This window comes from Haloechinothrix salitolerans, from assembly GCF_042662605.1.
Lineage (GTDB): Bacteria > Actinomycetota > Actinomycetes > Mycobacteriales > Pseudonocardiaceae > Haloechinothrix_A > Haloechinothrix_A salitolerans.
Genome location: NZ_JBHSXX010000001.1, coordinates 6,267,277 through 6,324,947, shown reverse-complemented (window position 1 = coordinate 6,324,947; position 57,671 = coordinate 6,267,277). Strand labels below are relative to the sequence as shown.

The following is a 57,671-nucleotide window of genomic DNA, read 5'->3' as shown; positions in this document are numbered from 1 at the left end:
TGATCCGTGGCGAAGTTATGCATGGTGAACAAGTTCGGTGCGGGTCACCGACGGCGAGGGGAGCACCATGCTCAGGGGACTAAGGACGCGACGGCTCCATGCGATTGTGGCGGCGGTTGCGGTAACCGCGACCGCGGTGGCAGCACCGGATGCGGTTGCGGAAGCGGCGGTGCCACCCGGGTTCGCCGACACGGTCGCGATCGAGGGATTGTCGGCACCGACGGCGGTGAGCTTCGCGCCGGACGGCACGGTTTTCGTCGCGGAGAAAAGCGGGATCGTCAAGAGCTTCGACTCGCTCGCCGACACCAGCGCGACGGTGACCGTGGACTTGCGGGACGAGGTGCACAACTTCTGGGACCGTGGCTTGTTGGGGCTGGCTGTGGACCCAGGGTTCCCCGCGCGGCCGTACGTGTATGCGCTCTACAGCCACGACGAACGACCCGACGGTGGTCAATGGGGTGACCAGTGCCCCGACCCGCCGGGTGCGACGGACGAGGGCTGCCTGATCGACGCCCGGCTCGCGAAGCTGACGGTGGACTCTTCCGGCGTTGCCACCGCGCGGGAAACCCTGTTGTCTGGCTGGTGCCAGCAGTACCCGAGTCACTCGATCGGGACCGTGGCGTTCGGCGCGGACGGCGCGTTGTATGTCGGTGCGGGAGATGGCGCGAGTTTCAACTTCACCGACTATGGCCAGCGCGGTAATCCCTGCGGTGACCCGCCGGAGCCCGCGGGCACCGACCTCAGCCCGCCTGACGCGAAAGGTGGTGCGCTGCGGTCGCAGTCGCCACGACGTCCCGCTGACGAGCCGGTGACGATGGACGGCACTATCGTGCGGGTCGACCCAGACACCGGGGACGCCATGCCGGGCAACCCGTTCGCCGCCAGTGATAACCCGATCAAGCGAAGGGTCATCGCCTACGGGATGCGCAACCCGTTCCGGTTCGCCGTCCGGCCGGGGACACCTGAGCTGTGGGTTGGCGACGTCGGGTGGAACGCCCGTGAGGAGATCAACCGGATTCCGGACGGAACCGACGGTGTCGCCGAGAACTTCGGTTGGCCTTGCTACGAAGGCGGTGCGAAGCAAGCGGGCTATGACGGCGCCGACCTGACGGTGTGCGAGTCCCTGTACTCGTCCGGCAGCGTCACGGGACCATACTTCGCCTACTCACATGGCGGCTCGGTAGTGGCCGACGACGGGTGCACCCAAGGTGGCTCGTCGATCAGCGGTATCGAGTTCGAGAACGGGACAAGCAACTATCCCGACGCCTACGACGGCGCGTTGTTCTTCTCTGACGCCTCCCGCGGCTGCATCTGGGCGATGCGGCGAGGTGCCGATGGCCAGCCCGATCCGAGCGACATCGTGCTGCTTCAGTCCGGAATCCAGGCGCCGGTCGACCTGAAGATCGGCCCTGGCGGGGACCTGTACTACGTCGCCTTGGCCTCAGGGGAGCTGCGGCGGATCAGCTACGCGGGTGGAGCGAACCGGCCACCGATGGCCGTGGCTGCGGCGGACCCCACGTCGGGACCAGCACCGTTGACTGTCCAGTTCGACGGGACCGGCTCCGCGGACCCGGACACCGACGACACAATCAGCTATGAATGGGACCTAGACGGCGACGGCTCATTCGATGACGCGACTGGGTCGACCGCGTCGTACACCTACATCGAGCAGGAAGTGGTCACCGCCGGCCTCCGGGTCAGTGACCCGGACGGCGCGACCGACATCGACACCGTCCAGATCGCTGTCGACGAGCCTGACCAGCCGGAACCGATAGTCGTCATCGACAGTCCGGATGAGGAGTTCCAGTGGCGGGTCGGGCAGACGATCCAGTTCACCGGCAGGGCCACTGACGCTCAGGACGGCTCGATCCCCGCCGACGCGCTCGACTGGCGGCTGACACTGCGCCATTGCGAGTCCGCTGACGATTGCCATTCGCACGTCGTACGGGACTTCGAACGCACAGCGGCGGGTTCGTTCACGGCGCCGGACCACGAGTACCCCTCACACCTCCTGCTTCGGCTGACCGCCACCGACTCCGACGGCAACACCTCGAGTTCGACGGTGCGGCTGGATCCCAGGACAGTCGAGCTGAGCTTCACATCGTCGCCAACAGGAGCCGACCTGACCGTAGGCGGAGCGGTGGAGCAGGCGCCGTTCACCAGGACGCTGATCGTCGGTTCGACCACGACGATCAGCGCTCCTGAGCGGCAGCGACTGCTGCTACTTGGCCTGTTTCCGATTCGACATCGGTTCGTGGGGTGGTCGGACGGCGGTTCCCGTACGCACGCGATCACGGCGCCGGAGTCAGCGGCCACCTACCAGGCGAACTACCAGGTTTGCTTGCTGTGGTGCTGATGGTGTTTTGACGTAGGCGGCGTAGCCCTCGCTCGACGCTGGCGGCGTTCGTCTGGGCTAGTGCGGAGCAGGCGCGGGACGACGGCGTCATTCCCGCTGGTCACTGGGGCAGTTGTCGAGTACGTTCGCGATCGCCTCCGCCTCGTCCTGGTCGGCGGACAGCTTGTAGCGGTGCTTGACCTCTACCCAGTGGCGCACGTAGCCGCATTGGTCTCGTTCCGGCAGCCAGTGCGCTGGGTCCTGGTCGCCCTTGGCGCGGTTCGTCGCCGCGGTGACGGCGATCAACCCCTTGGGGTCGTTGGCGTACCGCTCGCGTTCCTCTTTCGTCCAGTCACGCGGCCCGACGCGGCGTCCGTCGACGATCCGACCGGAGCGCATGACCTCCGCCAGCGGCACGATGTGGTCGATGTCGAGTTCGCTGGGGTCGGTCACGGTCGCACCGTCGTAGCTGCTCAGCCAGGTTCCGTCGGTGATCGCGCAGTCGTCGCCCTGCCGCACGCTCCGGCCCTGCTCGATCAGGATTCGGTCCCGCATGTCGCAGCCTTCGCCTTGGTACGTCCAATGTGGCCAGTCGTCGCGGTCGTAGTGTGCTCCGGTGTCCTCAGGGGCGATCGGCAGCGGACCTGCCTGTGGAGCGTCGGTGGTTTGGGACGACGTTCCGGTCGCGTCGTCTAGTTGGTCCAGCAGATCTGGCAGGTCCGGCACGTGCTGATAGCCGAGAAATGCCGCGATGACAGCGACGACGGCGATACCGACGCGTTTGAGGGCGGTGGGGACGTCCATCGGGCTCCTTGTCTGTGACGGTGGGCGAGCGTGGGGTAGGCGCGGAGTATCGCCAGAGCTAAGCCCATGGGTGGGTAGGTCTAGGGGGAAGGCAGGCGCATGCGGCGATTCACGGGTCTGCCGTGGATTGAGTACCTGTCCAAGATCGATCTGTCCAGCGCGACACCGCGATTCCGCACGACCTGTTTGAGTGGGACAAGGAACACATCGAGGCCGGTTCGAATCGGGATCAAAGCCTGGCTCAGCCGCCGACCACGATTCGTGTCCGTCCTCAGCGGACTGTCCGGGACAGCGCCAATGCCGCGGTGCGTACCGCTGGTGCGATCCGCTCGGTGCGCATGCGGTTGACCCATCCCGCCACTGAGATCGCCGCTACCGCTTGGCCGTCGGCGTTGAGGATGGGGCTGGCGACGCAGACGGTGCCGATGCTGGATTCTTCGCGTTCGTAGGCGGTGCCTTCGTCGGCGATCTTGGTGAGTTGGCGTCGCAGCATCGCAGGGGAGGTGATGGTGCGTCTGCTGATACGTGGCAGCCCTGCGGCGATCACCGTATCGGCGACGTCGTCGGGAGAGTAGGCGAGGATGGCTTTGCCGACGCCGGTGGCGTGTGCGGGGAATCGGCCGCCGATGCGGGAGGGCAGTCGGGGTGCGTCTGGACCTTTCAGGACGTCGAGGTAGACGACTTCGGTGCCTTCGAGGGTGGCGAGGTGGACGGTGTTGTGGGTGGCTTCGCGGAGGTCGGCGAGTAGTGGGCGGGCGGTGTCGACGAGTCCGCGTTGGCGGACGGCGAGTTGGCCGATTTCGAAGAGTTTCAGCCCGAGTCGTAGTGCGGTGCCGTCGGGTTCGAGTAGTCCGTGGTCGATGAGGTGCCGGGAGAGTCGGTGGACGCTGGTCTTCGGCAGTCCGGTGCGGCGGGCGAGTTCGGAGACGCCGAGTGCGTCGTCGCCGGGTTGGAAGGCCGCCAGGAGCGCGGTGAGCCTGGCGGCCGTGGACGGGTCGGCGGCCGCGGCACCCGACGGCTCGGCGCCGGACGGGTGAGTCTCATTGTTCCGCTGACCGGTACGCATGCGTTGAGTGTGCCGTATGTGGGCGCGCACGGTAAGGGGCATGAGTACGGACAAGGCGGTGGCCGCGATCGTCGGTCCCGGCAATATTGGTACCGACCTGCTGGCGAAGTTGCGTCGTAGCGAGTTGGTCGATGTGCGATACATGGTGGGTGTGGTGCCCGAATCGGATGGGCTGACCCGCGCGGCGGAGCTGGGGGTGGAGACGTCGGCTGAGGGCGTGGACTGGCTGCTGACCCGCGACCGCCTGCCGGATCTCGTGTTCGAGGCGACGTCGGCGAAGGCGCACGCCGCGAACGCGCCGCGCTACGCCGAAGCGGGCATGACCGCCGTCGATCTGACCCCGGCGGCGCTGGGGCCGTTCACGTGTCCGGTGGTCAATATCGGTGATCAGTTGACCGCGCCGAACATCAACATGATCACGTGTGGTGGGCAGGCGACGATCCCGATCGTGCACGCGGTTTCGCGTGTCACCCCGGTGCCGCATGCGGAGATCGTGGCGTCGGTGTCGTCGCGCTCGGCCGGTCCTGGCACGCGCGCGAACATCGACGAGTTCACCGAGACCACGGCAGCGGGCATCGAGAAGGTCGGTGGTGCGGATCGGGGTAAGGCGATCATCATCATCAACCCGGTCGAGCCGCCGATGATCATGCGGGACACGGTGTTCTGCGCGATCGATCCGGACGCCGATCGTGACGCGATCAGCGAGTCGATCCATCGCATGGTTTCCGACGTCCAGGTCTACGTGCCGGGCTACCGGCTCAAGGCGGACCCGCAGTTCGACGACCCGCAGCCGAACTGGAACGGCCGCGCCAGGGTGGCGGTGTTCCTGGAAGTCGCGGGCAATGGTGACTACCTGCCTACCTACGCGGGCAACCTCGACATCATGACCGCGGCCGCATCGCGGGCGGGGGAGCTGCTAGCCGAGAAGATCATCTCCGACCGGAAGGCGGTGCGGGCCTGATGGGCATCTGGGACAACGTTGCGCGCGACGTCCGGATCGTCGACACCTCGCTGCGGGACGGCAGCCACGCGATGGCGCACCAGTTCACCGAGGCCAACGTGCGCGACACGGTACGTGCCCTCGACGATGCCGGGGTGTCGCTGATCGAGGTCAGCCACGGTGACGGGCTGGGCGGGTCGACGTTCAACTACGGCTTCTCGCTGGTCGACGAGCGCACGCTGATCGAGGCCGCCGTCGACGAGGCGCAACGAGCCAAGATCGCCGTGCTGCTGCTGCCTGGGCTTGGCACGGTCACCGATTTGCGGGCGGCCGCCGATCTGGGGGCGGGTGCGGTGCGGATCGCTACGCACTGCACGGAGGCCGACGTGTCGATCCAGCATTTCCAGGCCGCCCGCGACCTGGGGTTGGAGACGGTCGGGTTCTTGATGCTCTCGCACATGTCCACCCCGGAAGAGCTGGCCAAGCAGGGCCGGATCATGGTCGACGCTGGCTGCCAGTGCGTGTACGTGGTCGACTCGGCCGGCGCGCTGATCCTGGAGGAGGCCGCCGACCGCGTAGAAGCGTTGATCGCCGAGTTCGACGGGCAGGCGCAGGTGGGTTATCACGGGCATCAGAACCTGTCGTTCGGTGTGGCGAACTCGGTGTTGGCGTATCGAGCGGGGGCGCGGCAGATCGACGGTTCGTTGGTCGCGCTCGGCGCCGGTGCGGGCAACTCGCCGACCGAGGTGTTGGCGGCGACGTTCTACCGCCTCGGTGTCGAGACCGGTGTCGACAAGGACGTGCTGATGGACGCCGCCGAGAACGTGGTCAAGCCGTTCATCACCCGGCTGCCTGTGATGGATCGGTCGTCGATTGTGCAGGGCGTGGCCGGGGTGTATTCGTCATTCCTGCTGCACGCCGAGCGCGCGGCCGAGCGCTACGACGTGCCCGCGCACGAGATCCTGTATCGCTGCGGCGAGCGCCGGTATGTCGGCGGCCAGGAAGACATGATCATCAACATCGCGTTGGAGATCGCCGAGGAGCGGCAGGCCGCGACGGCTTAGCGGGACTGGCCGGACACGGACCTGTTCCTCCCGGCACGTACCGGGAGGAACAGGTCCGTGGTGGTTAGTAGGCGCAGATCGCCTGGGCCACGATGAAGTCCCAGTCCTCGCTCGTGGGTGAGGTCTCCACCGCATGCGCCATCACTCGGTCCAGGCTGTTGTAGGGATAGACGACTTGCAGCCCGACACCGGCTGGGGCGTTGTTGATGGTCGCCGCGCCGGCGCCGTGCACCCGCTTGCCGCTAGGACAGGTCGCGTGCGCGGTCTTGGTCGCTTCCGAGTCCCGCTCCGACGAGGCACCGTAGACGACCTCGTAGCCGTACGGCCGGTTCACGCACACCGCGTAGGCGGTGACGTTCCAGTTCCCGCTGTAGCCGTTCGCCTCCTCGCGCGCCTGCGCTCGGGTGATGTCACCCGTGCCCGACGCCCGTGCGATCTGCAGCGCGACTTCACCGGTGGCGGCGTAGTTCACCCGCGCGCCGGAGCCGATGGCCCGCTTGCCCGAGGGACACACGGCCTTGGCATGCTGGCGCTCCTTCGCCTCTGGCGGACTCAGGTATCAGAACTGTCCGAATTCCTGGCTTCATCGGCTGCTTCGGCGGCTGATTTCGGCGGCGTAGTTGGTCCAGTCGCCGCTGCTGGCGCGTTGCCAGGCGACGGCGACGGTGATGTGGATGCCGAGCAGTCGGGCCAGGACGGCAGCAGGCAGTTCGGTGCTGAGCTGAAACAGCGCTGCGGATCGGGATCGGGCCGAGTTGATGCCGAGCTTGCGGAGACGTTCGGCGAGGCCGAATGCGCTGATGGGCCGGCCGGGCTGACCGCCGGGGAACAGCCAGGGGGAGGTTCCCTGGTCGCCGACGACGGCCTTGCCGTGGCGGGCGGCGACAACCTGGAGAACGAGCTCAGCGAGGGGTTCGGGCAGCTCGATCGGCTCGCGTCCGAGCCGCAGGCGTACTTGGTTGTCGTGGTGTTCGACGTGGTCGATGGTGAGGCGGCTGAGGGCGGCGGGCCACTGGGCGTAGAGCAGCACGAGCAGCCCGGCGACGCGGTCCTCGGGTTTGAGCGTGTCGTCGTGCAGCAGCCAGCGAGCCTGTGTCCAGCGGGTTTCGGTGTCGATGAGGCCGGAGGGTCCGTCCCACCTCGTGGCTGGGAAGTCGAGCTGGGTCAGTTTCTGTTTCTTGGCCCAGCGGACAAAGTTGCCGGCCTCGGTGCGGTAGCTGCGTTTCGTGGTGGCCAGCCAGGCATCCAGGTCGCCTTGCCGCGCCGTGGCCAGCGTGAGCCTGTGATCGGTGAGCCAATCGAGCAGGGTGATGGCGGCCTTGATAACCCGCTGCGCAGCGACGACCTGCTCGTGGGTGGTGTCGGCGCCCTTGACTCGGCCACGCAGCCGCCGCATGACATGCCAGACGGCGTAGCGGTGCAGCATCTGCCGCTCGTCGGGGTCAGCACGGTCGGCGACGATGTCGGTGATCCACCGTTCCAGCCGCGCCATCTGCTCATCCCGTGGCGGCAGCGTTCCGATGGCGACCAGGACGCTGCGCAGGTGTTCGACCGTCTTTCCCTCGGGCAGCGCGTCCAGGGACGCGTGGGTGAGCGATTGCCCGGTCAGATCGCGCAGGATCGCCGGGGCGGCGCTCTTGTTGAGCCAGTTCGCGACCGTGGTGGGTCGTTTTGCCTCGGCAAGGGTGTCGTAGAGGCCTTGCAGTTCGGGGCGAATCTCGCCGCTGTCGTTGCTGAGCAGGTCGCGCAGCCGCTGCTGGACGGCGCAGCGGGCGCACCGTCCAGCGTGAATGCGGTCGGGTTGACCGCAGTTGGGGCAACTGCGCCAGAAGCCAGGGTCGGGACGGGCGCAGCTCGCGCAGAGCGGTTCATCGAGGGTGCCGCCACGGATCGGTGCGTCTTCGCCGCAGCCGACGCAACGAATCCACCGCTGTCTGCAGGCCCGGCACCAGGGCGTGCCGGTCGCCTGGGAGATCACGCAGGGTGCGTCCTTCCCGCAGATCTGGCACGTCAGGGTCTTGTATGGCACGCAGCTGCCGCAGAGCGGCCCCTCGGCGGTGCGAACGTTGACGGGACGGCGTCGGCCGCAGTCGAGGCAGGTTTCCTGGTTGGCGGGGTCGGTGATCATGCAGTTCGGACACAGCGGTTGGCCGTGCTCGTCGCGGGTGGCCGCCTCGCGGACCACGCCGCAGCGCGAGCAGGGTTGGGCGCGGGATTTGGCCACACAGTTGCGACACAGCCACTGTCCGTCGATCCGGCGGTGCAAATGGATGACTCGGTCACAGCCGGGACAGGACGGGCGCACGATGGCCTGCGCTCCGGCGTCGCGGAGCTTGTCGACCAGCCGCAGCACTGCGAGAACGGGTGCCTCAGCGCCAGCCCCGGTGAGCAGTTCGGGCCGATCTTGCACCGCCCATGCGAGCTGATAGCGGCGTCCGGCGCCGGGCACTGTCGCACGAACTGCGGCGGCCACGACGTCCGCCGACAGTGTCGAATCCACGCCGGTCACCACGCCCACGACGATGTCGACGGGATCCCGACCCGCATCGGGCGGGCAGTGGGCGCATCGCGGATTCCCGTCCCGGTCTCGGCAGTTCACCGGCCGGACCTTGCCGCAGGCCGCGCAGGCGTCTCGCCGGGGACCGCAAACGCCGCAGTACCAGTCCTGGCCGCGGCGCTGCAGGGTGCGCAGGGGTTTACCGCATTCAGCGCAGACCGGCGGCGAAACTTCCATCGCGCCGGCCTCGCGCAGCGCGATGAGCAGATCCCCGACACCCCTGGGTGCTGGGGAGCGACCGTCGGCCAGCAGCACTGGCTTCTCAAGCAGCGCTTGGGCCATGCCGCGGCGCTTGGCCCGGCCCCCGGCAACACCGGTCACCGTGGCTTCGATCACCGTGCGGTCCAAGTTGGGCTCGCGTGCGGCGACAAGGTCGACGATGACGCCGATAGGGTTGGCGAGCACCTCCGGTGCCAGCGGGACTGGCATGGTCTACCCGTCGACGCGGGTGATGCGGGCCCGCTTGGGGCGCAGACCGCCGACCCCGGCCTCGGTATCGCCGACAGCCTTGGACCGGCGAAGCGGGGTGGCCCCGGCGATCGGCTCGATCAACTCGTCCATCGTGCAGTCGAGGATGTCCAGCAACGCCATCAGCACGTTCAGGCTCAACCGTTCAGGCCGCTCGGCGACCAGCCGGTAGACCTGGCTGGACGACAGGTGGATGCCGCGCTGGGCCAGTGGTTCGATCAGGTCGGTGGTGGCGAACAGGCCCCGGTCGGCCATGACGTTTCGCAGCCGCCACCGGTAGTCGAGTTTGCGGGTCATTCACGATTCCTTCCGACATTGCGGGTCGAAGGCCGGGTTCAACGCCTTGCGCAGCGCGGTGTTCATGAAGTCACCGGACACATGGGTGTAGATCGCCGTCGACGTGTCACACCGATGCCCCACGGCCTCCTGGATGAACCGACGATCCACGCCTTGCTCTGTCAGATGGGTGACCCACGAGTGCCTCAGCGAGTGGGGCGTCAGCTGTTTCGGCAGGCCGAGGGCGTCGCGGTAGGCGACGAACCGGGCATTGACCTCCGCCGGTTTGACCCTTCCGCCGCGTTCGGTGACCCACATCGCCGGGTGCTCGTCGCAGCCGAACCTCGGACGGATGTTGTCCACGTAGTCGGCCACCGCCTCGACCGCCCACCCCATCACCGAGGGCACGTTCCGCCGCCGCGGTGGCTGCCCGCGCACCGCCTTGCCATAGCGGACGTGCAGCATCCCGTACCGGCCGAACTCCGGCGCCGCCGGATTCCGGCCCCAATCGGCGATGTCCAGTTTGGACGTCTCGGTGCGGCGCAACCCCCACGCATAGGCGACTTTGAACAGCGTGGCATCACGATAGGCAGCCAGTGCGCCCTTGCGTTTCGCCCGCACCGCGCGGTCGACCTGGTCGTCGGCGTAGTCGAGGAACCGCTGCAACTCCTCGCGGGTGAACGGCCGCGCCTCGGCATCACCCTCGTACTCGTTGAGGTGGGCGATGGTGTTCCACTCGTGGCAGATCGGCACCGGATGCACCCCCGGCCCGAACTCGCCCTCGCACGCGGCCGCCCAGCCATACCGGGCGTCGCACAGGTACTCGCTGAACAACCGCAGATCCGTCTGATAGTTCCGGATCGTCGCCGGGGTCAGATGCTTTTCGCTGGTCAGCCACTGCGTCCACTCGTCCACATGGGCCGGTCCCCAGCTCCACGGGTACTCATTGGTGAACGAGATGAACTGAAGCACCAATCGCACCCGCGGGGCCATCGTGGACTCCTGCAGCCCCCGCGCCGTCTGCTGAGCATGCCAGCCGCGCAGCATCGCCTCCACCATGGCGTCCTCCGGCCGCAACTGCACCACACCCGAGACCAGCTCCAGGTGCGCCGCGCCGGCCAGATCACCCCGTCCCACCACGCCTCCAAACCAAGATCACCAGGACCGTTTGGGGCAGGGATCATGCACCTAACGGGATCACTCGGCAAGCGACGCAGGTCAGACGGCGTGTCGCAGCCGCCCACCACCGGCATTGCCGAAGCGCTCTCAGCAGGCGACCCGCAGTTTCTCGCCCGTTGGATGCAATTCCCGAGGGTTGGAGTAGGACGTGGTGCCGGTGACGATCTGGTGCCCGGACATCGGGTCCGCGCAGATCGCGTAGGCCTGCACCCACCAGTCACCCGAGGTGTAGAGGATCTCCTCGCCGGTGACGGTGTATCCGTCGCGGTAACTCTCGAACGGCCGCAGCTGCGTCAGTGCCAGGTTGTCCTCGGCGTAGCGGTCGACGGCATGAACCCAGCCGCCCCCACCGACGACCTGCTTACCCGACGGGCACCGCGCGGTCGCGGTTTTGGACGCCTGCGAGTCGGCCGTCGGTGTTGGGGAGAACACCTTCTCCAGCCCGGTCACCGCCGACGCAGGTGCCGCTGTGGTGAGCTGTACGGCTCCCAACGCGCCCGCCACCAACATCATGGTCATCGCTCTGGTCACCCAGCCCGTGATGGTGCGATATCTGTTGCTCATATGAGAACTCCTTCATGCTCGTGGCCCCGCGCCGACCTCACGTGGCATGCCGCCGATCCGGGTCGGTCCGCCAGCGGGCCGAAGGGGCTCGCGCCCCGTCCTGCTCGGAGATGCCGCACCGTGCGGCACGAACACACCCTGGCGCCACGGACCGTTCAGCGTCGTTGCGCGCGAACACGGTCACTCCGTGTTCGCGAACACGGAGCCGAAGGCGCGGTGCGGCGCTCGATCAGGGAGCGGTTGGCGGAGGGGTCAGGCGCGGCGAGCGATGCGGGAGTTGCGCCTGACGCGGGTCAAGGCAGCGCTGACGTCACGTCTCGGAATTGTCGTCGTACTGTTCGAACAATTCCATCCTGACGTCGAGGAGTTGGGGATGCTGCAGGTCGACGAAATGTACCTCGCGCCATTGTTCGAATCCGATTCGCTCCAGGAGCGTGCCAAATCGAATGCTCGCCAGTTCCGCCGATACCTTGTCCGGGCTGGAGTTGATGAAATCCAGTGGTGAAACTCGGGCGACCGCTAGTCGCGCACTTGGAGCGAACGCTCGCAACGCGCCCGCGAGCAACGCGCCCCCGAGGCCATGGCCCTGCCAGGGTGGTGTCACGGCAACGTGCCGGACGATCACCATTCGCGCGATGCCGGGGGTGATTTTGTGGTCGAGGTCGGGGTGCAACCTGCCTTCCGCGGGATCGATCAGCGTTTCCGCGATGAACTCCATCGCCCAATCACCGAGGTCAGGCGCGTCCAGCAGGTTCCTTTCCCTGCGTAGATCCGCGATGACCAGTGAGAAGTCGGCGACGTGCCTGTTCTCCGGTGGACACGGGGCGTCAACGACATCAGCGCTCACGCTCCATCGCTCTGGCATGTGGTCTTCGTCGTCGGTCTGCCACCACAGTCGTTGATGTTCGAGCTTCACGTTGATCGACAGTGGATTCGCTGGCAGTTGGTGCATAGCCGTCACAGTCACCTCACGGCTTTTTATTGGATCGCGGCATCGCGATTGAAGGAACCCCACGCTTTAATAGTGCGAACTATGTAAGCACCTTAGACGATCGCCAGGCGATTTCGTACCCGTGGCCGCCATCAAAAAGGCGAAAGATGCTCCCGTTCTAGTAGTGGCGGCGCGTCCGAGTCGAACCTGAAGCTCGCCGCATCACCGTTCCTTGGGGTCACTCCCTAACCACGGAGCGTGTGCGAAATGATCACGCTGCGGCCACAATGTCACTCTTTAGAGGCCGCAAGCTCGATCGAACGTGTAGCGTTTTCCCTCGTTCTGTGTCGGGGATCTTCGCGAAAACAAAACAGCAGGGGAGACACGTGCGTCCACATCGCTGGCTCGTCGTCGCCATGACGAGCGCGTTGTTGTTCGGCGTGCCCGCGACCGGCTATGCGTCGGTCTTGCCTCGGGCAGCCGCACAACAAAATGACCCATCCAAGGCCGCGGAACGCGACATGAAGCGGCAGTCGCACGGCACGGTGACCGTCGAGCGCGATGAGCGCGGCGTTGTCGAGTTCGTCGGAACTCAGCCTGGCAAGCCGGTGCGCAAACCAGCGCAGGCGGCCGCCCAGGCGTCGCGTGAGCAGCAGGCCGCCCAGTACCTGCGCCGCTATGGGGCGCTATGGGCACTAGATCACGCCGGTTCCGATGCGCACGCGACCCGTGCGTCGAAGTCGCGTGGTGCCGGCAACGTCGTGCGGTTCCAGCAAACCGTCGACGGTCTGCCCGTCTTTGGCGGCGAGCTCGTCGTCGCGCTGGACGGCGCTGGCAACCTGCGTTCGGTGACCGGAGAGACGACGCCGCTGCCGCTGTCGCGGCGCGAGATGCGGGTCACGCCGCGGCAGGCACGCGAGACGGCCATCGAGTTGACCGCCCGGACCAACGACCTCCCGGCGAGTGCGCTGCGGGCGAGCCAGCCCGAGGCCTACGCCTACGACCCGGCGCTGCTCGGTTCGTCGCGGGTCGCGTCAGACCTCGCCCCGGTCTACAAGATCGAGGTCACCGGTCCAACGCACATTAACCACTTGGTGCTGGTCGACCGCACACGTGGGTCGGTGCCGCTGCACTTCAACCAGGTCAGCCACGCCCTTGACCGCGTGGTCTGCGACCGGAACAACAATCCGGACGGCATGGACGCCGACGGCAATCCGAAGCTGGCGGCCTGCACAACGAACTTCGCGCGCGAGGAAGGCGACGTCGCGACCGGCATCACCGACGTCGACGCCGCCTACGACTACGCGGGTGACACCGCCGAGTACTTCCAGAAAGAACTCGGCATCGACCTCACCGCGATGATCGGGCACGATGCCGGGTCGGGAAAGAAGCTGCGCTCGACCGTGCGCTACTGCCTGCCAGAGGATCTCGATCCCCGGTGCGAGATGGTGAACGCCTTCTGGAACGGCAACGGCGCCTACTACACCGAGGGTATGCCGCTTTCGGACGACGTCGTCGCGCACGAGCTGACCCACGGCGTCATCGAGAAAACCGCCAACCTGGCGTACTGGTACCAGTCCGGTGCGATCAACGAGTCGATGGCCGACGTATTCGGCGAGCTGATCGACCTCAACAACGCCGATGACGAGACCGAGCCCCCGTGGAAGCTGGGAGAGGACTCCCCGCTCGGCATCGTGCGTGACATGGCCGATCCGGAAGTCACTAACCAGCCGGATCGCATGACCAGCGCCAGCTACTCGGCGGAGCCAATCAGCAGCGAACGGTTCGACAACGGTGGCGTGCACACCAACAGCGGCGTCGGTAACAAGGCCGCATACCTGATCGCCCGGGAACCCGCGGAGGGGCCAGTCACCTTCAACGGCTACGCCGTCACCGGCATCGGGCACGCGAAGGCGACCGACCTCTACTACGAGACGCTGCAACTGCTCAGCTCCGGCGCCGACTACGAGGATCTGTTCCACACGTTGCGACAGGCATGCTCGAACCTCGTCGGTACCGGCGGCATCGACAGTGGCGACTGTGACACCGTCACCGCGGCGGTCACCGCGACGGAGATGGACCAGCAGCCGACCGACCCAGGAGCGAAAGCTCCCGAGGCGCCGGTCTGCCCCACCGGCACCGAAAAGGTCAACCTGTTCCGCGATGGCTTCGGCTCGCTCGCGAACTGGCGGACGACGAAGGGCATGTGGCACCGGGCCAACAACTACGCCAAGAGCGGCACCTACAGCATGTACGGCTGGGAGCCAGCCCGGCAGGCTGGCGAGCCCAAGCGCACATACGCGCGGATCAGGGGGCGGTTCGAGATCCCACGAGGGGTCAAGACCTTCCTGCGGTTCGATCATCAGTACCTGTTCACGCACCTGACCGCTGACGATCAGAACCCCGCTGAGTACTGGGCGGGGGGCGCATTGCAGTACTCAACCAACCGCGGTAAGTCGTTCAAGTCGGCATCCAACCTGCCGTGGGTGAACGGGCCGGATGACACGATCAAGACGCGGAATCTGAGTACCGGGACCTACGAGTCTCGCTATACCGGATTCGGTGGTGACAGTCACGGCTACATGTCCAGCCGTCTCGACGTCAGCTCGCTCGCGGGCAAGAAGGTGAACTTCCGCTGGCGGATCAGCGCCGACCCGGAGTTCACCTTCGATGGTTGGACGCTGGACAACGTCAACCTCTACGTCTGCGGCGCCGACCGGCCGAGCAGCCCGTCGGCCATGTCCGCGACCGGCAAGCCGCACCGGGCGGTCGTGACGTGGCAGCCGCCGGTGTGGGAGGGCGACGGTGGCGTGCGGAAGTACTCCATCATCGTGCGTAGCGGTGGCAAAGCCGTCAGGCACATCGACGACATCCCGGCCGACGCGAGTCGATTCGTCGTTCGCAAGCTGCGCAAGGAAACCAACTACAACTTCCGTGTGCGGGCGCACAACACTAGCGGGGCGGGCGCCTTCAGCCAGCACCTGCTCAAGGGCACGTCGGTCTCCGCCAGCACGAAACCGAAGGTGCTCGTCTTCGGCACGAAGACGAAGGTCAGTGGTGCGCTGGTCAACCCGGCTAATAAGCGGGCGGTCAAAGGCCACAAGGTCGTGCTCTTCGGTAAGCCGAGAGGCAGCACGAAATGGCGCGAACTCGACGTGACCCGGACCGGCCGTGACGGCGGATACGCGTTCACCCACAAGCCGTACCGGAACTTCCACTACAAGGTCGTGTACCGCTCAGGTAACAAGTTCCGGATGTGGACGAGGTCGGACCTGCGCCGGACGTGGGTGCGCCAGAAGGTCACCGCGTGGTTCAACGACTACCGGCCGAACCGGGGCCAGTGGGTCGCCTTGCGGGGCAGGGTCGCGCCGAAGCACGCTGGCCAGATCGTCCGGCTCCAGCAATGGGACCGCGGCGACAATAAGTGGAAGACGATCAAGAAGAAGAAGCTGAACAAGTACAGCAAGTACAAGTTCTCACTTCGTAGGTGGCAGAACCGCTGGTTCGCCTTCCGCGTGGTCAAGCCCGGCCACTTCGACCACAGGAAGGGCATCAGTCCGGTGCGCCGGATCTACGTCGGTTAACTGGCTAGCGAGCAGGACGCCCCGTCCGCGGAGCGCGGGCGGGGCGTTTCTGCCGCCGCCACGGTCACGGGCCGTGTCGGTATCTCGAGTCCGCGCAGGCTGACGCCACACGAGCAATGTTCGTTATCGCAACTGTCTGTACTCGCGGTATTCGCCGCTGGTCGTCCGAGTCTTTCGAATGGGTTTCACGGTTGCCCCATTCAGGTAGAGTGTGATCGCCTTACGAAGCGATAACGGCGTTTACAGCCACCGGCGGTGTCACGAACCCCGTGACCCGGTAGGCCGTGTGGTTTCGGACACCGGCGATGGACGCGCGTTCCTGGCTGAAGGGCGGGAGGTCTGCATGACCCGAGCTGACGTGGAGTCGGCTTATGCCGTCCCGCCCGCTCTGACGAACACGCCAAGGGAACAGCCAGACGGCACATCGGATTCAGACCGCGGCTTTCGCCGCTTCAGCATAGTGATCGCGGCTATCGCGCTCGCTTGTGGTGTCGTGATGTCCACGTGGTTGCCGTTCGAACCGACGGCGACCGCGGCGTGGACCGGACTCGCGTTGCTCGCCGGATTCGCGGCAGCGGAGCTGCTCGCCATGAACGTCGACGTTCGGAGCGGTGTCGCGTGGACTATCTCGTTCACCGAGATCCCGCTCGTCATCGGCATCATGGTCGCCGACTTCGAGGTCGTCCTGATCGCTCATCTGATCGCGGGCGTAGGCACACTCGCTCACCGGCGCACCGAGGGCACGCTGCTCTACAACACCGGCGTGATGGCGCTGGAGATCTGTTGCGCCTTCGCGGTGGCCAACGGCGCCCGACTCCTGCTCGGTGCGGCGGAAATGCCCTGGATCGCGGCGTTCCTCGGCGCGCTTGTCGCGCCCGCGGCGAGCACGGTGTTCGCATTGTCGACCATCTGGGTGCTGCGCAGGCCGATCCAGCTCATGTCTGGGCTGCGGCTCGTTGGCAGGGTCGTCGTCATCGGGTTCGTCAACTCGTCGGTCGGCATCAGCGGGTATCTCGTGGTCTCCGGCGTGGAGTACGGCTGGCCGCTTATCGGTGCCGTCGCGCTCGCGCTCACGACGTTGTACTGGGGATATTCCGACCTGCTCCGTGAGCAGCGTGATCTGGAGGCGCTCGCCGACGTCAGCCTCATGGTCGCCAAGTCGGGGCGCAGGGTCGCGATCAGCTCGACCGGCGACCCTGACCGGTTCGGCGAGGAGTTCGCCAGGAGCGACTGGGACGCGCTCGCCGAACGCATCAAAGACCAGTTGTCCGCCCGCCGCATCGTGCTGCGGTTCCGGCTGGATGGCTCGGACGCGCTGCACACCGTCGTCGCCGGTATGCCGCTGCCGGACGGTGAGTACGCGACCAGTGAAGACCCGCTGCTGCGGCTGCATGGCACGCACGCACGGCACCTGCGCTACGCCGATGTCAACGACGAGATCGCTGCCGCGCTCCGGGCGCGCGGCGCCGACGAGTTGCTCATCGTGCCGCTACGGAGCTCGGCCGAACTGCTCGGCGTGATCGAGGCGCACGACAGGAACTCACGGTTGCGTGGCTTCGGTCGCTCCGACCGGCAGCTCATCGACACCATGGCAGCGCACCTGTCCACCGCGCTGGACAACCGCAGGCTGATGGCGACCTTGCGGCACGACGCCTACCACGACCCACTCACCGGCCTGCTGAACCGGCCGGGGTTCGCCAAGGCGGCCAAGGGGCCACTGACGGCGGGCACCCCCACCGTCGTCATGCGAGTGAACCTGGATGTCTTCTCCACCGTCTGTGACGCCCTCGGCTACACCTGGGCGGACCGGATGGTCGTCGTGGCGGGCCGCAGGTTGCGCGCCGTGCTGGGCCCGGATGTCCCGATCGCGCGGCTCGAGGGTGCGTCATTCGCCACGCTGCTGTGCTGCGACCAGCAGCGAGCGCACGAGATCGCGGAGCGCGTACGTGCTGAGCTATCCGCGCCTTATCCGGTCGATCGGCTTACCGTCGAGGCGAGCGCGACCGTCGGCTACGCCAGCACCGAGGTAGAGGACAGCGCGACCAGCCTCGATGTCGACGGCATGCTGCAGCGGGCGGACGTCGCGCTGCGCGCGGTCGACGATGAGGGTCAGGTGCGCGGCTACGTGCCCAGCATGGGGCAGATGTTCCTGCGCCGCTTCCAACTGGTGACGCAGTTCCGGCAGGCCCTGGAAGACGGCCAGGTGAGCGTGCACTACCAGCCGAAGGTCTCGTTGCCGAACCGCACGGTGCTCGGCGTCGAGGCGCTGGTTCGCTGGAGCCATCCGGAATTCGGGAAGCTCCATCCCGACGAGTTCGTGCCCGCGATCGAAGCGGCGGGGCTCATCGGGGCCCTCACGTCGTTCGTGCTCGACGCCGCCCTCATCCGCGTGCGGAAGTGGCTCGACGCCGGTCTGCGGATCTCAGCCGCCGTGAACCTGTCCGTGCGAAGCCTTACCGATGACGGCTTCCCCGCGCTCGTCGCCGACGCCCTCGAGCGGCACAACATCCCGCCGGAGTTGCTCACCTTCGAGCTGACCGAGTCCGGTGTGATGGCCGACCCCGAGCGCGCCTTGCCGATCCTTCGCGAGCTGCACACCCTCGGTGTCGTGCTCGCCGTTGATGACTTCGGCACCGGTTACTCCTCGCTGGCGTATCTCAGGCAGTTGCCGGTGGACGAAGTAAAGATCGACAAGAGCTTCGTCTTCGGGATGGGCACCGATCTCGGGGATCTCGCCGTGGTGCGCTCCATCGTCGAGCTCGGCCACTCGCTCGGGCTCAGCGTCGTGGCCGAGGGAGTCGAGGAGGACAGCGCACGGGAGCAGCTGGAGTCGATGGGTTGCGACGTCGCGCAGGGTTACCTGATTTCGCGGCCGTTGTCCGAGAAGCGACTCGAAGCCTGGTTGCAGGCCCGTACGGCGCGGTCGACAGGGCGTAACGCGGCCGCCGTGCTCACCTTGATCGGCTGAGTGCCTGAAAACCTACCCCGGCTGCGAGGGGGTGCCGGGGTCTGTTGTAGGGTTTTACCCGCTCCACATGAGCGCGCCCCAATAGCTCAGTCGGCAGAGCGTCTCCATGGTAAGGAGAAGGTCTACGGTTCGATTCCGTATTGGGGCTCGGTAATCCGGGGGTACTCACCTATCCTGAGTACGTCGGATATGCGGGGCGGGATAGCTCAGGTGGTTAGAGCACACGGCTCATAATCGTGGTGTCGCGGGTTCGAGTCCCGCTCCCGCTACGCGTGCGGGCAAGCTGCTCCGCAGCTTGTTCCGCGATAACCGTGAGGTCCGCCTCACATCACCGACGGGGCGGTTCGCCGCCTCGACCCCGGCCGGATCGGCTCCATCGCCGCTTCCAGCCGGTTTGACTGTTGAGCAGAGAAAGGTACGTGCCGTGGCTGCCACCGACGTGCGACCGAAGATCACGCTGGCGTGCGAGGAGTGCAAGCACCGCAACTACATCACGAGGAAGAACCGTCGGAACAACCCCGACCGCCTCGAGATGAAGAAGTTCTGCATGAACTGCGGTACGCACCGGACGCACAAGGAGACCCGCTAGCCGGCCGTCCGCACCAGACGTCGTCGAGGCCGTCCCCGAACATGGGGGCGGCCTCGTTTGCTTGTGCGGGATGTCGCATACCTGTCGGTAACGCGAGAGCTCTCGGTAAGCTCCCTGCCCGTGGTTCTTGATCAGTCGTTTATTGGCCGTACCTACCCGCCGGGCACGCCCTATCAGGTCAGCAGGGAGAAGATCGCAGAGTTCGCCACCGCGATCGGCGACACGAGCAAGCTCAGTCGCGACCCCGAAGTGGCCCGCGCCGCGGGACATCCCGACGTCGTCGCACCACCGACGTTCCTGATCATCCTCACGCTCGGTGTCATCGACACCCTCGCCACCGATCCCGACCTCGGCCTCGATTACGGCCGGATGGTGCACGGCGACCAGAGCTTTACCCACCACCGCCCGGTCACGGCAGGCGACCGGCTCACCGCGAGCACGACGATCGAGGACATCATGGCTCGCGCTGGCAACGACTTCCTCACTGTGCGCGTGGAGGTCGCCGATGACGCCGGAGAGCCGGTCTGCACCGCGAAGGCCCAGCTCGTCGTGCGAGGGGAGGACGCATGAAAGACGTCACGAACAGCGGTTCGAAAGGCATCGCGAAAGGCACCGAACTGCCGCCCCTCGCCGTTGACGTCACCAGGGCCGACCTGGTGCGCTACGCGGGCGCCTCGCTTGACTTCAACCCAATCCACTGGAGCGACCGCGTAGCGACGTCGGTTGGGCTTCCCGGCGTGATCGCGCACGGCATGTACACCATGGCGCTGGCGAACCGGATGGTCACCGAGTGGGCTGGCGACGCGACGCGAGTGCTGTCCTGCTCGGCGCGCTTCACCCGGCCCGTCGTCGTCCCTGACGACGACCAGGGTGCGCGAGTCGACTTCAGCGGCAAGGTCACCGACGTTGTCGACGGCGTCGCCACGGTCGCCATCACGGCGAAGTTCGACGGCAAGACGGTGCTGGCCAAGGCAACCGCCCAGGTACGGGTTTAGGACGCCAGCCTTGGCCTTGCGGGCGAGTGCGCCTCAGCGCACCTCGGTCAGCAGCTTCGCCACGCGCGAGACGCCCTCGACCAGGTCGGACTCCGCGAGCGCGTAGGAGAACCGGAAGTAGCCCGGCGTGCCGAACGCCTCGCCGGGGACGACGGCGACCTCGGCGTGCTCAAGGATCAGGTCGGCCAGCTCGACGGTGTTCGTCGGCGTCACGCCGCGCAACTCCCTGCCGAGCAGCGCCTTCACCGACGGGTAGGCGTAGAACGCGCCCTGCGGCGTCGGGCACTCGACGCCGGGGATGTCCGACAGCAGCGACACGATCTTCTTGCGACGGCTGTCGAACGCGACGCGCATCTCCTCGACGGCGTCCAGCGGCCCCGCGACGGCGGCGAGCGCCGCGCGCTGCGAGACGTTGGCGACATTGCCGCACAGATGCGACTGATAGGACGCCGCCGCCTTGATGATGTCGGCGGGGCCTGCCATCCAGCCGACCCGCCAGCCCGTCATCGAGTACGTCTTCGCGACGCCGTTGAGGATCACCGTGGTGTCGGCCAGCTCGGGCACGACCGCCGAGATCGAGTCCGCGGTGACGCCGTCGTAAACCAGGTGCTCGTAGATCTCGTCAGTGACGACGAAGATGCCGTGCTCGTAAGCCCAGCGGCCGATCGCCTCGACCTGCTCGCGCGGATAGACCGCGCCGGTCGGGTTCGACGGCGAGTTGAACAGCAACACCTTGGTGCGCTCGGTCCGCGCCGCCTCAAGCTGCTCGACGGTGGCTAGGTAGCCGGTGGACTCGTCCGCCGTGACCTGCACCGGAACCGCGCCCGCCAGCTTGATCGACTCGGGGTACGTCGTCCAGTACGGCGCGAGCAGCAGCACCTCGTCGCCCGGGTCGCACAGCGTCGCGAACGCCGAGTACACCGCCTGCTTGCCCCCGTTGGTGACGAGGACCTGCGAGGCGTCGAGCTCGAGGCCGGAGTCGCGCTTGGTCTTGGCCGCGATGGCTTCACGCAGCTCGGGTAGACCGGCAGCGGCGGTGTAGCCGTGGTTGGCGCGGTCGCGCACGGCGGCAGCGGCGGCGTCAACGATGTAGTCCGGCGTTGGGAAGTCGGGCTGTCCAGCGCCGAAGCCGATCACCGGCCGTCCCTTGGCCTTCAGCTCCTTCGCCTTGGCGTCGACCGCCAGCGTGGCCGACGGTTTGATGCCCGCGATACGAGCGGAAACCCGGCGCTTCGAACTTGTTGAATGTGCTGTGTCCGGTGAGACCATGGCCCCATGGTTTCACGAGGGCAGCCCGACTGATAGTCGAGCCCACCGTTGCCGTACACTTCTCAACTTGGAACGCCATCCACTCACTCCCCGGTGCGGATCGGGGTAGGGCGGCGTGCCCGCTTATCGTGTGAGACTGGGTCCTCCTGGATCTCCCGCGAAGGGGTGTAGCTCAATTGGCAGAGCAGCGGTCTCCAAAACCGCAGGTTGCAGGTTCGAGTCCTGTCACCCCTGCAAGAGCGGACCAGTTCGGCAACGGAACAAGCGCAGACAGCGGACATGGACTACGTGTGAGGAGTTCCTTGTGAGCGACGACGGCGAGAAGGACAACGGCGCGGACGAGCAGCGCTCGTCTCGTCCGGAGTCCGCCGCCTCCCGGCGCGCGCGGCGCCGTCCAGCCGAAGGGAAGGGCGAGCCGGGCGGCAAGGGCTCCGTCAAGGGCAAGTCCGCTGGGGCGTCGCCGCCGAATCGCACGGATGGCGGCAGCCCGGCCGTGACGAAGCGCGACAGGGGCGAGCCGAAGCAGCCATTGCCGAAGCGGATCGTGCGGTACCTCCGCGAGGTCGTCGCCGAGCTCCGCAAGGTCATCTGGCCGACTCGCAAGCAGATGGTCACCTACACGATCGTGGTCATCGTGTTCGTTATCTTCATGGTCAGCCTGGTCGCCTTGCTTGACTGGGGTTTCGGCAAGGTCATGTTCGCGCTGTTCGGCTGAGCGCGTACGGACGCGGTGCCGCACGATAGGGGTGCAACCGCATGCGAGAGATTGAGAGGACTGCAACGTGACCTCCGAGAACGGCACGGCAGCCGATGAGGAGCTGACCGACGTGACGGATGAGCAGCCTGCCGAGGGCGAGCAGCCTGCTGCCGACACCGAGACCTCCGCCGCGGCCGTCCAGCCGGAACCGGAACCGGTCGCCGAGGTCGACCCTGCCGAGCAGCTGCGCAAGGAGCTGCGCAGGCTGCCTGGCGAGTGGTACGTGGTGCACTCCTACGCCGGCTACGAGAACAAGGTGAAGACCAACCTCGAGATGCGTACCCAGACGCTGGACGTCGAGGACTACATCTTCCAGATCGAGGTGCCGACCGAAGAGGTCACCGAGATCAAGAACGGCCAGCGCAAGCAGGTGCAGCGCAAGGTGTTGCCCGGTTACATCCTCGTCCGCATGGAGCTGAACGACGCGTCGTGGAGCGCCGTGCGCAACACGCCCGGCGTCACCGGCTTCATCGGCGCGACCAACCACCCCTCGCCGCTCAGCATCGACGAGGTCGTCAAGTTCTTGCTGCCTAAGGCGGAGCAGGAAGCGCCAGCCAAGGCAGCAAAGGGCGCCGAGGAAGAGGCGGCGACACCCGCTGGCGAAGCGGTCGAGGTGGACTTCGAGGTTGGCGAGTCCGTCACCGTCATGGACGGGCCGTTCGCCACGCTTCCCGCCACGATTTCCGAGGTCAACGCCGACGGTCAGAAACTCAAGGTCTTGGTGTCGATCTTCGGTAGGGAGACGCCGGTCGAGCTGTCGTTCAACCAGGTCTCCAAGATCTAACCTTGCGGGGGCACGTCCCCGCATTCCCCCACAAAGAACGGGGCAAAGCACGCCCCCGCATACCCCAGACTTCGGGGCGAGCCAAGCCCCGAAAGCCCCGGGACGCTGGCAGGGCTCCCGGTAAGTGATCAGTGAACAGGAAACGAGAATGCCACCCAAGAAGAAGAAGCTTGCAGCGATCATCAAGCTGCAGATCGCGGCGGGGCAGGCGAACCCCGCCCCGCCGGTCGGCCCCGCGCTGGGCCAGCACGGCGTCAACATCATGGAGTTCTGCAAGGCCTACAACGCCGCGACCGAGTCGCAGCGCGGCAATGTGGTGCCTGTCGAGATCTCGGTCTTCGAGGACCGGTCATTCGACTTCAAGCTGAAGACACCGCCCGCCGCGAAGCTGCTGCTCAAGGCGGCTGGTGTGGACAAGGGCTCCGGCGAGCCACACAAGAGCAAGGTCGGCAAGGTCACCTGGGACCAGCTCAAGGAGATCGCCGAGACCAAGAAGACTGACCTCAACGCCTACGACGTCGACCAGGCCGCGAAGATCATCGCCGGTACGGCGAGGTCCATGGGCCTGACGATCGAGGACTGATCCTCGAAGTGCGCTAGTCGCCTAGCGCATGCCGTGGGAGAGCCAGGCGCTGGCTCACGACAACCACACCTGATCCACGAGCAACGTAAGGACAGAGCATGACCAAGCGCAGCAAGGCCTACCGTCAGGCCGCCGAGCTGATCGACCGGGAGCGGCTGTACTCGCCGCTCGAGGCGGTCAAGCTCGCCAAGGAGACCTCCAAGGTCAAGATGGACGCCACCGTCGAGGTCGCGATGCGGCTCGGCGTTGACCCCCGCAAGGCCGACCAGATGGTCCGCGGCACCGTGAACCTGCCGCACGGTACGGGTAAGACCGTCCGCGTCATTGTTTTCACATCCGGTGACAAGGTCGCTGAGGCCGAAGCCGCCGGTGCTGACGTGGCTGGCTCCGACGAGTTGATCGAGCGCATCCAGGGTGGCTGGCTCGACTTCGACGCCGCGATCGCGACACCGGACCAGATGGCCAAGGTGGGTAAGATCGCCCGCATCCTCGGCCCGCGTGGCCTGATGCCAAACCCGAAGACCGGCACCGTGACGCCGAACATCGCCAAGGCCGTCGCCGACATCAAGGGCGGCAAGGTGAGCTTCCGGGTCGACAAGCAGGCGAACCTGCACATGATCATCGGCAAGGCGTCGTTCGAGCCGGAGAAGCTGGTCGAGAACTACGCCGCCGCGCTGGACGAGGTGCTGCGTGCCAAGCCGTCCGCCGCGAAGGGTCGCTTCGTCAAGAAGGTGACTTTCACGACGACGATGGGCCCCGGTATCCCGGTGGATCCCGCCCGCACCCGCAACCTGCTCGACGCGGAGGCGTAAGGCTCTCAGCCAGCCGACAACATCAGTGGCGCCCGGTGCACTTCGATGTGCACCGGGCGCCACGTTTGCGTGGAGGTGCCGTGAGTCCCCGCTGTGGTGTGGAGATTTCGCACCCGTGTCGCGGGACTCGCGGCACCACAAGTCGGGACTCGCACCTCGCCAACGGGCCAGCCGCTAGTTCGGCGTGGTGCGCTTGGGGGTTGGGCAGCTGCGTGGTCCCGGCTCGTGACCAGTGATGAGCCACTGCTCGCCCTTGGCGTCGGGAATCCTCGTTACGATGAACGTCCCAAGCGCGGGCCCGCCGGTGATAGTGCCGCCGATACTGCGCGCCGCCTCGCAGGACTTGATGGTGTACGACTCGCCTTCTGCCAATCCCGACACCTCGTCGTAGACCTCATAGGGCGTCGAGCGGGGCAGCGACTGGACGTAATCCGTTACGTGCTCAACGTCCTTGTTCAACGCGATGACCGCGTCAGGGCAGGTGGCGGCACCCATGTTCGCTGTGAACTGCCTGCGCCCATTCTCGTCGAAGCGCAGGCAGACCTTGTCGACCTGCGGCTGTCCCGTTCGCGGGTCTTGCTGTGCGATGCGGCGATAGACGTCGCGCACCGCCTCGTAGGGGTCTTCAGCGTAAAGCTTGGTCGCCTCCGCCTTCTTGCCGCCTTGTTCGGCGAGCTCGGCACTGGAGGGTTCGCTGGAGCCGCCGAGATAGTGGTTGATCGCCCACGCCGCGGCCGCCGCTACGGCGATGAGCACCAGCACCGCCGTGACGAGCTTGCTGGCGAGAGCGGTCAGCCAGGCGGGCGTTCGTTGTCGCCATCCTGATGGTTGAACTTCGCGTGAGAGGGCGGGCGGCAGCTCACCGTTCTGAGCCTGATATTCGCGAAAGCGCTGGAACTCTTGGAACTCGCGGAACTGCCTGAGCTCTTCGTCGCTGAGCGGTTCGGAGGGTGGTCGAGCGGACAACTCCGACCCAGGTTCTGGTCGTGACTCGGCGGCCGTTTCCGCGGGTGAGTCGAGTGAGCTGTCCGGGCGAGGGGCGGGCAGGTTCCCGTTGTCCCGCTCGCCGATGGTCACGCCGTCGTTCACGGGGTTGTCCCGCTCGCCGGGTTCTGTCGTGCCATCGTGATCGTGCTCACCGCTGTCGGTCGCGTCGCTCCGTGCGTCGCCGTGCCGCTCACCCTCGCCGTGCGGTGCCGCGTCGTCGTCATGCGTGTCGTCCTGACGCCGTTCTGCCACGGCCCCCATCATGCCGGATCGCCACCAACGAGCACCCGCGCATCGCCGCCGATGGGTGCTGTCGTAGACTTGTCGATGGTTCTACCGAAGACCGCTGGTCTCATGGGCCCCTGTGTCCATGGCGAAGGTCCCGCAGCGCGGGCGGCCTGCGCAGGAGGAACGAGGCTCGCCACCAATGTGTGTCGTAACGCCCCGCGCCGCTTGCGCAGGGCGTTTTGTCGTCTCTGGGCCGGGAACCGCCACGGTCACCAGCTAACAGAGATGAGAGGAGGCGACACATGGCGAAGCCAGACAAGGTGGCGGCCGTCGCCGAGATCGCGGACAGGTTCCGCAACAGCTCGGCAGCCGTGATCACCGAGTACACCGGCCTCTCCGTTTCCCAGCTCTCCGAGCTGCGTCGCGCTCTCGGCTCTGGCGCCAAGTATCGGGTCGCGAAGAACACCCTCGTCAAGCGTGCCGCTGAGGACGCGGGCGTCGAGGGTCTTGACCACCTCTTCATCGGTCCGACCGCCATCACCTTCATCGAGGATGAGCCGGTCGAAGCGGCGAAGGTGCTCAAGAAGTTCTCGAAGGACAACAACGCCCTCGTCATAAAGGGCGGCTACATGGACGGCCGAGCGATCTCCCCGGAGGAGGTCAACCGGCTCGCCGATCTGGAAAGCCGCGAGGTGCTGCTCTCCCAAGCAGCGGGCGCTTTCAAGGCCAAGTTGTCCGAGGCGGCAAGGATGTTCGCGGAGCCTGCGTCGCAGGTCGCCCGCCTCGCCAAGGCGCTGGAAGACAAGCGCAACGAAGAAGATGCCGCCTGACGCCGAGCACTGGCCAAGAGCTGAGTACCCACCCACTCGATTCGTTCGAAGTAAGAAAGGAAGGCCATCATGGCCAAGCTGAGCACCGACGAGCTGCTTGACGCGTTCAAGGAGCTGACCCTGATCGAGCTGTCCGACTTCGTTAAGAAGTTCGAGGAGACCTTCGACGTCTCCGCTGCCGCTCCGGTCGCGGCTGTTGCCGCGCCTGGCGCTGCCGCCACCGGCGGTGGCGAGGAGGCCGCTGTTGAGGAGCAGGACGAGTTCGACGTCATCCTCGAGGGCGCTGGCGACAAGAAGATCCAGGTCATTAAGGTCGTCCGTGAGGTCGTCTCCGGCCTCGGCCTGAAGGAGGCCAAGGAGCTCGTCGAGGGCGCCCCGAAGCCGATCCTGGAGAAGGTCGACAAGGAAGCCGCCGACGCGGCCAAGGAGAAGCTGGAAGCCGCTGGCGCGCAGATCACCGTCAAGTAGCACCTCCGGCGCGCGGTCTGCCGGTCAGTGTTCCGTTAGCACGGCCGCAGTACTGCGCATACCCGGCGTAACGGGCAGTCATCCACTGGGTGGCTGCCCGTTGCTGCGTCTGGGGCATCCCAGGTCAGTAACATCTGTATGACCTGGACCACGCACGCGGTAGGTTCCGCATGGATCATGTCGTGAGGAAGGCAACTGACCCGCAGCGGAAAATCTTATGACTCTTGAGTAACCTGTCTCACCAAGGTTCGTTGCACGAATGAGGGGACTTGACGTTCATTCGCATGCGCGCGCCGCCGAGTGGCCGGTGGACCGGTGAACTCAACGTAAACGGATTCAGGAGGTCCGATGGGTGCCGAGGTGATCGTCGAGGGGTTGACGAAGTCCTTCGGGAGTCAGTCCATCTGGCGTGATGTGACGTTGTCGCTGCCGCCGGGTGAGGTGTCGGCGATGCTGGGGCCGTCGGGTACCGGGAAGTCGGTGTTCCTGAAGTCGATGATTGGTCTGTTGAAGCCGGACTCGGGCAAGTGCGTCATTAACGGCACCGACATCGTGCAGTGTTCCGAGCGCGAGATGTATGAGGTGCGCAAGCTGTTCGGGGTGCTGTTTCAGGATGGCGCGTTGTTCGGGTCGATGAACCTGTATGACAACGTGGCGTTCCCGCTGCGCGAGCACACCAAGAAGTCGGAGTCCGAGATCAAGCGGATCGTGCTCGAGAAGCTGGAGATGACCGGGCTGAAGGGCGCGGAGGACAAGCTGCCTGGCGAGATCTCCGGCGGTATGCGGAAGCGCGCGGGGTTGGCGCGGGCGCTGGTGCTTGATCCGGAGATCATCCTGTGTGACGAGCCGGACTCCGGTCTCGACCCGGTCCGCACGGCGTATCTCTCGCAGCTGTTGATCGACCTGAACGCGCAGATCGACGCGACGATCCTGGTGGTCACCCACAACATCAACCTGGCGCGCACGCTGCCGGACAACCTGGGCATGTTGTTCCGCAAGGAGCTGGTGATGTTTGGACCGCGTGAGGTGTTGCTGACCAGCGAAGAGCCGGTGGTGGAGCAGTTCCTCAACGGCAAGCGGCTCGGCCCGATCGGCATGTCGGAGGAGAAGGACACCGCACAGATGGCCGCCGAGCAGGCGATGGCCGAGGCGGGCCATCACCATGGCGGCACCGAGGACGTGCGTGGCGTGGTGCCGCAGATCAAGCCCACCCCGGGTCTGCCGGAGCGCCAGGGTGAGCGGCGCCGCAAGGACCGCGTCATGAAGATCCTGCACACCCTGCCACCAGCCGCCCAGGAAGGCATCATCGAATCCCTCTCCCCTGAAGAGCAGCGGCACTACGGCGTCCGCCCCCACGCGCCGGCTGGCGCGCCTCACGCGGGAACGCCGCATTCGAGCCAGGGACAGCTCCCCGCTGACCAGGTGGCGCAGTTGCCGAACCAGGGGTGGGGCACCGCGGAGCAACTGCGCGCCACCGGCGAGACACCGCCTGGGCAGGGTGGTGCCCGGTGACGGCGACGACGGCTGTCAAGTTCCCCGGCAGGGGAATGGTGGAACAAACGGGCAGGCTCTTCGCGCTCGGCCTCGACGTCATCCGGCTTACCTTCCAGCGACCATTTCAGTCGCGAGAGTTCATCCAGCAGGCGTGGTTCATCGCCGGTGTGTCGATCCTGCCGACGATGCTGGTGTCGATCCCGTTCGGAGCCGTCGTCTCGCTGCAGCTGGGTTCGCTGGTCAGCCAGCTTGGCGCGGAGTCGTTCACCGGCGCCGTCAGTGTCCTCGCCATCATCCAGCAGGCGTCCCCGATCGTGACCGCGCTGATCGTCGCGGGTGCCGCGGGTGCCGCTATTTGCGCGGACATCGGTGCGCGGACCATCCGCGAGGAGATCGACGCGATGGAAGTGCTCGGCGTCTCCGCCGTGCAACGTCTCGTCGTGCCGAGGGTCCTGGCGTGCATGCTGGTCGCGATGCTGCTCAACGGAGTGGTGAGCGTGGTCGGTGTGCTTGGCGGATATTTCTTCAATGTCATCCTGCAGGACGGCACGCCTGGCGCGTACCTCGCCAGCTTCTCGGCGCTCGCGCAGCTACCCGACCTGTGGATCAGCGAGATCAAGGCCATCTTGTTCGGCTTCATGGCTGGCGTCGTCGCCTGCTACCGGGGCTTGAACCCGCCACCTGGGCCGAAGGGTGTCGGTGACGCGGTCAACCAGTCCGTCGTCATCACCTTCCTGCTGCTGTTCTTCATCAACTTCATCCTGACCGCCGTGTATCTGACGGTCGTGCCGCCGAAGACGGGGTGATGGTTCATGTCGATGCTGAACACCCTCACCCGCAACACCAGGAAAGCGGTCAACGCCCCGCTCGCCAAGCTGGACGACCTCGGCGACCAGCTGTCGTTTTACGTCAGGGCGCTGGCATGGGTACCTCGTACGCTGGTGCACTACACCAAAGAAGTGCTGCGCATCCTCGCCGAGACGTTCTTCGGAACCGGGGCGCTCGCCGTGATCGGCGGCACCGTCGGCGTCATGCTCGGTATGACGCTGTTCGTTGGCATCGTCGTCGGCTTGCAGGGCTACGCGGGCCTCGATCAGATTGGTGCTGCCGCGCTGTCCGGGTTCGCCTCGGCATACATCAACACCCGTGAGGTGGCGCCGTTGGTCGCGGGCCTGGCGCTGTCGGCGACGGTCGGCGCTGGATTCACCGCCCAGCTTGGTGCGATGCGGATTTCCGAGGAGATCGACGCGGTCGAGGTCATGGCGGTGCCCAGCCTGCCGTTCCTGGTCACGACCAGGATCATCGCGGGCTTCATCGCGATCATCCCGCTTTACATCATCGGCCTGTTGTCGTCCTACGTCGGCTCGCGGTTGATCGTGGTGGTGTTCTACGCCCAATCGGCGGGTACCTACGATCACTACTTCGAGCTGTTCCTGCCTAAGCAGGACGTGTTCATCTCGTTCGCGAAAGTCTTGGTTTTCGCCGTCATCATCATCATGTCGCACTGTTACTACGGATATACGGCATCGGGTGGCCCCGCCGGTGTCGGTGTTGCCGTTGGCAAGGCGGTAAAGACGACCATCGTGGTGGTCGCACTGGTGAACTTCTTCCTCGGCTTCGGAATCTGGGGCACTGACACAACGGTGAGGATCGCAGGATGAGTGCACGTGGTGCGGTGTCGACGCTGAAGCGCAGGTTGCTCGGCGTCGGTTTCATCGTGCTGGTCATCGCGGGCGTCGCGCTGAGCGTCGCGGGGTTCAACAACGCCTTCACGCCCTACGTCACGGTGAGCCTGAAGACCGACAAAGTCGGCAACCAGCTGGGTCACAAGTCCGACGTCAAGGTGCGGGGCCTGATCATCGGTCACGTCAGCGAGATCACACCGACACCGGAAGGCGCAGAGCTCAAGCTCAAGTTGAACCCTGAGGACGCCAAGCTGGTGCCAGCGTCCGCCTCGGCTCGGCTGCTACCGAAGACGCTGTTCGGTGAGCGGTACGTGTCGCTGCGGTTCGACGACGCAAGTGGCCCGAAGCTGTCCAACGGCGACGTCATTCCGCAGGACCGAACCGAGACGGCGACCGAGCTGGGCGCGTCGTTCGAAAAGCTGCTGCCTGTACTGCGCGCGGTACAGCCGCAGAAGCTGAACAGCACCCTGTCGGCGATGGCGACCGCCCTCGACGGCAGGGGCGAGGAGCTTGGCCAGACGCTGTCCGACCTCGGCGACTACATGGGCAAGCTGAACCCACACCTGCCTGCGCTTAAGGAGCAGTTCAAGCAGCTAGCGCGGTTCGCCAACAACTTCTCCGAGGTCACGCCGGACATCGTGGCGACGCTGGAGAACTTCCGCACCAGCGCGAAGACGCTCGTGGAGAAGCGGCAGGAGCTGAACTCGGTGTACAGCTCGGTGACCATGGCATCGCGGGACTTGGACTCCTACCTCAAGGCGAACAAGAACAACTTCATCCGGGTCGGCAAGATCTCGCAGCCGACGCTGGACCTCGTGGCGAAGTACTCGCCATCATTCCCGTGTGTGACGAGGCAGATGGCCGATGTGCTGCCCACCCTGAACAAGGCGTTTGGCAAGGGAACGGACAAGCCCGGCTTGCACGCCAAGGTCTACATCACGCCGAACCGGGGCGAGTACAAGCCGGGGCAGGACGAACCGGAGTACAACTTCATGGGTGAGGGCGGTTACCGGGGTCCCTGGTGTATCGACCCGAACCATCCGGAGATCCCTCGACCGTTCCCGTACCCGTACCGCTTCCTGTACTTGGACGACGGCTCGAAGCGTCCGCCGGACGCCCGCTCCGAGCTGGACGGCGAGAAACTGCCGTGCGACGCGCTGACCACCTTTGGTAACCCGATCCCGGAGTCGTGGAAGCGGGAGTGTGCGCCGGGAACCGCGCCTGGACCAGGTAGGGGCAGCGCCACGACCGGCGGCTCTGCGCCTATGGGCGCACCGAGCGCGAACCCGGCCAACACGCCCGAGGAGGGTGCCCTGATCGCGGAGCTGCTCAGCATTCAGTCCGGCGTGCATCCGAATGACATCCCCGGCTGGGGCGGCCTGCTGGTCGGCCCGCTCTACCGTGGTGCGGAGGTGACCTTCGAATGAAGAGCGCCACGCATGTCACCGGGCCACTGGTCAAGCTGATCATCTTTGTCGCGGTGACCGTCCTGACGACCGCGGTTCTCGGGATCAGCATCGCCAACATCAACATGTCGGATGCCAACAGCTACACGGCGCGGTTCACCGACGCCACGCTGCTGCTTGAGAACGACGACGTCCGCATCGCCGGGGTGCAGGTCGGCCAGGTCACCGAGATCAACGTGGTCGACAAGAGCCAGGCCGAGGTCACCTTCGAGGTGAACTCCGACCTTCGACTGCCGGAGACCGCCACGGCCGCGGTGCGCTACCGCAACCTGGTCGGACAGCGCTATATCGCGCTCGACCCCGGTGCGCGCACCGATAACACGCCGCTGCTGCCCACTGACGGGACTGGCCACATCCCGCTGGAGAACACCCAACCCGCGCTGGACTTGACGGAGCTGTTCAACGGCTTCAAGCCACTGTTCACCGCGCTCTCGCCCAAGGACGTCAACCAGCTGTCCTACGAGATCATCCAGGTGTTGCAGGGTGAGGGCGGCACGATGGAGAACCTGCTCGCCCACACCGCGTCGCTGACGACGTCGCTGGCCGAGAAGGACCAGATCATCGGTGAGGTCATCACCAACCTCAACGATGTGCTGCAGCGGCTCAACGAGAAGAGTCCCGAGCTGCGGCAGACCATCGACACGCTGCAGCAGCTGGTGTCCGGGTTGGCCAAGGACGCCAAGCCCATCGGCGACGCGATCGAGGCCATCGACGATCTGTCTCGGTCGACGGCGGGTCTCGTGGGCAAGGCGCGCCGTCCGCTCAAGCAGGACATCGCCGAGCTCGGGAAGCTGACGAAGACGCTCAATAAGCACGAGGACCTGGTGGAACACTTCATCACCTTTGGCCCGAAGAAGTACTCCAGCCTGGGTAAGACGGCGAGCTACGGCTCGTGGTTCAACTTCTACCTGTGTAGCGGTGAGGCCACGCTGCGGTTCCCGGGCGCGGAAGACCAGCCCGTCCACATCCCGATGGGTGAGCCGGACAGGGCGAGGTGCAGCCGATGAAGCCCTTCCAGCAACGCAACCCGATCCCGATCGCGATCATCGGCATCGTGCTGATCGCGCTCGGTCTCGTGGCCGCTGCCAACTCCGACGAGCTGCCGCTGATCGGTTCCGGCACGGTGTACTCCGCCGAGTTCGAGGAGGCGGCGGGCATCAAGGAGGGCGACGAGGTCCGCATCGCGGGAATCAAGAAGGGCAAGGTCAAGGACGTTGAGCTGGATGGCAACGTCGTCCGGGTCAGCTTCTACGTTGATGACGCATGGATGGGGAACAACACAAGGGCGGGCATCAAGCTCAAGGACCTGCTCGGCCAGAAGTTCCTCGCGGTCGAACCTGCGGGCGATGAGGTGCTTGACCCATCCGAGACCATTCCAACGGCGCGCACGACGTCGCCGTACGACGTGCTTGAGGCGTTCCGTGGCCTGTCGGAGACGACGGACGCGATCGACGTCAACCAGCTCGCCAAGAGCTTCGACGTCATCTCGCAGACGTTCGGCGGTACCTCGGACGAGATCAAGGGCGCGTTGAACGGGCTGTCGCGGCTGTCGGAGACGATCGCTAAGCGCGACAACCAGCTGTCGAGTCTGCTCGAGAACACCCGCCAGATCAGCCAGACGCTGGCTGACCGCGACGCGCAACTGGTGAAGCTGATGAAGGACGGCAACGTGCTGCTCGCCGAGCTGTCGAAGCGCAAGGCGGCGATCTCGTCGCTGTTGCGGGGAACGCAACAGCTCGCCATCCAACTCAACGGGCTAGTCGAGGACAACAAGGCGCAGCTCCAGCCGGTGCTGAAGGACTTGGACCGACTCACCGGCATGCTGCACCGCAACCGTGAGGCGCTCGGTGAGGGTATCGAGACCTTCGCGCCGTTCGTCCGGCAGTTCAACAACACCGTCGGCAACGGTCGCTGGTTCGACAACTACATCTGCGGACTGCTGCTACCCCAGGAGGGTCCGATCAACCAGCAGGGATGTGATCCGCGATGAGCCCGACGACCCGTGTTGGCCAGTCTCTCTGGCGGGGCGTCGCCATCGCCTGCGTGCTGGGGCTGCTCGTGGCAGGCGGGCTGTGGTGGGCGCTCAAGGACGCGAACACCAAGAGCGTCGTCGCGTACTTCCCGACCACCATCGGCCTATACGAGGACAACGACGTGCGGATGCTCGGCGTCGAGATGGGCACCGTCGAGCGCATCGAGCCACAGGGCGACCGCGTGAAGGTCACCATGTCTTACGACCGCACGGTGCAGGTGCCAGCCGACGCGCAGGCTGTGATCGTCGCGCCGTCGCTGGTCAGCGACCGCTACGTGCAGCTGACCCCCACCTACACGGGCGGTCCCGAGCTTGAGGACGGTGCGGTCATCACGCAGGAGCGCACCGCGGTGCCGCTCGAGGTGGACGACCTGTACGCGTCGCTGTCGCGGGTCAGCGACGCGCTCGGTCCGCAGGGCGCCAACAAGAACGGCGCGCTGTCGCGGCTGCTCGACACGCTGGCCGAGAACTTCAAGGACAACGGCAAGGCGCTCAACGTCACGATCAACAAGCTGGGCAAGGCGTCCAACACGCTCGCTGGCAACAAGGACGACCTCTTCGCCACGGTGTCGAACCTGGCGAAGTTCTCCAAGACGCTGGCGGCGAGCGACGCGGACGTCGCCGAGTTCCAGCGCAGGTTGGCCGATGTGAGCGGCTTCCTCGCCGGAGAGCGGGAGAACCTGGCGAAGTCCGTCGAGCTGCTCGGCGCGACGCTGGGCAAAGTGCGCCAGTTCGTCGACGAGAATCGGGACCGGCTGAGGTCAAACGTCGACAAACTCGCCGATATTACCCAGGTGCTCGTCAAGGAGCGGGCCGAGCTCGCGGAGATCTTCGACGTCGGCCCTGTCGCGCTCGGCAACGTGATCAACGCTTACAACGCGTCGGCGGGCACGCTCGACGCGCGGCCGGTGATCAACGAGCTGCGCAAGCCGTTGCTGCTGATGCTCTGCGACTTCGTCGGCCAGGCACCGAACGGCTCCGGCGACCAACTCGCGTCGCTGTGCTCCCAGCTATCGCCGTTGACCGAGGACCTGCCCACCCCGGCGCAGGTGCTCAACTCGCTCTACGACGGTGAGTTGCCGCCGCTGCCGCTCGCGTTGATGGAAGAGATGTCGCAGCCGCGGCAGGGAGGTGGCCGCTGATGTTCTGGCGCACCAGGACCAACCGCCCGCGCGGCATGCTCGCGACCATCTTCGCGATGGTGGCCACCCTGCTCGCCGGATGCGGGTCGTTCACCGGTATCTACGACATCCCCTTGCCGGGTGGTGCCGACCTCGGTGACGACCCCATCGAAGTGAAGGTGCACTTCCGCAACGTGCTCGACCTCGTACCGCAGTCCGCCGTCAAGATCAATGAGGTCTCGGTCGGCAAGGTCGAGGAGATTTCGCTGACGGGAACGGACTGGAACGCAGAGGTCAGCATCCTGCTCAACCGGGAAACCGACCTGCCAGCCAACGCGCTGGCGAACGTCAAGCAGTCCAGCCTGCTCGGTGAGAAGTACGTCGAGCTGGTGCACCCGCCGGAGGGCAGTGCGGAAGGCGAGCTGAGTGACGGCTCGGTCATTCCGGTCTCCCGCACCAACCGCAGCGTCGAACTGGAAGAGGTGCTCGGGGCGCTGTCGATGCTGCTCAACGGTGGCGGCGTCGAACAGCTCAACACCATCACCAAGGAGCTCAACCAGGTCTCGACCGGCCGCGAGGGTGAGATCAAGGCGTTGCTGCACAACGCGGAAACTCTCGTGCGCGGCCTCGACGGGCAGACCCAGGACATCTCCAACGCACTCGACGGCCTGAACCGGCTTTCCAAGGCGTTACGCAAGGACAAGGAAGCCATCGCGGCGGCGCTGGACGACCTCGAGCCGGGAATGCGGGTGCTCGTCGACCAGCGCGAGCAGCTGGTGACGATGCTGGAGTCGATGAAGAAACTCTCCGTCGTCGCGACCGAGACGATCCAGAAGAGCCAGCGCGACCTGGTGAACAACCTGGAGGCACTGCGGCCGATCTTGGCCAACCTGGCCAAGTCGGGGGACAAGCTGCCGAAGGCACTGGAGATTCTGGTGTCGTTCCCGTTCCCGGACGCCGCGGTCGACGGCGCGAAGGGCGACTACTTCAACCTGTATCAGGAGCTGAACCTGAACATCAGGGAGATCTACGAGGCGTACCGGCGGCACCGCGGCAACCCGTTCGACGGTATACCGGTCCTGGAGAAAGCACCCGCGGCCGAGGGCGAGCTGTTGGATCCCAACCAGCTCCCGCCGCTGCCGCTGCCATCGCCGTCCGACGGGGACTCCGGCGGGGAGTCGAGTGACGGCGGCCTCGGCGTGCTGCCCGGCCTGCTGGGAGGTGGCAGCTGATGCTGACCCGCAAGATCAGGGTGCAGATCATCGCGTTCTTCGCGATCAGCGTTGTCGCGGTCGCATTCGCTCTGTTCCGGTTCACCGACATCGGCAAAGTGTTCGGCGAGGACATCTATACGGTGTCGATGCGGCTGGACGAGTCCGGCGGCATCTTCTCCAACGCCGAGGTCACCTACCGCGGCTACAACATCGGTCGGGTGGGCGAGCTCAGCCTGACCGAGGACGGCTTGGAGGTGGAGCTCAACATCGAGCCGGACACGCCGCCGATCCCGGCTGACCTGGACGCGCTCGTGCGGAACCGGTCCGCGATCGGTGAGCAGTTCGTCGATCTGCGGCCCCGGTCCGATGGCGGGCCCTACCTCGAGGACGGCGCGGTGATCCCCGTCGAGCGCACCAAAACCCCGGTGCCGACGGCCGAGGTCATCAACGACCTGCATGACCTGGCGAGTTCGGTGCCGACCGACTCGCTGCGCACCGTCGTCGACGAGTCGTTCAAGGCCTTCTCTGGAACCGGAGACGACCTCCAGCTGTTGATGGACACCACCCGCGACTTCACGGCGGCCGCGCGGCAGAACCTGCCGGACACCGTTGAGCTGCTGCGCTCGGGTAACCAGGTTCTGCGCACCCAGAACGCCGAGATCGATTCGATCAGGTCGTTCAGCCGGGATCTGCGGGCGCTGTCGGAGACGTTCAAGGGGTCGGACGCCGACATCCGACGGCTGATCGAGCAGACCCCGCCGGCGGCCAACCAGATCAGCCAAGTCGTCGACGAGATCGGCCCTGGGCTGAGCGCGCTGGTCGCCAACCTCATCACACTCGGTGAGATCTCGGACGACCGGCTGCGTGGGCTGGAGCAGACGCTGCTGACCTATCCTGCCCTTGGTGCGGGAGCGACCGCGCTACTCGACCCGAAGGAGCCGAAGGCGCCGCTGGGTCTCGCGGTGAACCTGTTCGACCCGCCGCCGTGTGTGAAGGGCTACGAGGGCACGAAGAAGCGGCCGGGCGACGACACCTCGCCGTCGAAGTACAATGAGGAGGCGTACTGCGCGGAACCGAAGGGCAGCCCTATCACCGTCCGTGGTTCGCAGAACGCGCCGTTCAATGGTGTCCCGGTGGCTCCGACGGAGCAACAGCTCGAGGAGAACTCCGACCGCGACCAGGAGTCGCTGGAAGAAGACGCCCCGAACAGCCTGCTGTCGAGTTCCAACGCTCAACTGGTGAGCCGGTTGCTCTCGATGGGTTGACGCTAAGCGGCGGTACCAGACAGCGATATCACATCCTTCGCCTACGCTGAGGACGTAATGAGCAGTGATGATGCTCGGGCCGACGTGCCCGAGGAACATGACGGTGTGTCCGGCGACGCCGGTGACACCGATGCCGCGACGGTCTCGCGGGCGGAACCCCAGGAGCCGGAGCCGAATGTGTTCGCTCGGCAGCCGGTGTTCCTGGTCGCCTCGGTGTTGGTGGCGGTCGGTCTGATCGCCGCTGTCACCTTCGGCATTCTCTGGTGGGTGAAGTCGAGCAGCGACGCCGCCCAGAATGCCGAGGCCCGAGACGAGGTGGTAGCCGCGGCCGAAGAGGCTATCACCGCCTTCGCCGAGGTCGACTACGAGAACCCGGACAAGTACCGGAACCAACAGGTCGCGGTGTCGACCGAGGAACTGGCCCAGCACGTCAAGGACGGCTGGAAGCAGGCCCGCCAAGTCATCGTCAAGGCTCAGCGCTCGTCGGAGATCACGTTCTTCGATGTCGCCGTCGAGGAACTGAACGCCTACGACGGCACGGCGACGGCCATCGCCTCCTCCGAGGTGACCTTGTCGTTCGAGGATCAGAGCGCGCAGCTGCCGCGTCGGTGGCGAGCCCAGCTCGAGCGGGTCGAGGGGGAGTGGAAGCTTTCGGACATCGAGTTGGTCCCTCTGCCGAGAACGCAGCAGGTGGGTAACCAAGGATCGGAGCCGCAGTGACGAACCGACGGCGATCGACACCCAGCGGCGGGTCGCGGCGGCCGCAGGTCGCGGGCCTGCGCAAGCCTAGCCCCCGGCCCCGCCCGACACCCCAGCCGCGGCAGGACACGACCGAAGGCGACGTGGTATTGCCCGAGGTGACCGACGTAGAGGAGGAGACGTCGGACGAGGACGCCGCTGAGGCCACGACCGATGAGGCCGCGGCGGAGAGCACGACCGACGCCGAGGACACCGGCTCCGCCACGGGTGCTGACACCGCTGACGCGGCCTCGACGTCGAAGTCCCGGCCCCGCCCGAAGTCGCGCGATGAAGGCGTCCGGAAGCCGGAGACGCAGGACGAGACCGTGTCCAAGGCATCGGACCTCCCGGAGGGTCATGCGGCGGCGATGAAACAGCCGCTGCGGTCTCCTTCGTGGGGACTGACCAGCGTCGTCGGGGCGCTGGCGCTGGTGCTCGCGCTGGCGGCGGCGTTTTTCGCGTTCAAGTACTTCTCGATCGATGCTGGTGACGAGAACAAGGCGATGGTCGACGTTGTCGCGACCGAACAGCTCAAGCAGCAGGTCGCGGACGGCATCGAGGCGATGTTCTCGTACGACTACAACAACGTTGACGAGCATGAGCAGGCCGTGAAGGACGTGCTCGCTACCGACGAGATGCGGTCGCAGTACGAGCAGCTCATGGGCGACGTGAAGCAGAAGGCGCCGGAGCAAAAGGTCGTGCTCCAGACGACCGTGCGCAACATCGCGGTGATCGAGATGAACGACGACTCCGCACGAGTGCTCGCGTTCATCGATCAAACCTCGGTCAGGGAGGACACCGGACAGAGCGCAGCGACCGGTGACCAGCCGACCGTCACGGCCGTGAAGGTCGACGGTGAGTGGAAGATCTCACATATCGACGCCTACGCCGACCCCAGCAACCGGGCGCCCGTCCCCGGCGACGGCAACGGCAACGGCGGCGGCAACGGCAACGGCGGCGGCAACTAGGCCAACGTTCCTGGGGCTGTTGTGCGCGAAACCGGGCGAAATCGGACGTGGGTCTGTTCACAGTCCCAGGAGCCTGCCCAGCGCCGCCGCGATCTCGTCCAGCCCCACTACGACACCAGGGTGAGATGAGAAGTGAGTCACTGCACTGTTGCGGTGCCGCACCGCCTGGTGGCTTGACTCGACGGCCCTGGCACGCCACCCTGAATCGCGAAGCCATGAGGCAACCGCCGATGCGAAGCGGAACGAAGGTGCGGCGAGGCTGGGCCCCGATGCGCGTGCCCCCTCGACAGCGGCGATTTTCGTCGCTAGACTGCTCTGTTGCGCTGCCCGCTTTCATGCTGCCCTGAGCCAGGCGCTACGATAGCGGACACCACCGCACCCTTATAGACAGTCGGCGTCTCGTGTTGCCATGTGCCGTGTCAACGTGGCGTTGCTGTCCAACCGCTTATCTGTCCCCGGAAGGACGCATCTTGGCAGTCTCTCCCGCGAACCAAGCCAACATTGCGAACCCATCGGAGATTCCTGGAGCACCCAAACGGGTCTCTTTCGCGAAGATTCGCGAACCGCTCGCCACGCCTGACCTGCTCGACGTGCAGATCAAGTCGTTCGAGTGGTTCACCGGCGACGACGCATGGTTCGAGCGCCGGGTGAACGAGGGCGAAGAGAACCCCGTCGGGGGGCTCGCGGAAGTTCTCGGCGAGATCTCGCCGATCGAAGACTTCTCCGGTTCGATGTCGCTCTCCTTCGCCGACCCGCGCTTCGACGAGGTTAAAGCCTCGGTCGAAGAGTGCAAAGACAAAGACATGACCTACTCGGCTCCGCTGTTCGTCACCGCCGAGTTCGTCAACAACAACACTGGTGAGATCAAGAGCCAGACGGTTTTCATGGGCGATTTTCCCGTGATGACCGATAAGGGCACTTTTATCATCAACGGCACCGAGCGTGTCGTCGTCTCCCAGCTTGTGCGCTCGCCTGGTGTGTACTTCGACCAGGCCATCGAGAAGACGACCGACAAGGACGTCTTCAGCGTGAAGATCATCCCGAGCAGGGGTGCCTGGCTGGAGTTCGACGTCGACAAGCGCGACACCGTCGGTGTGCGTATTGATCGCAAGCGCCGTCAGCCGGTGACCGTGCTGCTGAAGGCCCTCGGCTGGTCCACGGAGGCCATCAGGGAGCGGTTCGGCTTCTCCGAGACGTTGATGGCGACGCTGGAGAAGGACCACACCGCCGGCACGGACGAGGCGCTGCTCGACATCTACCGGAAGCTGCGCCCCGGCGAGCCGCCGACGAAGGAAAGCGCGCAGACGCTGCTGGAGAACTTGTTCTTCAAGAACAAGCGTTATGACCTCGCCAAGGTCGGCCGGTACAAGATCAACAAAAAGCTCGGCCTCGATCTGTCGTACGACACCGGGACGCTCACCGAAGAGGACATCGTCTCCACGATCGAGTACCTCGTCCGCCTGCACGCTGGCGAGCACACGATGACCAGCGTCACCGGTACCGAGGTTCCGGTCGAGACCGATGACATCGACCACTTCGGTAACCGCAGGCTGCGCACCGTGGGTGAGTTGATCCAGAACCAGATCCGGGTCGGCCTCTCCCGTATGGAGCGAGTGGTCCGGGAGCGGATGACCACTCAGGACGTCGAGGCGATCACGCCGCAGACCCTGATCAACATCCGCCCGGTCGTGGCCGCCATTCGTGAGTTCTTCGGGACGTCGCAGCTTTCGCAGTTCATGGACCAGAACAACCCGATCGCGGGCCTGACGCACAAGCGTCGTCTCTCGGCCCTCGGTCCTGGTGGTCTGTCCCGTGAGCGCGCTGGCATGGAGGTCCGCGACGTCCACCCGTCGCACTACGGCCGCATGTGCCCGATCGAGACGCCGGAAGGCCCGAACATCGGCCTGATCGGGTCGCTGTGCTCCTACGCGCGGGTGAACCCGTTCGGCTTCATCGAGACGCCGTACCGGAAGGTCGTCGAGGGCCGGGTCACCGACGAGGTGCACTACCTGACCGCCGACGAAGAGGACCGCCACGTCAAGGCGCAGGCGAACGCGCCGATCGACCCCGATGGTCACTTCACCGAGGAGAAGGTCCTCGGCCGCAGGAAGGGCGGCGAGGTCGAGCTCATCGACCCGATGGAGATCGACTACATGGATGTCTCGCCGAGGCAGATGGTCTCGGTCGCGACAGCCATGATCCCGTTCCTCGAGCACGACGACGCCAACCGCGCGCTGATGGGTGCGAACATGCAGCGCCAGGCGGTGCCGCTGCTGCGCAACGAGTCGCCGCTTGTCGGTACCGGTGTGGAACTACGCGCCGCCGTCGACGCCGGTGACGTGCTGCTCGCCGAGGAGGCGGGCGTCGTCGAGGAGGTCTCGGCGGACATCATCACCGTCATGCACGACGACGGCAGCCGCCGGAGCTACGGGCTGTACAAGTACCGCCGCTCTAACCAGGGCACCTGCATGACCCACAAGCCGATCGTCAACGAGGGCGACCGGGTCGAGGTCGGGCAGGTCATCGCCGACGGTCCGTCGACGGAGAACGGCGAGATGGCGCTCGGTAAGAACCTGCTCGTCGCGGTCATGCCGTGGGAAGGCCACAACTACGAGGACGCCATCGTCATCTCCGAGCGCCTCGTGCAGGACGACGTCATGACGTCGATCCACATCGAGGAGCACGAGGTCGACGCCCGTGACACGAAGCTGGGCGCCGAGGAGATCACGCGGGACATCCCGAACGTCTCTGAGGACGTCCTCGCCGACCTCGATGACCGTGGCATCGTCCGCATCGGCGCTGAGGTGCAGCCGGGTGACATCCTGGTCGGCAAGGTCACACCGAAGGGTGAGACCGAGCTGACCCCGGAGGAGCGTCTGCTGCGGGCCATCTTCGGTGAGAAGGCCCGTGAGGTGCGCGACACCTCGTTGAAGGTGCCGCACGGTGAGTCCGGCAAGGTCATCGGTATCCGGATGTTCTCCCGTGATGAGGACGACGAGCTGCCTCCCGGCGTCAACGAGCTGGTCCGGGTCTACGTCGCTAAGAAATCGAAGATCCAGCCGGGTGACAAGCTCGCTGGTCGGCACGGCAACAAGGGCGTCATCGGCAAGATCCTGCCGGTCGAGGACATGCCGTTCATGGAGGACGGCACCCCGATCGACGTCGTGCTGAACACTCACGGTGTGCCGCGTCGTATGAACATCGGGCAGATCCTCGAACTGCACCTCGGCTGGCTCGCGTCGCAGGGCTGGAAGGTCGAGGGCTCACCGGACTGGGCGAAGAACCTGCCGGAGGAGCTCCTCGACGTCGAGCCGGGTACGAATACCTCGACGCCGGTGTTCGACGGTGCTCGCGAAGAGGAGCTGACCGGTCTGCTCAGTGCGACCAAGCCGAATCGGGACGGGGAGCGCCTCGTTCACACCGACGGCAAGGCGCAGCTGCTGGATGGCCGCTCGGGTGAGCCGTTCCCGTACCCGGTCGCGGTGGGCTACATGTACATCTTGAAGCTCCACCACATGATCGACGACAAGATCCACGCCCGGTCCACCGGTCCGTACTCGATGATCACCCAGCAGCCGCTGGGTGGTAAGGCGCAGTTCGGTGGTCAGCGCTTCGGTGAGATGGAGTGCTGGGCGATGCAGGCCTACGGTGCGGCGTACTCGCTGCAGGAACTGCTCACGATCAAGTCGGACGACGTCGTCGGCCGCGTCAAGGTGTACGAGGCCATCGTCAAGGGGGAGAACATCCCGGAACCGGGTATCCCTGAGTCGTTCAAGGTGCTGCTCAAGGAGCTGCAGTCGCTGTGCCTGAACGTTGAGGTGCTTTCCAGCGACGGGGCCGCGATCGAGATGCGTGACTCCGACGACGAAGACCTGGAGCGCGCCGCCGCGAACCTGGGCATCAACCTGTCCCGCAACGAGTCGCCCTCGGTGGACGACGTCATGCACTGACCTCGCCGCCCGGGTGGTTCCTCGTGGCCCACCCGGGCGAGACGACCACTTAGCCAGCCTGCGGGGCCGCAACGCTCCGCAAACCCCCAAAGGAGAAGGAAGAACAGACGTGTTGGACGTCAATTTCTTCGACGAGCTCCGCATCGGCCTCGCCACGGCCGATCAGATTCGCCAGTGGTCCTACGGCGAGGTGAAGAAGCCGGAGACCATCAACTACCGCACCCTCAAGCCGGAGAAGGACGGGCTCTTCTGTGAGAAGATCTTCGGTCCCACCCGCGACTGGGAGTGCTACTGCGGCAAGTACAAGCGGGTCCGCTTCAAGGGCATCATCTGTGAGCGCTGCGGCGTTGAGGTGACCCGTGCCAAGGTGCGTCGTGAGCGGATGGGCCACATCGAGCTCGCCGCTCCTGTCACGCACATCTGGTACTTCAAGGGCGTGCCGAGCCGCCTCGGCTACCTGCTCGACCTCGCCCCGAAGGACCTCGAGAAGATCATCTACTTCGCGGCCTACGTCATCACGAGCGTGAACGACGAGCTGCGGCACAACGATCTGCCCACGCTGGAGAACGAGATCAACGCCGAGCGCAAGACCATCGAGTCGAAGCGTGACGCCGAGGTCGAGGAACGGGCGCAGAAGCTGGAGGCCGACCTCAAGCAGGCCGAAGACGAGGGTATGAAGGCGGACCAGCGCCGCAAGGTCAAGGAAAGCGGCGAGCGCGAGATGCGGCAGATCCGCGACCGTGCCAACCGCGAGCTGGACCGGCTGGAAGAGGTGTGGAACACCTTCACCAAGCTGGAGCCAAGGCAGCTCATCGTTGACGAGGTGCTCTACCGCGAGCTGTACGACCGCTATGGCGAGTACTTCACCGGCGGTATGGGCGCGCAGGCCATCCAGAAGCTGTGCTCCGAGTTCGACGTCGATGCCGAGGCCGAGGGCCTGCGGGATGTCATCCGTAACGGCAAGGGCCAGAAGAAGCTGCGCGCGCTGAAGCGGCTCAAGGTCGTCTCCGCGTTCCAGTCGACCGGCAACGATCCGCGGGGCATGGTGCTCGACGCGGTGCCGGTGATCCCGCCGGACCTGCGCCCGATGGTGCAGCTCGACGGTGGCCGGTTCGCCACGTCGGACCTCAACGACCTGTACCGCCGCGTCATCAACCGCAACAACCGGTTGAAGCGGCTGATCGACCTCGGCGCGCCCGAGATCATCGTCAACAACGAGAAGCGGATGCTGCAGGAGGCCGTCGACGCGCTGTTCGACAACGGCCGCCGCGGTCGTCCGGTGACCGGGCCGGGCAACCGGCCGCTGAAGTCGTTGTCCGACCTGCTCAAGGGCAAGCAGGGCCGGTTCCGCCAGAACCTGCTCGGTAAGCGTGTCGACTACTCTGGCCGTTCGGTCATCATCGTCGGTCCGCAGCTGAAGCTGCACCAGTGCGGTCTGCCGAAGCAGATGGCGCTTGAGCTGTTCAAGCCGTTCGTGATGAAGCGGCTGGTGGACCTCAACCACGCGCAGAACATCAAATCCGCGAAGCGGATGGTGGAGCGTTCGCGCTCCGCTGTCTGGGACGTGCTGGAAGAGGTCATCACCGAGCACCCGGTGCTGCTGAACCGTGCGCCGACCCTGCACCGCCTCGGTATTCAGGCGTTCGAGCCGCAGCTGGTGGAAGGTAAGGCCATTCAGCTGCACCCGCTGGTGTGTGAGGCGTTCAACGCCGACTTCGACGGTGACCAGATGGCGGTGCACCTGCCGCTGTCCGCGGAGGCGCAGGCCGAGGCGCGCATCCTGATGCTGTCGGCGAACAACATCCTCTCGCCCGCGTCGGGTCGTCCGCTGGCCATGCCGCGACTGGACATGGTGACCGGCCTGTTCCACCTGACCAGGCTGGACGAGAACGCACCTGGCGCGGGCCAGTCGTTCTCCTCAGAGGCCGAGGCGATCATGGCCTACGACCGGCATTTGCTCGGGTTGCACGCCCCGATCAAGATCAGGGTCGTCGACCGGCAGCCGCCGAAGGAGCAGCAGGCCGAGCTGGCGGAGAACGGCTGGGAGCCGGGTAAGCCGTGGCTGGCCGAGACCACTCTCGGCCGGGTCATGTTCAACGACCTGCTGCCAGCCGACTACCCGTTCATCAACGAGGCGTTGCCGAAGAAGCGCCAGGCCGCGATCGTCAACGACCTCGCGGAGCGGTACTCCATGACCCAGGTCGCGCAGACGCTCGACAAGGTCAAGGACGCCGGCTTCTACTGGGCGACCCGCTCCGGTGTCACCGTGTCGATCTCGGATGTGCTCGTGCCCGCGGAGAAGCAGCAGATCCTCGAGGACTTCGAGGGTAAGGCCGCCCAGGTGGAGAAGCGTTACCAGCGCGGTCAGCTGTCGCACGCCGAGCGCAACAACGAGCTCGTCAAGGTGTGGGCGCAGGCGACGGAAGACGTCGCCGACGCCATGGAGGAGCACTTCCCGGACGACAACTCGATCGCGATGATCGTGAAGTCGGGCGCGGCGGGCAACATGACCCAGGTCCGGTCGCTGGCCGGTATGCGTGGTCTGGTGTCCAACCCGAAGGGTGAGTACATCCCCCGGCCGATCAAGTCCAACTTCCGTGAGGGCCTTTCGGTGGCGGAGTACTTCATCGCCACCCACGGTGCTCGGAAGGGTCTTGCCGACACCGCGCTGCGTACCGCCGACTCGGGTTACCTGACCCGTCGACTTGTCGACGTCTCGCAGGACGTCATCGTGCGCGAAGTGGACTGCGGTACCAGCCGTGGCATCCAGATGACCATCGGTGAGAAGCAGCCAGACGGCACGATCATCCGTGCCGAGCACGTCGCGACCAGTGTGTATGCGCGCACCATCGCCGAGGACGCGGTCGACGCGGACGGCAACGTCGTCGTCAACCGTGGTGACGACCTTGGTGACCCGGCGATCGAGAAGCTCGCCTCAAGCGGAATCGACCGGGTGAAGGTTCGCAGCGTGCTGACCTGCGAGTCGGTCGTCGGTGTCTGCGCGTGCTGCTACGGCCGCTCGATGGCGACGGGTAAGCTCGTTGACGTCGGTGAGGCCGTGGGTATCGTCGCCGCGCAGTCGATTGGTGAGCCGGGTACGCAGCTGACGATGCGTACCTTCCACCAGGGTGGTGTCGCAGGTGACGACATCACCACGGGTCTGCCGCGTGTGCAGGAGCTGTTCGAGGCGCGTGTCCCGAAGGGCAAGGCGCCGATCGCGGAGGTCGCCGGCCGGGTGCGCATCGAGGAGAGCGAGCGCTTCTGGAAGATCACGCTGATCCCGGACGACGGCGCCGAGGAGATCGTGCTCGACAAGCTGTCCAAGCGGCAGCGGCTCGCGGTCGGTCCGAACGGCCCGCTGGCGGACGGCGACCACGTCGACGTCGGTCAGCAGCTGTTGGAAGGTACGCCCGACCCGCACGAGGTGCTGCGTGTCATGGGGCCGCGTCAGGCGCAGATCCACCTGGTGGACGAGGTCCAGAAGGTGTACCGCGCGCAGGGCGTGTCGATCCACGACAAGCACATCGAGGTCATCGTGCGGCAGATGCTGCGCCGCGTCACGATCATCGACTCCGGTGCCACGGACTTCCTGCCCGGTGAGCTGCCGGAGCGGGCGAGGTTCGAGGCGATCAACCGGAACACGGTGGCCGAGGGCGGCGACCCGGCGTCCGGTCGTCCGGTGCTGATGGGTATCACGAAGGCGTCGCTGACCACGGACTCGTGGCTGTCGGCGGCCTCGTTCCAGGAGACGACCCGCGTGCTGACCGACGCGGCCATCAACGGCCGCTCGGACAAGCTGGTCGGCCTGAAGGAGAACGTCATCATCGGTAAGTTGATTCCGGCTGGTACGGGCATCAACCGGTACCGCAACATCCAGGTGCAGCCGACCGAGGAGGCGCGGGTCGCGGCTTACGCGATCCCGTCCTACGACGACGGCTACTACACCCCGGATGTGTTCGGCTCCGGTACCGGCATGGCCGTTCCGCTGGACGACTACGACTTCGGCCGCGACTTCCGGTAGCCGCTGGAGGGCCGCGTGCGGCACCGGCCGGTAGGCCGGGCCGTGAGGCCGAGGGAGAAGATAAGCGGAGAGACGTAGGAGGGCCGGGCACCGACTAGGTGCCCGGCCCTCCTACGTTGTGTCATGCACTTCCGACGGCGAGTTCTGCTTTTCAGACGTCCGTGATGTCGGCGATCAGCATGTCGATGTCGAACTGGTCCTCTTCCTTTTCGACCGGAACGGCGTCGAGCGTCATGTTCGCGAAGGCTTCGGCATCCTCGCGGCTGAGGAACCAGGACGCGCGGCCCTCATCGGATTCGACCTGGAACAGCAGCAGGCGCTCGCCCTGATCCTCGAAGGGCACAAACCGGACGTCGCCGATGCCTGCCGGTGCCTTGAGTCCCGCGAGCAGCAAGTCGCGTGCGAACGTCCAGGTCACCCACGTCTCCGGGCTGGTCTGGAACTCGACGGTGATCGCGTACGGGTCGTCGGCGCGGTAGGACCAGCACGAGTACACCGGGGCGGCCTCGTTGGTCAGAGTGATGAACCGTTCCAGTCGCACGGTGTTGGCGGCCATGTCGCCTCCTCCTGGTCGTGTCCGCCGGTCGTGCCGACGTGTGGGAGCTTTCGCGAAGGAGAGGCTTGATCATGGCGGCGATGACGTGTCTTGACCAGATCTCAACCGATACGGTGTTCCCGCCATCACATCTGTAACGCCGCAGGTCAGCGAACCGATAGAAAGTCGTTCTCGCATCCGGCGGGTCCCCTGTATCGCGGTACCTGTCAACGTGCGGAACCGGTAGACAAAGTGGTCGCTGAGCAAACCTGGTGTGGACGCGACTGAGCCCCGGGATGGGGGAGGCCACCCGGGGCTCAGTCACCCGCGCCAACGGGCGCTGACCACGAAAGGTCAGACGTCAGGTTGTACGGGTCACACGTCCGTGATGCCCGCGATCAGTGCTTCCACGTCGAGATGCTCTGACTCCGCGCCGAGTGGGACGGCGTCGAGCGTCATGGTCGCGAACTCCTCAGCCTCGTCGCGGTTCAAGAACCACGACGCCCTGCCCTGGTCGGACTCCACCTGGAAAAGCAGGAGCCGGTCACCCTCGTCCTCGAAGGGCACGAACCGGACGTCGCCGATGCCCGCGGGCGCCTTGAGCCCCGCGAGCAGTAGGTCACGGGCGAATACCCAGGTGATCCAGCTGTCGTGGCTGGTTTGGAACTCGACGGTGATGGTGAACGGCTCGTCGGGAGTGTAGGACCAGCGAGACAGCACGGGGGCGCGCTCGCTGAGCAAGTCAATGAACCGTTCCTGGCGCACGGTGTTGGCGGCCATGTCGCCTCCTCGTGGTTGTCTCCGGCGGTGGGTGTTCGTGCCGGCGGGATCGGGATTTGTCGCGAGGGAGAGGCGCCAGCCCCGGCCTGATGACGGCAATGTGCGCGAAGTCAGCCGATCTGGTGTCCGCAGCGTCACACCTGTAACATCGCCGCGCGGAGTCCCGATGATGAGCCCCAAACTCGTGGCCACGCCATCTGGGTGACGGGGGTGCTGTCATTAACGGACCCCCGATTTGGACCCGCTGACCGGGGCGGGTATCTTTGACGTCTGTGCCCGGCCGATGTCGGGCCGCTCCGCGTGCCTGTTGACCGCTCAGACGCTCATTCGAGCGATCAAGCGTCGACTTAAGGCGGAGTTCCTCGGAAACCCGAAGGAAAGATACAAGGTCTTTTGCCTTGGCTAGGGTCGACACGCCCGACCTCGGGGACCGGGGAAGCAAGACCGACAAAGACGAAGCACGAACGCAAGAGAAGGCTGGTCCATTGCCCACGATCCAGCAGCTGGTCCGCAAGGGCCGCCAGGACAAAGCTGCCAAGCAGAAGACCGCGGCGCTCAAGGGAAGCCCCCAGCGTCGTGGCGTCTGCACGCGCGTGTACACCACAACTCCGAAGAAGCCGAACTCGGCGCTGCGCAAGGTCGCACGTGTGAAGCTGACCAGCGGCATCGAGATCACGGCTTACATCCCCGGTGAGGGTCACAACCTCCAGGAGCACTCGATGGTGCTCGTGCGTGGTGGTCGTGTGAAGGACCTCCCGGGCGTTCGCTACAAGATCATCCGCGGTTCGCTCGACACCCAGGGTGTGAAGAACCGCAAGCAGGCGCGCAGCCGGTATGGCGCGAAGAAGGAGAAGAGCTAATGCCCCGCAAGGGTCCGGCGCCGAAGCGGCCGCTGATCTCCGACCCCGTCTACACCTCCCCGCTGGTCACCCAGCTGGTCAACAAGGTCCTGACCGACGGGAAGCGCTCGCTCGCCGAGCGGATCGTCTACGGTGCTCTCGAGGGAGCGCGTGAGAAGACCGGTACCGACCCCGTCGTCACCCTCAAGCGCGCGCTGGACAACGTTCGGCCGCAGATCGAGGTGAAGAGCCGCCGCGTCGGTGGTGCCACCTATCAGGTGCCGATCGAGGTCAAGCCGGGTCGTTCCACCACGCTCGCGCTGCGGTGGCTGGTGACCTACTCCCGTCAGCGTCGGGAGAAGACCATGATCGAGCGGCTGCAGAATGAGCTGCTCGATGCGAGCAACGGCCTCGGGGCCAGCGTGAAGCGCCGCGAGGACACGCACAAGATGGCCGAATCGAACAAGGCGTTCGCGCACTACCGCTGGTGAGCGCGAGCCGCACCTGCTCGGCAGAAATTACCCAAGCTTAAGGACAGGGGAACACTCTCGTGGCACGCGATGTGCTGACCGACCTGAACAAGGTCCGCAACATCGGCATCATGGCTCACATCGATGCCGGTAAGACCACAACGACCGAGCGGATCCTGTTCTACACCGGGATCAACTACAAGATCGGCGAGGTGCACGACGGCGCCGCGACGATGGACTGGATGGAGGAGGAGCAGAAGCGGGGTATCACCATCACCTCGGCTGCTACCACCACCTTCTGGAACGACTACCAGATCAACATCATCGACACCCCTGGTCACGTCGACTTCACCGTCGAGGTGGAGCGTTCGCTACGGGTGCTCGACGGTGCGGTCGCGGTCTTCGACGGCAAGGAAGGTGTCGAGCCGCAGTCCGAGCAGGTCTGGCGCCAGGCGGACAAGTACGAGGTCCCGCGCATCTGCTTCATCAACAAGATGGACAAGCTCGGTGCGGACTTCTACTTCACCGTCAAGACCATCGAGGACCGCCTCGGTGCTCGTCCGCTCGTCATCCAGTTGCCCATTGGCGCGGAGAGTGACTTCCAAGGCGTTGTCGACCTCGTCGCGATGAAGGCCCTCACCTGGCGCGGTGACGTCAAGAAGGGCGAGCAGTACGAGATCGAGGACATCCCCGCCGAGCTCGCCGACAAGGCGGCCGAGTACAGGGAGAAGCTGCTTGAGGCCGTCGCCGAGAGCGACGAGGAGCTGCTCGAGAAGTACTTCGGCGGCGAGGAGCTGAGCACGGACGAGATCAAGCGCGGCATCCGCCAGCTGACCGTCAACCGCGAGGCCTACCCGGTGCTCGCTGGTTCGGCGTTCAAGAACAAGGGCGTGCAGCCGATGCTGGACGCGGTGATCGACTACCTGCCGTCGCCGCTCGACGTGCCCCCTGTCGAGGGCACGCTGACCGACGGCGAGACGTCGATCACGCGGGAAGCCTCAACGAAGGAGCCGTTCGCCGCGCTCGCGTTCAAGGTGGCCGCGCACCCGTTCTTCGGCAAGCTCACCTACATGCGGGTCTACTCCGGAAAGATCTCCTCCGGCTCGCAGGTCATCAACGCGACCAAGGAGCGCAAGGAGCGCATCGGCAAGCTGTTCCAGATGCACTCCAACAAGGAGAACCCCGTCGACGAGGCGCAGGCGGGTCACATCTACGCCGTGCAGGGCCTCAAGGACACCTCGACGGGTGACACGCTCGCTGACCCGGCCAACCCGGTCGTGCTCGAGTCGATGACTTTCCCCGAACCGGTGATCGAGGTCGCGATCGAGCCGAAGACCAAGGCCGACCAGGACAAGCTCGCCACCGCGATCCAGAAGCTGGCTGACGAGGACCCAACCTTCCAGGTCAAGCAGGATGAGGAGACCGGGCAGACGATCGTCTCCGGCATGGGCGAGCTCCACCTTGAGGTGCTTGTCAACCGGATGAAGACCGACTTCAAGGTCGAGGCGAACATCGGTAAGCCACAGGTCGCTTACCGCGAGACGATCCGCAAGGTCGTCGAGAAGCACGAATACACGCACAAGAAGCAGACGGGTGGTTCCGGCCAGTTCGCTCGAGTCATCATCAGCCTCGAGCCGCTGGACACCTCCGCTGACGGTGCGCTGTACGAGTTCGACAACAAGATCACGGGTGGCCGGGTGCCGAGGGAGTACATCCCGTCGGTCGACGCCGGTGCCCAGGACGCCATGCAGTACGGCGTCCTCGCCGGATACCCGCTCGTCGGGTTGAAGGTGACCTTGTTGGATGGTGCGTACCACGAGGTCGACTCTTCGGAGATGGCCTTCAAGGTCGCCGGCTCGCAGGCGCTCAAGGAGGCCGCGAGGCTGGCGAAGCCGGTACTGCTAGAGCCGATGATGGCGGTCGAGGTGACCACTCCCGAGGAGTACATGGGTGACGTCATCGGTGACCTGAACTCCCGCCGTGGCCACATCCAAGCCATGGAGGAGCGTTCGGGTACCCGTGTCGTGAAGGCACTGGTTCCGCTGTCGGAGATGTTCGGCTACGTCGGCGACCTACGGTCGAAGACCCAGGGCCGCGCGAACTACTCCATGCAGTTCGACTCCTACGCCGAGGTGCCAAGCAACGTGGCGAAGGAGATCATCGCGAAGGCGACGGGGGAGTAATCCCCCACAGCCCGCGGGCGTGAGGGGTCCTCCCTAAGGTCCGCACAACCGACCAGAGAGTGAATCGCCGACCGGCTGCCACGCCGGTGGCGGGAGAAATACTAAAGTCCAGGAGGACATTCCAGTGGCGAAGGCGAAGTTCGAGCGGAGCAAGCCGCACGTCAACATCGGCACCATCGGTCACGTCGACCACGGCAAGACTACGCTGACCGCGGCGATCACCAAGGTGCTGCACGACCGGTTTCCTGAGCTCAACCAGTCCCGCGCGTTCGACCAGATCGACAACGCGCCGGAAGAGAAGCAGCGCGGTATCACGATTAACATCGCGCACGTCGAGTACCAGACCGACAAGCGTCACTACGCGCACGTCGACGCCCCTGGTCACGCCGACTACGTGAAGAACATGATCACGGGTGCCGCCCAGATGGACGGTGCCATCCTCGTCGTGGCCGCTACCGACGGCCCGATGCCGCAGACGCGTGAGCACGTGCTGCTCGCCCGTCAGGTCGGCGTGCCCTACATCGTGGTCGCGCTGAACAAGGCCGACATGGTCGACGACGAAGAGATCATCGAGCTCGTCGAGATGGAGGTCCGTGAGCTGCTCAACGAGCAGGAGTTCCCCGGCGATGACGCTCCGGTGATCAAGGTCTCCGGCCTCAAGGCCCTCGAGGGCGACGAGCAGTGGGCTGACAAGGTCATGGACCTCATGAACGCCGTCGACGAGAGTGTTCCGGACCCGGTCCGCGAGACCGACAAGCCGTTCCTGATGCCGATCGAGGACGTCTTCACCATTACCGGTCGCGGTACGGTCGTCACCGGCCGTATCGAGCGTGGTGAGATCAAGCTCAACGAGGACGTCGAGATCGTTGGCATCAAGGACAAGGCCACCAAGACCACGGTGACCTCGATCGAGATGTTCAACAAGATGCTGGACTACGGCCAGGCCGGTGACAACGCCGCGCTGCTGCTCCGTGGTATCAAGCGTGAGGACGTCGAGCGTGGTCAGGTCGTCGTCAAGCCGGGCACGACCACCCCGCACACCGAATTCGAGGCGCAGGCCTACATCCTGTCCAAGGACGAGGGTGGTCGCCACACGCCGTTCTTCAACAACTACCGTCCGCAGTTCTACTTCCGGACCACGGACGTCACCGGTGTCGTGACCCTGCCCGAGGGCACCGAGATGGTCATGCCGGGTGACAACACCGAGATCAGCGTCCAGCTGATCCAGCCGATCGCCATGGACGAGGGTCTGCGGTTCGCCATCCGCGAGGGTGGCCGCACCGTGGGCGCCGGCCAGGTCACCAAGATCATCAAGTGATCCGCGGGAGTGCTGGTCGGGGCCTCCCGCGCTGATCAGCACTCCCGGCCACCCCGGCTTCGGCGACGATGTCGGGGTATGCCAAACTATGAGGGTTGCTTGACGCGGGGCGGCCGGTTTCGCATGAATCGGCCGCCCTGGCGTGAGCAGGACGAACGGGTTTGCTGGCTGTCGCTACATGCGAGCCCGCAAGCCAGGGGTGCCCTGCTGGGCCGCCCCGCCAGGAAACCACCCGCACAGACGTCAACAGTGACGGATCGGTCTGCGCGCAGCGCGCGACACGCCCGACCGCGTGGACCGGACACTGGAGCTGTGACGTGCGGGAACGGGCGCAGGCCCAGCGAGTAATCGCAGCACGAGACGACCGAGGGCCCGCTCGCGGGATCCAGCTGAAAAGCCGGGATCCGCGGGTGGTGTCCGACCAGTAGAGCAGAGGAACGAGCTGCCCCATGGCGGGACAAAAGATCCGCATCCGGCTCAAGGCCTACGACCACGAGGCCATCGACGCCAGCGCGCGCAAGATCGTCGAGACGGTTACGCGCACCGGCGCGAATGTGGTCGGGCCGGTGCCGCTGCCGACCGAGAAGAACGTCTACTGCGTCATCCGCTCGCCGCACAAGTACAAGGACTCGCGCGAGCACTTCGAGATGCGCACCCACAAGCGGTTGATCGACATCCTCGACCCGACGCCCAAGACGGTTGACGCGCTGATGCGCATCGACCTTCCCGCAAGCGTCGACGTCAACATTCAGTAAGCGTTACGAGAGCGCTGCGGCGGAGATTAGAGACTCATGTCTGACAGGGAAGTAAAGGGCATTCTGGGCACCAAGCTCGGCATGACCCAAGTCTTCGACGACGCGAACCGGGTCATCCCGGTGACGGTCGTCAAGGCTGGGCCGAACGTGGTGACCCAGGTGCGTAACAAGGACAACGACGGCTACGACGCGGTGCAGTTGGCCTTCGGCGCGATTGACCCTCGCAAGGTCAACAAGCCGAAGACCGGGCACTTCGACAAGGCCGGCGTGACCCCACGGCGCTACCTTGCCGAGCTGCGGACCACCGACGCCGGCAGCTACGAGGTCGGCCAGGAGATCACGGCGGGCGACGTGTTCGCCGCCGGTCAGGTCGTCGACGTCACGGGGACGAGCAAGGGCAAGGGCTACGCGGGCGTCATGAAGCGTCACGGCTTCGCTGGCCAGGGCGCGAGCCACGGTAACCAGGCGACGCACCGCAAGCCGGGCGCCATCGGTGGTTGCGCCACGCCGAGCCGGGTGTTCAAGGGCATGCGTATGGCTGGCCGCATGGGCAACGTGCGGGTCACCACGCAGGGCCTAACCCTGCATGACGTGCGCGCGGACGACGGCCTGCTGCTCATCAAGGGCGCCGTGCCCGGTCCGAAGGGTGGTCTTGTCTTCGTCAAGACCGCCGCGAAGGGTGGTGTGCCAGCATGACGACCATTGATGTGAAGACCCCAACCGGCAAGGCCGACGGCACGGTGGAGCTGCCTGCCGAGGTGTTCGACGTCCAGGCCAACATGCCGCTGATGCACCAGGTGGTCACCGCGCAGCTCGCCGCGGCCCGGCAGGGCACGCACGACACCAAGACCCGTGGTGAGGTCAGCGGTGGCGGCAGCAAGCCGTACCGGCAGAAAGGCACCGGCCGTGCGCGTCAGGGCTCGATCAGGGCGCCGCAGTTCGCGGGCGGTGGCACGGTCCACGGGCCAACGCCGCGCAAGTACGACCAGCGCACGCCGAAGAAGATGAAGGCGGCCGCGCTGCGGGGCGCGCTCTCCGACCGCGCCCGTTCCGGCCAGGTGCACGTGGTGACCGAGCTGGTCAGCGGCGAGAAGCCGTCGACCAAGTCGGCCAAGAACGCACTCGCGGCGATTACCACCGCGAAGCGCGTTCTCGTCGTGTTGCACCGCGAGGACGAGCTGACCTGGCGCTCGCTGCGCAACCTCAGCTACGTCCACCTGATCACACCTGACCAGCTCAACACCTATGACGTGCTGGTCAACGACGACGTGGTGTTCACGAAGGCCGCGCTGGACGTCTTCCTCGCGGGTGCGAGCAAGGGCAAGGCCGAGGGGAGTGACAAGCAGTGAGCGCGATCGGCATTCCTGACCACCGCGATGTCCTGATCCGGCCGGTGATCTCCGAGAAGTCCTACGGGCTGCTCGAGGAGAACAAGTACACGTTCGAGGTTCGCCCCGACGCGAACAAGACGCAGATCAAGATCGCCGTCGAGAAGATCTTCGACGTCAAGGTCGTCAGCGTCAACACGCTCAACCGGCAGGGCAAGCGCAAGCGCACCCGGTATGGCTACGGCAAGCGGAAGAACGTCAAGCGTGCGGTCGTCACGCTGTCCGAGGACAGCAAGGCGATCGAGATCTTCGGCGGCACCGCGTAAGGGACGGCGAGAGACATGGGTATTCGTAAGCACAAGCCAACGACGCCTGGTCGTCGCGGCTCAAGCGTGTCGGACTTCGCCGAGATCACGCGGTCGACACCGGAGAAGTCGCTGCTGCGGCCGGTACACAAGACGGGCGGACGCAACGCGTCCGGCAAGATCACCACCCGCCACAAGGGCGGCGGTCACAAGCGGGCCTACCGGGTGATCGACTTCCGTCGCAACGACAAGGACGGCGTGCCTGCCAAGGTCGCGCACATCGAGTACGACCCCAACCGGTCGGCTCGGATCGCGCTGCTGCACTACGCGGACGGCGAGAAGCGCTACATCATCGCGCCGGACAAGGTGAAGCAGGGTGACCGGATCGAGAGCGGACCCCGTGCCGACATCAAGCCGGGCAACAACCTGCCGCTGCGCAACATCCCGGTCGGCACCGTGGTGCACGCGATCGAGCTCCGCCCTGGTGGCGGCGCGAAGATCGCTCGCTCCGCGGGCTCAAGGGTTCAGCTGGTCGCCAAGGACGGCCCGAACGCGCAGCTGCGGATGCCGTCCGGTGAGATCCGCAACGTCGACGTGCGCAACCGCGCGACCGTCGGCGAGGTGGGCAACTCCGAGCACTCCAACATCAACTGGGGTAAGGCGGGCCGTAGTCGGTGGCGTGGCAAGCGCCCAACCGTTCGCGGTGTCGTCATGAACCCGGTGGACCACCCGCACGGTGGTGGTGAGGGTAGGACGTCCGGTGGCCGTCACCCGGTGAACCCGAACGGTAAGCCGGAGGGCCGCACCCGTCGGCGCAAGCCGAGCGACAGCCAGATCGTCCGTCGTCGCCGTACCGGCAAGAAGCGCTGAGCAGGGAGGTAAGACAACATGCCACGCAGCCTGAAGAAGGGCCCGTTCGTGGACGACCACCTGCTCAAGAAGGTGGACGCGCTCAACGAGTCGGGCAAGAAGACGGTCATCAAGACCTGGTCGCGTCGTTCCACGATCATCCCGGACATGCTGGGGCACACGATCGCGGTACACGACGGCCGCAAGCACGTCCCGGTGTTCGTCACCGAGGCGATGGTGGGTCACAAGCTGGGTGAGTTCGCCCCGACCCGCACCTTCAAGGGACATGTCAAGGATGACCGCAAGTCGCGCAGGCGCTGAAGCGGCAGAACCTAGCAAAGGGAAGCAACGATGAACGCCCAAACGAACGCAACGGCCCCGGCGGAGGAGCTGCCGCAGGCCGTCGCGCGGGCTCGCTTCGTCCGCGACTCGCCGATGAAGGTGCGCCGGGTGATCGAGCTCGTCAAGGGTCGCAGCGTCAGTGACGCGCTGGCCGTGCTCCGCTACGCGCCGCAGGCCGCGAGCACGCAGCTGGCCAAGGTGATCGAGAGCGCCGCGGCCAACGCGGAGAACAACCTGGACCTCGACCCCGACACGCTGTGGGTCGCCAACGCGACCGCGGACGAGGGGCCGACTCTCAAGCGCATTCGGCCGCGCGCGCAGGGTCGTGCGTACCGGATTCGCAAGCGCACCAGCCACATCACGGTGGTGCTCGAGTCCCGGGAAAAGACACAGCCGAAGGCTCCGAAGCGTAAGAAGGCAGGTGGCCGGTAGTGGGCCAGAAAATCAACCCGCACGGCTTCCGGCTGGGCATCACCACGGACTGGAAGTCTCGCTGGTACGCCGACAAGCAGTACTCCGAATACGTCGGCGAGGACGTCAAGATCCGCAAGCTGCTCTCGACGGGCATGGAGCGGGCAGGCATCTCCAAGGTGGAGATCGAGCGTACCCGTGACCGGGTCCGGGTCGACATCCACACCGCGCGGCCTGGCATCGTCATCGGCCGCAGGGGTGCCGAGGCGGACCGTATCCGTGGTTCGCTCGAGAAGCTCACCGGCAAGCAGGTGCAGCTGAACATCCTCGAGGTGAAGAACTCCGAGGCGGACGCGCAGCTCGTCGCGCAGGGCATCGCCGAGCAGCTGTCCAACCGTGTCGCCTTCCGGCGCGCGATGCGCAAGGCGATCCAGACCAGCATGCGCTCGCCGCAGGTCAAGGGCATCCGCGTGCAGTGCAGCGGCCGCCTCGGCGGTGCCGAGATGTCGCGGTCGGAGCACTACCGCGATGGCAGGGTGCCGCTGCACACGCTGCGTGCCGACA

51 protein-coding genes and 3 tRNA genes (1 of these 54 running past the window's edge) are annotated in these 57,671 nt (G+C 65.7%); 42 read left to right on the top strand and 12 right to left on the bottom strand.

Annotated features, from left to right (window positions below):
* The first annotated feature begins 136 nt into the window (after window positions 1-136).
* Window positions 137-2,356 carry a PQQ-dependent sugar dehydrogenase gene (locus tag ACFQGD_RS30230; RefSeq protein ID WP_345390932.1) on the top strand — a complete coding sequence of 740 codons (2,220 nt, stop codon included), beginning with the start codon at window positions 137-139 and terminating at the stop codon, window positions 2,354-2,356.
* An 87-nt stretch (window positions 2,357-2,443) separates the two neighbouring features.
* Here the strand turns inward: ACFQGD_RS30230 and ACFQGD_RS30225 are convergent, their stop codons facing one another.
* The gene (locus ACFQGD_RS30225) at window positions 2,444-3,139 is read right to left on the bottom strand and encodes an HNH endonuclease family protein (protein WP_345390929.1); all 696 of its coding nucleotides are present in this window, start codon (window positions 3,137-3,139) and stop codon (window positions 2,444-2,446) included.
* A gap of 271 nt (window positions 3,140-3,410) precedes the next feature.
* Window positions 3,411-4,205: an IclR family transcriptional regulator gene (locus ACFQGD_RS30220; RefSeq protein WP_345390926.1), complete on the bottom strand. Its 795-nt coding sequence runs from the start codon at window positions 4,203-4,205 to the stop codon at window positions 3,411-3,413.
* Window positions 4,206-4,245: 40 nt separating this feature from the next.
* Here ACFQGD_RS30220 and ACFQGD_RS30215 point away from each other — a divergent pair, with 40 nt between their 5' ends.
* Window positions 4,246-5,166 carry an acetaldehyde dehydrogenase (acetylating) gene (locus ACFQGD_RS30215; protein WP_345390923.1) on the top strand — a complete coding sequence of 307 codons (921 nt, stop codon included), beginning with the start codon at window positions 4,246-4,248 and terminating at the stop codon, window positions 5,164-5,166.
* The gene (gene dmpG / locus ACFQGD_RS30210; protein WP_345390920.1) at window positions 5,166-6,209 is read left to right on the top strand and encodes a 4-hydroxy-2-oxovalerate aldolase; all 1,044 of its coding nucleotides are present in this window, start codon (window positions 5,166-5,168) and stop codon (window positions 6,207-6,209) included. Before ACFQGD_RS30215 ends, dmpG begins: the two co-directional genes overlap by 1 nt.
* Before the next feature lie 64 nt (window positions 6,210-6,273).
* Here dmpG and ACFQGD_RS30205 read toward each other — a convergent pair whose 3' ends face one another.
* From ACFQGD_RS30205 to ACFQGD_RS30180, 6 genes are all read right to left on the bottom strand, one after another.
* Window positions 6,274-6,723, bottom strand: a complete 450-nt coding sequence (locus tag ACFQGD_RS30205) for a hypothetical protein (RefSeq protein ID WP_390183433.1) — start codon at window positions 6,721-6,723, stop codon at window positions 6,274-6,276.
* Between the two features lie 69 nt (window positions 6,724-6,792).
* Window positions 6,793-9,195 (bottom strand): hypothetical protein, encoded by a 2,403-nt coding sequence (locus ACFQGD_RS30200; protein ID WP_345390875.1) that lies wholly within the window; start codon window positions 9,193-9,195, stop codon window positions 6,793-6,795.
* Window positions 9,196-9,198: 3 nt separating this feature from the next.
* Window positions 9,199-9,531, bottom strand: coding sequence for a helix-turn-helix domain-containing protein (locus ACFQGD_RS30195; RefSeq protein ID WP_345390872.1), 333 nt, complete (start codon window positions 9,529-9,531; stop codon window positions 9,199-9,201).
* The gene (locus ACFQGD_RS30190; RefSeq protein ID WP_390183717.1) at window positions 9,532-10,647 is read right to left on the bottom strand and encodes a tyrosine-type recombinase/integrase; all 1,116 of its coding nucleotides are present in this window, start codon (window positions 10,645-10,647) and stop codon (window positions 9,532-9,534) included.
* 129 nt (window positions 10,648-10,776) lie between these two features.
* Complete coding sequence (locus ACFQGD_RS30185) at window positions 10,777-11,253, bottom strand: hypothetical protein (protein ID WP_345402088.1); 477 nt, start codon at window positions 11,251-11,253, stop codon at window positions 10,777-10,779.
* Between the two features lie 310 nt (window positions 11,254-11,563).
* Window positions 11,564-12,205: a hypothetical protein gene (locus ACFQGD_RS30180; protein WP_345402091.1), complete on the bottom strand. Its 642-nt coding sequence runs from the start codon at window positions 12,203-12,205 to the stop codon at window positions 11,564-11,566.
* Window positions 12,206-12,570: 365 nt separating this feature from the next.
* Here ACFQGD_RS30180 and ACFQGD_RS30175 point away from each other — a divergent pair, with 365 nt between their 5' ends.
* The 7 genes from ACFQGD_RS30175 to ACFQGD_RS30145 all read left to right on the top strand — a co-directional run bounded on the left by ACFQGD_RS30175 (window position 12,571) and on the right by ACFQGD_RS30145 (window position 20,320).
* Complete coding sequence (locus ACFQGD_RS30175) at window positions 12,571-15,768, top strand: M4 family metallopeptidase (RefSeq protein ID WP_345402094.1); 3,198 nt, start codon at window positions 12,571-12,573, stop codon at window positions 15,766-15,768.
* A gap of 343 nt (window positions 15,769-16,111) precedes the next feature.
* Complete coding sequence (locus ACFQGD_RS30170; RefSeq protein ID WP_390183568.1) at window positions 16,112-18,736, top strand: putative bifunctional diguanylate cyclase/phosphodiesterase; 2,625 nt, start codon at window positions 16,112-16,114, stop codon at window positions 18,734-18,736.
* Between the two features lie 75 nt (window positions 18,737-18,811).
* Window positions 18,812-18,884 (top strand) — tRNA-Thr (locus ACFQGD_RS30165).
* A gap of 47 nt (window positions 18,885-18,931) precedes the next feature.
* Window positions 18,932-19,005 (top strand) — tRNA-Met (locus tag ACFQGD_RS30160).
* A gap of 155 nt (window positions 19,006-19,160) precedes the next feature.
* Window positions 19,161-19,325 carry a 50S ribosomal protein L33 gene (gene rpmG, locus ACFQGD_RS30155; protein WP_034267027.1) on the top strand — a complete coding sequence of 55 codons (165 nt, stop codon included), beginning with the start codon at window positions 19,161-19,163 and terminating at the stop codon, window positions 19,323-19,325.
* A 120-nt stretch (window positions 19,326-19,445) separates the two neighbouring features.
* Window positions 19,446-19,895, top strand: coding sequence for a MaoC family dehydratase N-terminal domain-containing protein (locus tag ACFQGD_RS30150; protein WP_345402099.1), 450 nt, complete (start codon window positions 19,446-19,448; stop codon window positions 19,893-19,895).
* A complete protein-coding gene (locus ACFQGD_RS30145; protein WP_345402102.1) occupies window positions 19,892-20,320 on the top strand; it encodes a MaoC/PaaZ C-terminal domain-containing protein in 429 nt (142 codons plus the stop codon). Before ACFQGD_RS30150 ends, ACFQGD_RS30145 begins: the two co-directional genes overlap by 4 nt.
* A 33-nt stretch (window positions 20,321-20,353) precedes the next feature.
* On the opposite strand, the gene ACFQGD_RS30140 is transcribed toward ACFQGD_RS30145, so the two are convergent.
* Complete coding sequence (locus tag ACFQGD_RS30140) at window positions 20,354-21,589, bottom strand: pyridoxal phosphate-dependent aminotransferase (RefSeq protein ID WP_345402105.1); 1,236 nt, start codon at window positions 21,587-21,589, stop codon at window positions 20,354-20,356.
* Between the two features lie 161 nt (window positions 21,590-21,750).
* Here ACFQGD_RS30140 and ACFQGD_RS30135 point away from each other — a divergent pair.
* The 5 genes from ACFQGD_RS30135 (at window position 21,751) to rplA (ending at window position 24,525) form a co-directional block, all read left to right on the top strand.
* Window positions 21,751-21,823, top strand: a tRNA-Trp gene (locus tag ACFQGD_RS30135).
* A gap of 70 nt (window positions 21,824-21,893) precedes the next feature.
* Window positions 21,894-22,304 (top strand): preprotein translocase subunit SecE, encoded by a 411-nt coding sequence (gene secE / locus ACFQGD_RS30130; RefSeq protein ID WP_345402108.1) that lies wholly within the window; start codon window positions 21,894-21,896, stop codon window positions 22,302-22,304.
* Between the two features lie 67 nt (window positions 22,305-22,371).
* Entirely contained in the window at window positions 22,372-23,130 is a 759-nt protein-coding gene (gene nusG, locus ACFQGD_RS30125) for a transcription termination/antitermination protein NusG (protein ID WP_345402111.1), read from the top strand.
* Between the two features lie 148 nt (window positions 23,131-23,278).
* Window positions 23,279-23,713 (top strand): 50S ribosomal protein L11, encoded by a 435-nt coding sequence (gene rplK, locus ACFQGD_RS30120; RefSeq protein ID WP_034267015.1) that lies wholly within the window; start codon window positions 23,279-23,281, stop codon window positions 23,711-23,713.
* 98 nt (window positions 23,714-23,811) lie between these two features.
* Window positions 23,812-24,525, top strand: coding sequence for a 50S ribosomal protein L1 (gene rplA / locus ACFQGD_RS30115; protein WP_345402116.1), 714 nt, complete (start codon window positions 23,812-23,814; stop codon window positions 24,523-24,525).
* Between the two features lie 174 nt (window positions 24,526-24,699).
* Here rplA and ACFQGD_RS30110 read toward each other — a convergent pair whose 3' ends face one another.
* Complete coding sequence (locus tag ACFQGD_RS30110; protein ID WP_345402119.1) at window positions 24,700-25,764, bottom strand: hypothetical protein; 1,065 nt, start codon at window positions 25,762-25,764, stop codon at window positions 24,700-24,702.
* 278 nt (window positions 25,765-26,042) lie between these two features.
* Between ACFQGD_RS30110 and rplJ the strand changes: the two genes are divergently transcribed.
* The 15 genes from rplJ to ACFQGD_RS30035 all read left to right on the top strand — a co-directional run bounded on the left by rplJ (window position 26,043) and on the right by ACFQGD_RS30035 (window position 46,992).
* Complete coding sequence (rplJ, locus tag ACFQGD_RS30105; protein ID WP_345402122.1) at window positions 26,043-26,570, top strand: 50S ribosomal protein L10; 528 nt, start codon at window positions 26,043-26,045, stop codon at window positions 26,568-26,570.
* Between the two features lie 69 nt (window positions 26,571-26,639).
* Complete coding sequence (gene rplL, locus ACFQGD_RS30100) at window positions 26,640-27,038, top strand: 50S ribosomal protein L7/L12 (protein ID WP_345402125.1); 399 nt, start codon at window positions 26,640-26,642, stop codon at window positions 27,036-27,038.
* A 348-nt stretch (window positions 27,039-27,386) separates the two neighbouring features.
* The gene (locus tag ACFQGD_RS30095; protein WP_345402127.1) at window positions 27,387-28,550 is read left to right on the top strand and encodes an ABC transporter ATP-binding protein; all 1,164 of its coding nucleotides are present in this window, start codon (window positions 27,387-27,389) and stop codon (window positions 28,548-28,550) included.
* 35 nt (window positions 28,551-28,585) lie between these two features.
* On the top strand, window positions 28,586-29,338 hold the full coding sequence (locus tag ACFQGD_RS30090) for an MlaE family ABC transporter permease (RefSeq protein WP_345402282.1): 753 nt from the start codon (window positions 28,586-28,588) through the stop codon (window positions 29,336-29,338).
* A gap of 12 nt (window positions 29,339-29,350) precedes the next feature.
* Complete coding sequence (locus ACFQGD_RS30085; protein WP_345402285.1) at window positions 29,351-30,193, top strand: MlaE family ABC transporter permease; 843 nt, start codon at window positions 29,351-29,353, stop codon at window positions 30,191-30,193.
* Window positions 30,190-31,644 carry an MCE family protein gene (locus ACFQGD_RS30080; RefSeq protein WP_345402129.1) on the top strand — a complete coding sequence of 485 codons (1,455 nt, stop codon included), beginning with the start codon at window positions 30,190-30,192 and terminating at the stop codon, window positions 31,642-31,644. Before ACFQGD_RS30085 ends, ACFQGD_RS30080 begins: the two co-directional genes overlap by 4 nt.
* Window positions 31,641-32,690: an MCE family protein gene (locus ACFQGD_RS30075; RefSeq protein ID WP_345402132.1), complete on the top strand. Its 1,050-nt coding sequence runs from the start codon at window positions 31,641-31,643 to the stop codon at window positions 32,688-32,690. The genes ACFQGD_RS30080 and ACFQGD_RS30075 overlap by 4 nt, the downstream gene beginning before the upstream one ends.
* Window positions 32,687-33,673: an MCE family protein gene (locus tag ACFQGD_RS30070; protein WP_345402135.1), complete on the top strand. Its 987-nt coding sequence runs from the start codon at window positions 32,687-32,689 to the stop codon at window positions 33,671-33,673. Before ACFQGD_RS30075 ends, ACFQGD_RS30070 begins: the two co-directional genes overlap by 4 nt.
* Complete coding sequence (locus ACFQGD_RS30065) at window positions 33,670-34,857, top strand: MCE family protein (RefSeq protein ID WP_345402138.1); 1,188 nt, start codon at window positions 33,670-33,672, stop codon at window positions 34,855-34,857. Before ACFQGD_RS30070 ends, ACFQGD_RS30065 begins: the two co-directional genes overlap by 4 nt.
* A complete protein-coding gene (locus ACFQGD_RS30060; RefSeq protein ID WP_345402141.1) occupies window positions 34,857-36,068 on the top strand; it encodes an MCE family protein in 1,212 nt (403 codons plus the stop codon). Before ACFQGD_RS30065 ends, ACFQGD_RS30060 begins: the two co-directional genes overlap by 1 nt.
* Complete coding sequence (locus ACFQGD_RS30055; RefSeq protein WP_345402144.1) at window positions 36,068-37,315, top strand: MlaD family protein; 1,248 nt, start codon at window positions 36,068-36,070, stop codon at window positions 37,313-37,315. The genes ACFQGD_RS30060 and ACFQGD_RS30055 overlap by 1 nt, the downstream gene beginning before the upstream one ends.
* Before the next feature lie 57 nt (window positions 37,316-37,372).
* On the top strand, window positions 37,373-38,035 hold the full coding sequence (locus ACFQGD_RS30050; RefSeq protein ID WP_345402147.1) for a hypothetical protein: 663 nt from the start codon (window positions 37,373-37,375) through the stop codon (window positions 38,033-38,035).
* Entirely contained in the window at window positions 38,032-39,021 is a 990-nt protein-coding gene (locus tag ACFQGD_RS30045) for a hypothetical protein (RefSeq protein WP_345402150.1), read from the top strand. The genes ACFQGD_RS30050 and ACFQGD_RS30045 overlap by 4 nt, the downstream gene beginning before the upstream one ends.
* A gap of 470 nt (window positions 39,022-39,491) precedes the next feature.
* On the top strand, window positions 39,492-42,971 hold the full coding sequence (gene rpoB / locus ACFQGD_RS30040) for a DNA-directed RNA polymerase subunit beta (protein ID WP_345402153.1): 3,480 nt from the start codon (window positions 39,492-39,494) through the stop codon (window positions 42,969-42,971).
* A gap of 109 nt (window positions 42,972-43,080) precedes the next feature.
* On the top strand, window positions 43,081-46,992 hold the full coding sequence (locus ACFQGD_RS30035; RefSeq protein WP_345402157.1) for a DNA-directed RNA polymerase subunit beta': 3,912 nt from the start codon (window positions 43,081-43,083) through the stop codon (window positions 46,990-46,992).
* Window positions 46,993-47,143: 151 nt separating this feature from the next.
* Here ACFQGD_RS30035 and ACFQGD_RS30030 read toward each other — a convergent pair whose 3' ends face one another.
* Together ACFQGD_RS30030 and ACFQGD_RS30025 are read right to left on the bottom strand one after the other, a co-directional pair.
* Entirely contained in the window at window positions 47,144-47,548 is a 405-nt protein-coding gene (locus tag ACFQGD_RS30030) for an SsgA family sporulation/cell division regulator (RefSeq protein ID WP_345402160.1), read from the bottom strand.
* Window positions 47,549-47,902: 354 nt separating this feature from the next.
* Window positions 47,903-48,307, bottom strand: a complete 405-nt coding sequence (locus ACFQGD_RS30025; RefSeq protein ID WP_345402163.1) for an SsgA family sporulation/cell division regulator — start codon at window positions 48,305-48,307, stop codon at window positions 47,903-47,905.
* 485 nt (window positions 48,308-48,792) lie between these two features.
* Between ACFQGD_RS30025 and rpsL the strand changes: the two genes are divergently transcribed.
* The 12 genes from rpsL to rpsC form a co-directional block, all read left to right on the top strand.
* On the top strand, window positions 48,793-49,167 hold the full coding sequence (gene rpsL / locus ACFQGD_RS30020) for a 30S ribosomal protein S12 (protein ID WP_345402288.1): 375 nt from the start codon (window positions 48,793-48,795) through the stop codon (window positions 49,165-49,167).
* Window positions 49,167-49,637 carry a 30S ribosomal protein S7 gene (gene rpsG / locus ACFQGD_RS30015; protein ID WP_345402165.1) on the top strand — a complete coding sequence of 157 codons (471 nt, stop codon included), beginning with the start codon at window positions 49,167-49,169 and terminating at the stop codon, window positions 49,635-49,637. Before rpsL ends, rpsG begins: the two co-directional genes overlap by 1 nt.
* 59 nt (window positions 49,638-49,696) lie before the next feature.
* The gene (gene fusA, locus ACFQGD_RS30010) at window positions 49,697-51,799 is read left to right on the top strand and encodes an elongation factor G (RefSeq protein ID WP_345402168.1); all 2,103 of its coding nucleotides are present in this window, start codon (window positions 49,697-49,699) and stop codon (window positions 51,797-51,799) included.
* Window positions 51,800-51,923: 124 nt separating this feature from the next.
* Complete coding sequence (gene tuf / locus ACFQGD_RS30005) at window positions 51,924-53,117, top strand: elongation factor Tu (protein ID WP_345402171.1); 1,194 nt, start codon at window positions 51,924-51,926, stop codon at window positions 53,115-53,117.
* Between the two features lie 449 nt (window positions 53,118-53,566).
* On the top strand, window positions 53,567-53,872 hold the full coding sequence (gene rpsJ / locus ACFQGD_RS30000; RefSeq protein WP_034266967.1) for a 30S ribosomal protein S10: 306 nt from the start codon (window positions 53,567-53,569) through the stop codon (window positions 53,870-53,872).
* Window positions 53,873-53,908: 36 nt separating this feature from the next.
* Entirely contained in the window at window positions 53,909-54,568 is a 660-nt protein-coding gene (gene rplC, locus ACFQGD_RS29995) for a 50S ribosomal protein L3 (protein ID WP_345402177.1), read from the top strand.
* Window positions 54,565-55,221 (top strand): 50S ribosomal protein L4, encoded by a 657-nt coding sequence (rplD, locus tag ACFQGD_RS29990; protein ID WP_345402180.1) that lies wholly within the window; start codon window positions 54,565-54,567, stop codon window positions 55,219-55,221. Before rplC ends, rplD begins: the two co-directional genes overlap by 4 nt.
* A complete protein-coding gene (rplW, locus tag ACFQGD_RS29985) occupies window positions 55,218-55,526 on the top strand; it encodes a 50S ribosomal protein L23 (RefSeq protein WP_345402183.1) in 309 nt (102 codons plus the stop codon). Before rplD ends, rplW begins: the two co-directional genes overlap by 4 nt.
* A 15-nt stretch (window positions 55,527-55,541) precedes the next feature.
* Window positions 55,542-56,375, top strand: coding sequence for a 50S ribosomal protein L2 (gene rplB, locus ACFQGD_RS29980; protein WP_345402186.1), 834 nt, complete (start codon window positions 55,542-55,544; stop codon window positions 56,373-56,375).
* A gap of 18 nt (window positions 56,376-56,393) precedes the next feature.
* Entirely contained in the window at window positions 56,394-56,675 is a 282-nt protein-coding gene (rpsS, locus tag ACFQGD_RS29975) for a 30S ribosomal protein S19 (protein ID WP_009152380.1), read from the top strand.
* 30 nt (window positions 56,676-56,705) lie between these two features.
* Window positions 56,706-57,128 (top strand): 50S ribosomal protein L22, encoded by a 423-nt coding sequence (gene rplV, locus ACFQGD_RS29970; protein ID WP_345402193.1) that lies wholly within the window; start codon window positions 56,706-56,708, stop codon window positions 57,126-57,128.
* On the top strand, window positions 57,128-57,671 hold the 5' portion of the coding sequence (rpsC, locus tag ACFQGD_RS29965; RefSeq protein WP_345402196.1) for a 30S ribosomal protein S3. The gene runs 323 nt beyond the window's last position; the window shows 544 of its 867 coding nt (coding positions 1-544); its start codon is at window positions 57,128-57,130; the stop codon falls past the right edge of the window. Before rplV ends, rpsC begins: the two co-directional genes overlap by 1 nt.

Bases quoted from the DNA above. Each gene is read 5' to 3' on its own strand.
- ACFQGD_RS30225 (WP_345390929.1), bottom strand. From the start codon at position 3,139: ATGGACGTCCCCACCGCCCTCAAACGCGTCGGTATCGCCGTCGTCGCT.
- ACFQGD_RS30220 (WP_345390926.1), bottom strand. From the start codon at position 4,205: ATGCGTACCGGTCAGCGGAACAATGAGACTCACCCGTCCGGCGCCGAG.
- ACFQGD_RS30215 (WP_345390923.1), top strand. From the start codon at position 4,246: ATGAGTACGGACAAGGCGGTGGCCGCGATCGTCGGTCCCGGCAATATT.
- dmpG (WP_345390920.1), top strand. From the start codon at position 5,166: ATGGGCATCTGGGACAACGTTGCGCGCGACGTCCGGATCGTCGACACC.
- ACFQGD_RS30200 (WP_345390875.1), bottom strand. From the start codon at position 9,195: ATGCCAGTCCCGCTGGCACCGGAGGTGCTCGCCAACCCTATCGGCGTC.
- ACFQGD_RS30195 (WP_345390872.1), bottom strand. From the start codon at position 9,531: ATGACCCGCAAACTCGACTACCGGTGGCGGCTGCGAAACGTCATGGCC.
- ACFQGD_RS30185 (WP_345402088.1), bottom strand. From the start codon at position 11,253: ATGAGCAACAGATATCGCACCATCACGGGCTGGGTGACCAGAGCGATG.
- ACFQGD_RS30180 (WP_345402091.1), bottom strand. From the start codon at position 12,205: ATGCACCAACTGCCAGCGAATCCACTGTCGATCAACGTGAAGCTCGAA.
- ACFQGD_RS30170 (WP_390183568.1), top strand. From the start codon at position 16,112: ATGACCCGAGCTGACGTGGAGTCGGCTTATGCCGTCCCGCCCGCTCTG.
- ACFQGD_RS30145 (WP_345402102.1), top strand. From the start codon at position 19,892: ATGAAAGACGTCACGAACAGCGGTTCGAAAGGCATCGCGAAAGGCACC.
- ACFQGD_RS30140 (WP_345402105.1), bottom strand. From the start codon at position 21,589: ATGGTCTCACCGGACACAGCACATTCAACAAGTTCGAAGCGCCGGGTT.
- rplK (WP_034267015.1), top strand. From the start codon at position 23,279: ATGCCACCCAAGAAGAAGAAGCTTGCAGCGATCATCAAGCTGCAGATC.
- rplA (WP_345402116.1), top strand. From the start codon at position 23,812: ATGACCAAGCGCAGCAAGGCCTACCGTCAGGCCGCCGAGCTGATCGAC.
- rplJ (WP_345402122.1), top strand. From the start codon at position 26,043: ATGGCGAAGCCAGACAAGGTGGCGGCCGTCGCCGAGATCGCGGACAGG.
- rplL (WP_345402125.1), top strand. From the start codon at position 26,640: ATGGCCAAGCTGAGCACCGACGAGCTGCTTGACGCGTTCAAGGAGCTG.
- ACFQGD_RS30095 (WP_345402127.1), top strand. From the start codon at position 27,387: ATGGGTGCCGAGGTGATCGTCGAGGGGTTGACGAAGTCCTTCGGGAGT.
- ACFQGD_RS30090 (WP_345402282.1), top strand. From the start codon at position 28,586: ATGGTGGAACAAACGGGCAGGCTCTTCGCGCTCGGCCTCGACGTCATC.
- ACFQGD_RS30085 (WP_345402285.1), top strand. From the start codon at position 29,351: ATGCTGAACACCCTCACCCGCAACACCAGGAAAGCGGTCAACGCCCCG.
- ACFQGD_RS30080 (WP_345402129.1), top strand. From the start codon at position 30,190: ATGAGTGCACGTGGTGCGGTGTCGACGCTGAAGCGCAGGTTGCTCGGC.
- ACFQGD_RS30075 (WP_345402132.1), top strand. From the start codon at position 31,641: ATGAAGAGCGCCACGCATGTCACCGGGCCACTGGTCAAGCTGATCATC.
- ACFQGD_RS30070 (WP_345402135.1), top strand. From the start codon at position 32,687: ATGAAGCCCTTCCAGCAACGCAACCCGATCCCGATCGCGATCATCGGC.
- ACFQGD_RS30065 (WP_345402138.1), top strand. From the start codon at position 33,670: ATGAGCCCGACGACCCGTGTTGGCCAGTCTCTCTGGCGGGGCGTCGCC.
- ACFQGD_RS30060 (WP_345402141.1), top strand. From the start codon at position 34,857: ATGTTCTGGCGCACCAGGACCAACCGCCCGCGCGGCATGCTCGCGACC.
- ACFQGD_RS30055 (WP_345402144.1), top strand. From the start codon at position 36,068: ATGCTGACCCGCAAGATCAGGGTGCAGATCATCGCGTTCTTCGCGATC.
- ACFQGD_RS30050 (WP_345402147.1), top strand. From the start codon at position 37,373: ATGAGCAGTGATGATGCTCGGGCCGACGTGCCCGAGGAACATGACGGT.
- ACFQGD_RS30030 (WP_345402160.1), bottom strand. From the start codon at position 47,548: ATGGCCGCCAACACCGTGCGACTGGAACGGTTCATCACTCTGACCAAC.
- ACFQGD_RS30025 (WP_345402163.1), bottom strand. From the start codon at position 48,307: ATGGCCGCCAACACCGTGCGCCAGGAACGGTTCATTGACTTGCTCAGC.
- rpsG (WP_345402165.1), top strand. From the start codon at position 49,167: ATGCCCCGCAAGGGTCCGGCGCCGAAGCGGCCGCTGATCTCCGACCCC.
- rpsJ (WP_034266967.1), top strand. From the start codon at position 53,567: ATGGCGGGACAAAAGATCCGCATCCGGCTCAAGGCCTACGACCACGAG.
- rplC (WP_345402177.1), top strand. From the start codon at position 53,909: ATGTCTGACAGGGAAGTAAAGGGCATTCTGGGCACCAAGCTCGGCATG.
- rplD (WP_345402180.1), top strand. From the start codon at position 54,565: ATGACGACCATTGATGTGAAGACCCCAACCGGCAAGGCCGACGGCACG.
- rplB (WP_345402186.1), top strand. From the start codon at position 55,542: ATGGGTATTCGTAAGCACAAGCCAACGACGCCTGGTCGTCGCGGCTCA.
- rpsS (WP_009152380.1), top strand. From the start codon at position 56,394: ATGCCACGCAGCCTGAAGAAGGGCCCGTTCGTGGACGACCACCTGCTC.
- rplV (WP_345402193.1), top strand. From the start codon at position 56,706: ATGAACGCCCAAACGAACGCAACGGCCCCGGCGGAGGAGCTGCCGCAG.